The organism is Nostoc sp. WHI, assembly GCF_015714725.1.
Classification (GTDB): domain Bacteria; phylum Cyanobacteriota; class Cyanobacteriia; order Cyanobacteriales; family Nostocaceae; genus Nostoc.
On sequence record NZ_WBKM01000374.1, the window covers coordinates 1 to 57,671 of the forward strand.

Here is a 57,671-nt window from a genome sequence, read left to right on the forward strand (position 1 = left end):
TAGGAATTGGGGTAGGAATTGGGGTAGGAATTGGGGTAGGAATTGGGGTAGGAATTGGGGTAGGAATTGGGGTAGGAATTGGGGTAGGAATTGGGGTAGGAATTGGGGTAGGAATTGGGGTAGGAATTGGGGTAGGAATTGGGGTAGGAATTGGGGTAGGAATTGGGGTAGGAATTGGGGTAGGAATTGGGGTAGGAATTGGGGTAGGAATTGGGGTAGGAATTGGGGTAGGAATTGGGGTAGGAATTGGGGTAGGAATTGGGGTAGGAATTGGGGTAGGAATTGGGGTAGGAATTGGGGTAGGAATTGGGGTAGGAGCCTGGCTGACGTTGATTCCTATTTGTGTTGGTGCTGAAGAGGATACGCGATCGCTTGCACTGATAGTTAAAGCATTTAATGACCCATTAGTATCTGTGGGAGGTGTGTACACCAAAGTATCGTCGCTAGATAAAGTAACACCAGTGGTTACGGGAACGCCATTGACAGTCAGAGTTCCCGTATTTACCGCATCAAGCCGGATGGTGGTAATGTCATTATTAGCATCCGTGACCAGTGGAGCCAAACTAGAGAACGTCAAGGTAACAGGTTGATTTGTCTGGGTATCGGGTAGCGATGAGTTTGTCGTTAATGTAGGCGGGGTGTTGACGGAAGTAATAGTGATACCCGTTGGAGTGCCGCTAGCATCTCCACCATTAGGTAAAACTGGAAAGCTATTTGAAGCGATGATTGAATTGTCGCCTGTATTAATTGATCCTGCTATGCCATTCACGCTTGCATCACCTACGGTAAATGGCACATTGTTTGGGCCACCATCGTGTCGAATTGTGACAGTACCTCCCGCTAGAACTTGAGCGATCGCACCTCCTTGACTAATAAAAAATCCACCAGTTGCGATCGTTACACCAGTATCATTAATTGTCCCTATTCCTTGAACTAGTCCATTGGTTAGCACTTGCACATTGCTTTGCACATCGCCACCTTGAACAACGTTAGCATTATCAGTAAAGATTGTGGCCTGTGTGTTGATGCTGCTAAAGCGAATTGTACTGCCAAAGGGATTGGTAGTTTGTAAAGTAACGCTACCACCTGTAACACCTTGTGTATCAAATCCCGTGGCAGTGGCTGAGGTATCAATAGCACCATTAACTATGATATTATTTGTGGCAGTTAAGCTGACCGCACCACTTGTAACATTTGCAGTACCATTTCCATCACCTTCAAAGGTGGCGATCGCTGAGGCATCAATCGCGCCATTAACGGTGATATTATCTGTAGCAGTTAAGCTAACTCCGCCAGCCGTACCGATAAAATCGCCACCTCCGGTTTTGAATACAGACGAGTTAATCGCCCCTGTGGTGATACTGCCGCCTGTGGTTGTTGCTACTACATTGCCACCCGTACCTGAGTTGTTAGCATCATTTGAAAAAGAATTAATCGTACCTGTGAGGATATTGCCTGCGGCACTCAAATTTACTGTTCCAGCCGTAGTACCATATCCAAATCCTTGAACATTGCTGGTGTCGAGGTTATTTAGAGTAATTCCACCACCAGTACTTTGGACTGTAATATTACCGGAGGAGTAGCCCTGACCACTGGCGATAATGCTGCCCGCAGTGATGTCGCCACTCGCAGACAAGGTTACGTTGCCGCTATTGCCAGAAAAATTAGTACTTGTATCTAAATTTCCCAGTGATAGGCTAGCTCCTGAAATGCTGATTGCTCCCCCGTTTGTCTCGATTGTGTTGGTGAGATTAGCAAAGATTACAGAACCACTTTGTGAGGTTAAGTTGAAGCTACCGCCATTGCCTAAGTTTAATGTAGCAACACCAAGGGTAGTTACTCCGGGTGTAGCTCCGGTGATGTCATTGATGGTAATATTACCTGTGGCTTGTAAGTTGATATTTGCACCGAATCCCAAAGCAGCGATCGCACCCCAAGAAACGGTATTAGCACCACTATCTGCAAGGTCAAAGGGAATATTGCTAGCCGTGCCATCAAAATCACCTGTCCCTGCTGCGGCATCGATAATGGTCAATGTGGTAGGGTCTAATAATAAAGTTCCAAAGTAGCCATTGGGGGCTGAAGCATCTACATGACCCCTGAAGGTCAAGAAATTTTTGCCTGATACTTCTACAAAACCACCATTCCCAGCATTTGCTCCGCCACGAGCCGAAATGTTCCCAAAGTACTGCGTTGTATTGTCGCCCCAAAGAATTACACGCCCCCCGTTTCCATTCAAATTACTATCGGCATTAATGACGGAATTGGAATTAACATAAGTCTGATCTGCATTCGGTAAAGTTCCCTTACCTTGATAATCACCGCCAATTAGCACCGTACCGCCGCCATTGGTTCCAGAGGCGTTAATATTGGCATCAATCACCCCCACTTGTTTACCCAAAGCAATTACTGTACCGCCCCTTTGACTCGATACATCCACGTTGCCAGAAACAATGGTTGTACCTGGATCTGTGGGAATCGTGACGTTAGAGCCTGCCAGTTGTACGGTTCCATCAGGATTGGCAGTTAATCCAGTGTTACCGACTGTGAGCAATTCTGGTAAAGATGCAATGGGAATTGTCCAGTTATTGGGTTGGTTGCTACTAGATGCGAGGGGCTGAATTTCTAGACTTAAAAGATTTCCTGGCTGACTGAGACGCACCCAGTTTTGCCCTGGTACGGATGCGATCGCAATTTGCCCCCCCGGTGCTGTTAGTTGCCCAGGGTTCACTACAGTACCGCCCAATAGATTCAAATTCTGTCCAGTACCTACTGCCAAATTCCCGGCGTTAACGATCGCTCCTGGTTGGTTGGTATTAAAGGCAAATCCGTTGGGGTTTCCTACTAAGGCTGTGTAGTCATTAATACCGATGGCATTGAACCAACTGCTGCCAAAGCCAATGCCGTTTGCTGTTGTCGCCGTGAAAGCACTAGGGACATTTAAGCTGGCGTTTGCTCCAAAAATAAATCCGGCTGGATTCATCAAAAAGAGGTTAGCACTACCACCTGTAACCTGAATCAAACCATTGATAATAGAAGCATTGCCGCCCGTGATTCTACCAAGGATATTTTGCAGAGCAGGATTGGCTTGAAAGTTGGCGATTTGTTCTGGTGAAATCCCAAACTGTTGAAAACTGTGGAACAGGTTAACACCATCTCCAGAAGTTGTACCGCCAGTGATATCAAGTCGATTGCCGTTGGGTGTAACAATTGTGTTTGTCCCATCAACTGCGGGAAGAATTTGTTGTGCTTGGGCTAATCCAGCACTTATGGCTGTCAGCAGAGGCATCATAATTACCACAGAAGCGGCAATGCTGGGCAGTAGAGATTTTTTACGACGCAATATGAAGCGACCTGCGGGCAATTCTACATCAATTTGCAACTTGTCTGCTAATCCGCGTCGCCTAAGTGCTTGAGCGATCGCTCGCTTAGACCAAAGAATTTGTTCTGTTCTTCTGGTAATCGAGAGGCTTTGAGGATGAATTCGGTAGAGGTAGAGTGGCTCTTGAACCCGGCGCACCTGAGCTACTTCTGAAAGTCGCAGGCATAGGTCATAATCATAAGCACAGCGAGAGAAAGACTCGTTAACACCTCCCGCTCGGTCGTAAATTGAACGGCGCATTAGGCGGAAGTGGAAAGTCATGAAGTTTACCAACAGACCTTCTTGGGAGTAGGGAATGTCACAGCGATGACCGTAGCTGATGACTTTGCCCTCTTCATTAATATTTAAGTAGTCAGTGTAAACAAATCCCGTTTCGGGATGGCTGTTGAGTACGGTGGCAGTTTTTGTAAGGGCGGTGGGGTCTAAGATATCATCACTGTCTACCAACCCGATGTAAGTGCCGCTAGTTTGGTTGATTGCTGCTTTACAAGCCGCAGCCGTTCCCTGATGGTGTGCTTTTATCACCCGCACTCGTCCATCTTGTTGAGCATAAGCGTCAGCGATCGCCACTGAGCCATCTGTAGAGCCATCATCCCAAACCAGCAGTTCAAAGTCTTGCCATGTCTGCGCTAACACACTGGCGATCGCTTCTCCAATGTAAAACTCCCGGTTGTAATTGACGATGACAATGGAGATCAGTGGTAACATCGAAGTATTCCCAAGTTTTCTACCTATTACCACAATATAATGCTAAGGGCTTTCACTTAGAGAATAATTACTGTTTATTATTTTTTAGTTACAAATCTTCTGAAATTGGAATGTCAAAAATATGATATTGAAATATTTATACAGCCATAGCATACTCAAAAATTAAAATCAGCCCAATCGTAAGATTAGGCACCCCATTGAGGATAAATGAGAAAAGAAACAGGAACTGGTGTTAAGCCGAAAGCAAAGACTCAGCAAGGAATTGTCTATTTCTCTCATCAGTTAGATGCCTTACTGAGTCTGGTAACTATTAAATGGAGTAAGCACAGTTTCAGTTTGCAGTGCGGTTTGTTAATTCTGCCTGCGATCTGGATTGTAACAGCAAATGAACTGAGAGCTACAGCCAATATTTTTACTTCTGACTCGGCTCAAAATAGCAGTTCCCCAGAGTTACAAATAGTACAGACACCGCAGCCCTCCCCAACTGACCTTAATCAACCTGAACCGAACCCCCAATCGTCGCCGCCACAACCAGAAACACCACAACGCATTCGGGTTCGCAAAATTCAGGTCGTAGATAGCACAGTCTTTAGTGAAAATGACTTTAATCCAGTTGTAAAACCCTATGAAGAACGGGACTTGACTTTAGAAGAAATCAGACAAGCCGCAGATGCTATTACCCAACTTTACTTAAATAAAGGTTATATAAATTCCAGAGCGATTCCAGAGGCTCAACAACCTGGTAGCACAGATGGTGTTGTGGTAATTCGTGTTATCGAAGGGCGTTTAGCAGAGATTGAAATCCAAGGAACACGAAAATTAAACCCATCTTATATTCGTAGTCGCATCCAGCTAGGTGCTAGTGTCCCTCTCAATACTGCTAAACTCGAAGATCAACTGAGGTTACTGCGACTCGATCCCCTATTTAAAAATGTAGAAGCACGTCTGCGTCCAACGGGTAAGGTTGGTCAAAGTATTCTAATTGTGAGAGTTGAAGAGGCAAATTCTTTAACTGGTAGCTTGGGTGTAGATAATTATTCGCCTCCCAGTATTGGTGCGGAAAGATTGGGTGTTGAACTGCGCGATCGCAATTTAACTGGTATGGGAGATGAGTTAGCAGGTTCCTATTACCATTCGTTTTCTGGTGGTTCCGATGCCTTTGATTTTAGCTATCAGGTTCCCGTTAATGCCATGAACGGCAAGGTACAGATTAGAGCGGCATTTTATAACAACGAAATTACTGAGCCACCCTTTGATGTATCTGGCATTCGGGCAAATCAGGATCTTTATGAAATCAATTATCGGCAACCGTTGATGCGATCGCCAAGAGAAGAATTTGCCCTATCCTTGGGATTTACCTACCAAGATGGTCAAACTTTTCTCTTTGATAACCTTGCAACGCCCTTTGGCATTGGGCCTGATGCCAATGGCGTTAGTCGCACCAGTGTAATTAAATTTGGTCAAGATTATCTTAAGCGCGATCCTCGTGGAGCCTGGTTTTTGCGATCGCAATTTAGTTTTGGCATTGACATCTTGGATGCAACTATCAACAATGACCCCACACCTGATGGTCGCTTTTTCAGTTGGCTAGGTCAAGTACAGCGCGTACAGCAACTCAATAACGATAACTTGTTGCTCATCCAAGCAGACTTACAACTAACACCAGATAGTCTCTTACCTTCACAGCAATTCGTCATTGGCGGCGGACAATCTGTACGGGGATATCGCCAAAATATCCGCTCTGGGGATAATGGATTTCGGGTGGCCATTGAAGATCGGATCACAGTTCAACGCGATGAAGCTGGATTATCCACGATTCAACTCGCGCCATTTGTAGACATGGGAGCAGTTTGGAATAAGTCTGATAATCCTAATAACTTACCAAATCAAACTTTTCTGGTGGGCGCAGGCTTAGGATTATTATGGAATCAGGCTTTGGGAATTGATAAGCTGAATTTGCGGCTCGATTATGGAATTCCATTTATCGATCTAAGCGATCGCGGTAATAACGCTCAGGATGATGGCTTTTATTTCAGCCTCCGTTATCAACCTTAGTACCCCAACTATTTCATGGTTGCTGGCATCCCGTATAAGGATGAATTTATAATCTACCTTGAAAGATATTTTTAAAATTAACGATAGCAAATATTCTGGTAATAGAAAGCCAGTTGCTAGCGATCGCTTTTTCTGAAAGGTTATTAAGATAAATATAGGCATTATTTTATACCCATTCAGTTGATAGTTCTTGCATGATTTTGATAATCATGCAAGAACAACCTTGTCAGGACTTACGCAAACAATAGCCGAAACCTTGATTTTCAGGTAGGGGCAATTCATGAATTGCCCCTACAGCGTGTAGTTTTGCGTAAGTTCTAGTTGTAATCAAATAAGCTTAATAAAGTGAGGTTTTTATGATGAATAATCTGGTTCCTGAACGCAAAACATCCGAAGAAGAACGTTTTGAAAATGACTATTATTCTTACTTTGAATCGCCTGAAAATGTCACCCGATATACACCAACATCTAGTTTTCTGGATAATGTTTTTAAGGAAAAGTCATTTTCTTTATTGGATTTAGGATGCGGTAACGCGGCTTTAAACAAATATCTACCTGCTCGATGTGACTACCTTGGAGTCGATCACAGTGAATTGGCCATTGAACAATGTTTAAAACTCTATCCAAATAGAAAGTTTGTTGCCCAAGATTTATCATTTTTCTTGTCAGAACTTGCTAGAGAAAATAAAAAATTTGATGCCGTCGTGCTAGCTGGTTTGTTATTTCACAGCGTTAACAAGGAAACTCAAGAACAAAAAGACGATCAAGAAATTATTCAATTTTGCGTGGATAAAATACTTAGCGAAAAAGGATATATCGTGATCATTGTACCTTTTTGCTATGGCAACCATCCAGATCATAGTCTATTTGTTCGAGCTGAGTGGCTGCAAAAGTCAGTAGAAAAAATGCTAGAAATTGCCAAAGCAAAAATTGTTCATGAAAATATATCCTTACAGGTGGACTTAGAGAAGAGAGTTGGACAACAGAAGGTAATTCCTGATTGGTTTGTTGCTGATAGCAATGCTGATTATCCTAGTATATTTGTTGGAACATATATGGCAAGTTTGACATTTATAGCCTCTCCTCAAGGGACTTGAATGTAGTACTAGTAACGACGAGATTTTTACATTAGTATAAGTAACTAAAAACAGGATTTGGGTTGTTTAATATCGGATTTTTAAAAGGAGACAATCATGCAAGTTTTAGTTATTGCCCGTGTCAAATCAGGAATTCCCATAGAACAGATTTTGCCCTTTGTTAATCCAGAAGCTGCTCAAGCTTGGGAGTTTTACGCTTCAGAGCAAATTCGTCAGATGTATTACATTGCCGACAAGAGTGGTGCAGTAATGCTCTGGGAAGGCGAAAGTGTTGAATCCGTCACCCAGCAAGTACAAAAGCTACCAATGGTAAAAGAAGGCATTCTTGCCTGTGAAATCCTGCCGCTCAAACCTTATACAGGTTATGCCTCACTATTTACACAGCAATAGGAGATATCTAATGAGTAACTCTAATACAATACGAGCAATCGTAGTTGATCCTTCAGTCCCCGAACGGTTGGTGATCCGAAAATTTGAGCGCCCTTCGTCCTTGCCAAATGAGGCGATCGTCCAAGTTGCTTCAGTCTCGCTCAATCGTGGTGAAGTGCGACGCTCTCAGAGCGCAGAAGCAGGATGGCGGCCAGGTTGGGATTTCGCTGGAACTATTCAGACTGCTGCTAGAGATGGTTCTGGGTTTCCAGTAGGAACCCGTGTTGTCGGATTTTTGCGACAGGGTGCTTGGGCGGAACAGGTAGCAGTGCCAACTCATGCGATCGCATCTCTCCCCGATGCCGTTGACTTCAAATCTGCGGCAACTTTACCTGTTGCTGGATTAACAGCGTTACTGTCTCTAGAGCGGGGTGGAATATTGTTGGATCGGGCAGTGCTGATTACAGGTGCGTCAGGAGGAGTCGGGTATTTTGCCTGTCAATTAGCGGCTCAAGCTGGGGCGATCGTTACTGCTCAAGTACGTCGCCCTGAATTAGTCGAATTTGTCAAAACTGCGAAAGCGCATCAGGTTATTGTTGGCGAGCAATTTGACCGATATGCGCCTTACGATCTCGTGCTTGACTCCGTAGGTGGGAAGGTTTTGCCTTCAGTCTTGGAGCAGTTAGCATCTGATGGAATCTGTATCATATTCGGGGCAACTGCTGGAGCAGATATTACCTTCAATGCTTCCCAATTCTATGGTAAAGGCGGATTGAATCTGTATGGATTTATTCTGTTTCACGAACTAAAAAAACAACCTGCTTCTGTTGGATTAGCGCGGTTAGTCAAGTTAGTTGCCAATGGTTCTTTAGTTCCCCACATCGATTTAGAAGCTTCTTGGACGGAAATAGCAGATGTAGCAAGGCAATTATTGGATAGACGCTTTGCTGGCAAAAGTGTCTTACACCTCTCAAATTAAATTGTTCCCTTAAGCCTTATACAGGTTATGCCTCACTATTTGCACAGCAATAGGAGTAAGTAATGAAAGGGTATCAGATTCAAACAGCTACGGGAATTGACGGCCTCAAATTGGTGGATTTACCCGAACCAAAACCAGGAGCAGGACAAATTTTAGTCCGGGTATGAGCCACTTCCTTAATAACTCTGGAAGACTTAAACTTGTTCCAGGAACATTTACACATTTGTCAAATAAAACTAATGTCTGAACAACAACCCGTAAATCCTTGGAACTACAAACCTTGGTGGTGTCAGCCCTGGTCTATAATTCTCACAGGTGTGACGCTGATTGGTGGTAGCTGGTTACTATTTAAAACTATCTGGTTAACAGTTCTCGTCTTCATCCCTGTAGCGACATGGATGGGATTTTTTGTATTACTTTGGCCGCAACTAATTACTCGCAGTGGTATTTTGGAATCAGATAAAGAGTAATTCGTAATTATGAATTTCTCCTGCTTTTACTGTTATATTGATGGGTAATCTTTCAGATTTAATGATTGATGCGGCTGATATAAGAATTTCCAGTCTATCTATCATACGAATTTGAAAAATGATTGCGACAGATGGACAGAGAAAACCCAGATACACCAAGCGGTTTCCAATCTAAAATCCAAAATCCAAAATGGTATCAGGTAGTGGGTGCGTCTCCTTCAGGCAAGATTTCATCTATGCTGAATACCCACGGTATACCTTTATTAGCTGGAGGGCTAACAGTAATCCTACCTCTGTTAGTAAATCTTTTCAATATGTCAGCGAATTGGGGAACAGTTTTCATAATGTTCTGATAACTTTCTATATCAGGACAAATCATGATTAACATCAGAACTCCACTATTAATTCTGAAATACCAATGACAACTCGATAACAAAATTCGTGTTATTTTGTCGCACGCTAAAAAAAACCTTTGCTTTGTTGCTTCTTCGAGTTGTCTAAATAGTATTTCACTCAATTGAATTGTCAGATGCGAAGGTAAATCATCTGGAGATAAGTACGGCTGATTCATAAGATTTGTCGTTTGGGTAAAATTTACCTATCGGTTAGAATTGGTTGGTAAGTTTTCCACGGCTTATATTACTCGCCTATCAAGGATCAAAGCTGAAATTGATTACTAAAACTGTATTAACTGCTGCTTTTTACCAACTATTTTGGTAAAAAGCAGCAGAACTGAAGAAAAAGAGTTTCCCGGCTTATTCAGTAAGGGCGTTCTCATTCCCGACTACAGTCGGAAGCTGACCCCCAGACTTTGTATGCGTTTACATTAGTGGCATCAAAAATATCAAGTTTTGACGAAGAACTCTTACAATTTAATAAGTTTTGATAATTTTTGGTTAATAGTGATAATTTTAACCGGGCTTTGGGCAAAAGAGATTGTAAATATCGACGTATTCAGGGAATTTGCACGGTGAAAGTTAGGGTGAAATGAACAACAGAGCAAACCAAAGGCATGAAAAACATAATGCAACACAATATTTCTATATATTCAATCGAATGTTGATTTTCATTGCAGAGATGTTGATATCGCGCAGCTTTGATGACGGACACACAATCCTGCGGTTGTTGCAAAATTTCCAACCTACCAGACTTTTTTTGCCAAGGTTCAGACACTCATCTGTAAAAAACCAAGCTGCTCCTCTACCTGAAAATGAAGCAGAAAGGCTCAAAGCATTAGCGGACTACAATATTCTGGATACCCTATCTGAACAAGCATTTGATGACCTGACTGCTCTTGCTGCTCACATTTGTAAGACTCCAATTGCTTTAATTAGCCTAATCGATGCCGATCGCCAATGGTTTAAATCTAAGGTTGGACTAAAAGCTAGCGAAACACCCAGAGATTGGGCTTTTTGCGCTCATGCCATTCTTCAAACAGAAGATATATTGGTAGTTACCAACGCCATCAAAGACAATCGCTTTAATAAAAATCCCCTAGTAGAAAGTAACCCCAAAATTCGTTTTTATGCTGGCGTTCCACTAGTTACACCCAATGGTTTTCCAATAGGAACGTTGTGTGTCATCGATACCATTCCTCGTCACCTAAGTTACCAGCAATTAAATGCACTGCGCCGCCTAAGTCGTCAGGCGATCGCTCAGATGGAACTCATTCAGGAAGTTCGCCACCGAAAACAATCAGAGATGGAAGGAAGGCAGTTATCGCTGACTGATGAACTAACAGGTTTGCATAATCGGCGTGGTTTCTTCTTACTGGCTGAACAACAGTTGAAAATTGCTCACCGCATGAAAGCTTTCTGCTGGGTTATATTCATTGATTTAGATGGTCTAAAACAGATTAACGACACCCTTGGTCACGACATGGGAGATGCTTTGATTGTTGATGCGGCTCAATTACTCAAGCAAAGTTTTCGTAGCTCGGATATTGTTGCTCGCCTGGGTGGAGATGAGTTCATTGTTTTTATCTCCAGCTACTTCAAAGATGCTGACAGCATAGAAGCGCGTCTGCAAGTAAATATCAACAACTTCAATCAACAACCCAAGCGTATCTGTCAACTTTCGATGAGTATGGGGATAGAGCGTTACTCACCAGAAAGCAATATGTCACTAGAACAACTAATTGCCAGGTCTGACGAGTTAATGTATGCTCATAAGCGTCTCAAGCGGCAATCTATCGGCTAAACCAAAACCGAATTTAGAGAACTAACAAGAATTTGACACTCTCAGGTCTAAAGACACCCTTGCTTTACGCTTACCGGAAAACTTGTAAAATGTTAGTCTATCAGTTACCTGTCTTTGTAAAAATCAGGGTGTCTAGTGTCAGAAGAATTCAGTTGCCAAATCTCACCGCCATTTTTGTCTGAGGGTAGCGATCGCGATCTCGGTTTAGATTCAACCCTCCAAGAACTACCAATGTACAACTTCCCGGTGGAAATTAACTGCACTGGTAGAGAAGTAGCTAATTTTTTGGAAAAATATCCCCTGCTACCAGGAGTAATTTTGGTAGAACAGGAAAAATTTATTGGGATGATTTCACGGCGGCGACTGCTAGAATTTTTGATTCGCCCCTATGGACAAGAGTTATTTTTTCAGCAACCATTGGAGGTTCTTTACAGCTATGCACGCATACCGATGTTGCTGCTTGCTGATACAACATCGATTTTAATTGCGATGCAACTTAGCTTAAAGCGATCGCCAGAATTATTAGCAGAACCAATCGTAGTACAAACGGCATCTGGTGCTTATAGATTGTTAGATGTTCAAGAGTTGAATATTATTTCTTGGCAAATTCGGGGAATCGATAATCTGGTGCGCTATGAACGCAGCCAAGCCCAAATGATTCAAAATGATAAAATGGCAAATCTAGGGCGTTTGGTAGACGGGGTAGCGCACGAAATTTTAGACCCAGTGGGTTTTATTTGGGGTAATATAATTTATGTTTCAAACTACAGCCAAGATTTACTCAAGCTGATAGCGGCTTATGAAAAAGAGTTACCAGCAGCTTCTCAGGCAATTAATCAGATTAAAGAAGAGATTGAATTTGATTTTTTAGAGCAAGATTTGTCGCGATCGCTTGCTAGTATCCGCACCGGAGCCGAAAGATTAAAAAAACTCGTCACTAGTTTACAAAACTTCTGTCATATCGATGCAATTTATCCTAAACCAGTAGATTTACATGCTTGTATAGATAGCATTATTCTATTAATTAATAGCCGTCTTCAAGGAGAGATTGAAATCGTCAAATACTATGGACAATTACCCCCAGTATATTGCTTTATGGGGCAATTAAATCAGGTTTTGATGAATATTTTAAGCGAATCTGTGGATACTTTACTCAATGAAGCAGTGCGACAGCAGTTGTATCTAGAAGATACAAATACTGTTCAAAAACCCCGAATTGAGATTACTACAGAAGTAATTTCACAAGAAGCAAACAACCCAGATGCACCAGATTCTCGCTGGGTTTTAATTCGCATTGCCGACAATAGCCCTGGAATGTCTGAGGAGTTGCAACAGCAAATTATGGAGTCTTTTTCTCTGCAAACAAAGACTGGTAAAGAAACTAGTTTGGCTGTAAGTTATCGAATTATCACAGCCAGGCATGGTGGTAAATTAAATTTACGTTCCCAACTAGGTTTAGGCACTGAATTTGAAATCTTGTTACCTTTGGTTTGATTAAACTCTACCTCCCAGCTTGTCTAATTGTAGTTTGGCGACATCCAACATTGAGTGTTATGCCACTACTGCAACCGCAAAGCGTAATGGTAAAACTCTTGATTCTTAATGTAATCTCGCGCTTCATAGAGTCTTTGCGCGGTTATGTTAGAAATTTGAGTAGCTAAAATTACTCGGACGGCTCCACTCTCTTTTGCGTATTCTTCCGCAACACTCATCAATAACTTTGCAATTCCCCTCCGGCGATACGACTCTTCCACATACAAATCGTTCAATATCCATACTCGTTTCATCGACACTGAAGAAAAGCTGGGATAAAGCTGAGTAAATCCAACTAATTCTCCATTGTCATTAGCTGCAAACACTACCGAGTCATTATTCTTGAAACGTTCTTTGAGAAACTCTTTGGCAGCTTCAAGGTTTGATGCCTGATTGTAAAAAGTACGATACCGATCAAACAGTACTGAAACACTTTCAAGATGATTAATATTAGCTAAAAAAACTTCCATCGCTTCTGGATAACTTACCAATTCAGTCCGAAATTTGGCAATTTATTCTGGAGTAACTATTGTTGGGTTAGCAGTCATAGAGTTTGTATTTTGCAGCAAGCTTTCGCCACGTTGGTAAATTTCCCGCGCGTAATCAGTCCAAGCGCCTTGTCCCCAATAGCGAAAACAACTGGTTTGCAACAAAAGGTTATGCAATAAAAGATTACGGTACTCAGATGAGTCGGTGGAAAGTAAATTATCAACTTTTTTATGAAATAAACTGCTTAGTTGATACATTGGAGAAATCACGTTTTCATATCCTTTTACCCAACTGATATGATTTGTCCACGAAGCTCCATCCATGTGAAAATTAGAATTAATTTGCTTTAATTCTTGAATGGCATTCTCTACAGCTTCAGGTTGGCAATTGTCTGCTGAAACTCGCGCCCAAATCTGATGTTGTCCCACTGGCTGGCAAGTTGGATAGTCTTCAGGTTTGCATCCAGCAGCTTCGATTAATTCTAAATATTCTGTACCACATATCCCAACAACACCTGATTTTCCTCCCCCATTATTGACCATATCCCACCAAGCTTGTTTGAAAGCGCTAGGAAATTCATTCATCATCACGCCGCCATTTTCACCATCTCCAATTTGGCTAACTATTGGTGGTACAAAAACACTCCCAATTTGTTGTTTGGATAATGTTTTAGCTTCATAGTAAGGCTGCATTTGGGCAACTAATTTAGTATCCGAACCTTGGGTTTTAATTAAGGCTGTAATGCTAATTGTTTCACCTTGGGAATTGCGAGCAATCAAACGATGTGGTAAATGTTTGTAGCTGAGAGATTTACCGCTAATTGTTTCTACAGAATGTTCTTGAACGAGTAGCCAGCGATATCCACATTCTTTCAGCGCTTTCACAAATTCAAACAAAGCATCAGGGTGATTTGGTAGGTGCATTTCTGGGGGCGAAAATCCTTTGACTCGCGCTAATGCTTCCCAACCAAAAATTGCGGCAAAGTGATGTTGCCATGCGACAATATGCAATTTAATATCTGGTATGGGGGTGGAAGGAATAACTGCATGGCTCCACATTGTACCCAGCCACTCGACATAAGGTTGATAGGTGCGATCGCAAGTGATGCGTTTTAGGTTATCGATAATATCATTGCGTCCCATTTGCCGCAGTCCCCACAAAAGATTACCTGAGTAATCCAACATCACACGCGGATTGCAACCTTGATTTACGAGTTCGGGGATCAAGTCTCCCATGCGGCTGTAACAATATGCAAAAGGATTTGCATTGTGGTTATCCCCAACATTTGGATGTTCAAACATATATTGCAGATTGCTGATCAGTGTACCATCATGTCCAGCAGGTATAGTTGGCTGGTGCATGTGTAAGGCGATCGCAAACACAGCATTTACGTTTTCTAAGCGGATATTCGTTGTTGGTAAAAATACTGCTTTATCATGGTTAACTACAGAGATAACCTCTGTTTCCCAACCAGAAATATTCGGCAAGCCATCAATGATTTCGGGCAAAGTGGGGAGAGTAGTAGACAGTGAAAGCATTTCTGGTTGCTCCGAAACAAGGTATGTCTCATTATGCGATCGCACAGCAATTTTGGATCTGCAACTTTATTTATTGATGCAAACTGCGTAGGCGTAGCCCGCCGCAGGCATCGCTTTGTAGTCACCTAAAATCTATGTAAGTTAGCAGTTCCCAAATCGCAAACCTCAGATTCCCGACTTCTTAGAGAAGTCGGGAATCTATTTGTTCACGAATGATTTAGGATTGCTAAGATGTTAACGCTGAGATAATAATTAAAGCGACTTGGCCTCACATTGATTTTTTCTGAAAAATAACAAATCGCCAGCACGCTGAATCTTAGCCAAAAAACTGAGTTTTTCTTCAGGCTGTTGTCTTCTTCGCGCTGGGGGAGCTGCTATTCGTAACATTAACTCTAGCAACCAAGGGGCGAGGCGTTGACACAACACAGCTAAATGACTTTGCCATCCGACTAAAATTTCTGGTGAGTCATTTTGCATTCCGGTGACGAGTGCTTTAGCCACTTGCTGGGGAGTCATCGGGATCACCCAGCGAAATAATTTGAAGTCGCGCACCATGTCTGTGTCGGTGAGGGAAGGCAATAATGCAATCACTCGGATATTGTATTCAGCTAGTTCCCGGCGCAAAGCTTGGGTAAATCCCAAAATTGCAAACTTGGTAGCTGAGTAAGTCGCCATCGTCGGTGCAGCCACTTTCCCCATCAGACTTGATACATTTACAATTGTCCCTTGTCTTTGGCTGGCCATGCGTCGAGCGATCAAACTGGTGAGGTTGTACATCCCTAACAAGTTTACAGAGAGTTCTTCTTGAACTTGGGGCATTTTAGATTGCAGAAACGAGCTTTGGTATGCGACTCCCGCACAATTAACCAACAGGTGAATCTGTCCGTAATTGCGCCACAGTTGGGCAACAGCGATGTTCACTTCAATTGTCTGCGTCAAATCTAATGGCACGATCGCAGTTTTTGTGCCCATCGCCTCGATTTCATTGGCTACCTCGACTAACTTTTTGCGATCGCGTGCTACCAATATCAGTCGCTTTATGCCTAGTTGTGCTAGTTCGAGGGCGATCGCTCGTCCAATACCACGGGAAGCCCCTGTAATTAGGGCTACTTTACCTTGAATCTCCATTGGTTTTATCCTCCAAAATTTAAGTCTTACCAAACTCTTCGTTATTGCCGACAAACACAAATCTTCAGTTACTTCCTTGCCGACACAAGGTAAGACAAATAATCAATCGCAATTGAAATCAAACTGAAACTGAGGCTTTAGCAACGAGATATTTCTTGGTTAATCTGCAATCCCTCATAATTGTCTATACGAGGCAGAAATTTCTCGTTTTTAACCTGTCAAAGCCCAATACATCGAACCGAATGCGTATAGCTCATAGATTTTATTTCTCCTATATCCGAGCTTCATCAGCATCGTTGTTATACACACGTTAGCAATTAAATCAAGGTATTGCAATATTCTTTAATAAGGATTTCTTAATACTTCTTAACGACAAGCATATATATACAAAAGATTTTATTAAATAAGTTTTCATGAATACCTCAGTACAAATATTTGACTTTCTTGACAATTAGCTCCAATTTGATGAAATTATTATATCTAAGTGATAACTTAGATATAAAAAAGACATATAGAGTTTGAACTTATGGTTGTAATAGTTGGCTTTTCTGATTCACTTGGAGATTAATATCAGTATATTTACTGTTGCGTTGAAAATAAATGTTTCTGATTTTTATTTTTTAAATAAGATAAGAAAGCTAAATTATTGTCTTGAATATAAATTACAATGGCATATTTATCTGCCAAAAGTTTAGTACAAATTGTAATCTGTTTGGGTTTAGCTTTGAGTTAATCAAAGGAATGCTTGAGACTTGCCTAATCTATAACGAACTTAAATCATTCGTGAACAACAAAATACCCAACTTCTTTAGGAAGTCAGGTATCTGAGCCGTAAGTCAATATAATTTATAGTTTAATATTCTACCTGAACTACACTCCGTGCATTTACGCAATTCGTAATTGTTACACTTACTTGATATTACTAAGGAGGGGTAGCGGTAGGTTGAGGATTTGGTGGTTTTGTTGACTGAGGATTTGACCCATTCCAAACTTGATTTAACTGAACTGCCGACAACGACTGTAAGATACTAAGATTAAGTGGCTCTTTACTGATGAATGTCCCATAGGATGGCTGTAAATAAGAGCGATATTCAGGACGGTTGAGGAGATGGGTTTCCAAAAAAGCTACACTCAGAGCTTTGAGATAGGAATAAACAGCAGCGCGATCGGGGCCTAGCAAAGCAGATGGCACAGGTAACACACTATTCTCAGGAGTAGATTCCGCGATCGCCGAAAAGTGGGTGGCGTTTTCGATTAAGGCTAGGTACTTATTGGAGCCAGAAAGCCAGGTAAAGGGGCGAATTTGCTCAAATACGGGTGGGGCGAAAATATCTTGACTACCCGCCACCAACATTACGGGAACTTTTATTTGACTAACTCCCCCCTGACCCAAAATTGAGCTGTCAACGGGATTAATCGCAATGATCGCCTTGATGCGATCGTCTTGGAGTTGGTAATTCCTTAGGGGTAACTCAGTTGCTTGACACTGCAAAAAGAGCGACAAATTAAAAAAGGAATTATTGGGATTACAGTCTTGGCGCAGTTGCTCAAAGTTAATTTTTGCTCCTGCTAGAGTCAAAACAGTGTAACCGCCAAAGGACTGACCGATCGCCCCAACTTGCTGAAAATTAAGTTTTCCTTGGAGGGTGGGATCAGATTTTTCTAAACGTTCGAGTTCGTTGAGTAAATATTTGATGTCCAAAGGTCGGTTGATAAATTCCGCTGCATCTGGCGGCCCTGCCAAACCTGCAAAGTATAGCTGGATGCGTTCGGCATTACTACCAGGGTGTTCCAGAACAGCAACGGCAAAACCATAGGATGCTAGATGTTCAGCCAGGTAGACGAAAGTAGAGCGATCTGAGGCCAGTCCATGAGAAATTACAATCAGGGGAAAAGGCGGAGTTTTGAGTTCTGAGTTTTGAGTTGTAGGCAGATAGATATCTATCGGTAAACGGCGATCGCGACGAATGTCATTTAACTCTAGGCTGGTTTTCTGCCAACGGAATTTTCCAGGCGATCGCAAATCTGGCTGTTGTGAGAAGTCAATTGTTGAATTGGCTGCTTGAGCGATCGCTTCCTTTTGAATAAAAGCAACAACTTCATCCTTTTTTTCAAGCAATTGCGACAACTCTTCGACTATCCTTAACCCCTCTGTGAAATCCACCCGAATAGTATTGCTAGGAAATTTACGCAGCAAATTCACAACCGTTAAGCCCTCTTGATCAGCAGCAGCCAAAATCAAAGAGGCACGTATGGCATAAAAGCCGTTATTTCGAGACTCAGTGAGAAGTAATTTTCCCAGCTGTTGCACTACCCGCTCGCCTATAGGTGAGTAAGTAATCTGAGATACCAAAGTAGGTGTGAGATTGAAACGCTGCTGGAGCAGATCCCGCAGTTGAGCGAGTTGTTGGGGAGTAGCACGGCTGGCATAAAAAGAAAAGTCTTCGTCAATTTTGCCTTCTTTAGCAAAAGTTTCCAGCGAGTCCACTGGCAAATAAAATTCGCCGAAGGGAGGATAAAAAAAGCTAATGCGCTCAGCTCCCAATCCGGGAGTAGCAGTTAAAAAAGTAGATAGCAAACCTAAACCCAGGTATCTCAAAAATTTTATCATCAGAAAAACCCACTGTTTAACCCTGCTAAATAAGTTTGGACGACGAGGAAAGCGGGGCGGGATCTATAACCGCTTTCCTATTTAATTGGTTTAGATATATCAAACAGGCTATAAGCGTAAGAAAGCAAGTACTTACAGCCATAGTTTTGCATATACGCAATAATCGGCACGGATGAAATTTCGGGATGTAGGGGCCTTCTTAAGTATTTCTAGAGTCTGCCTATCCCCAGCAAGCTTATTGTCTTAAATTATCAAAACACATAGGGACAGCCAAACAGCATCAGGAGCGCGATAATATATTTATATAGAGATCAAAGTGCCTCATATGTCCTTCCCTTCTTGCCCCTCTTGTGTTGTTGTCCTTAATCAACAACAGGAGCAAAATATGTCCCACCAAAACCAGTGCCAGGATGTGCCAGTTAACCACGACAAGAGTCCGGTTAAAAATTGTACTGTAGTTGAAAATGGTCGGGTTGTCGTTAAACCCTTACAACCACCAATATAATAAAACTTCCGAGTAACTTTCAGGCATTCAACCCCTTTCATCGTGAGGTAAGACATCATGGAAGTAGTTGTAGTCAATATAACGATGTCCATCTGGTGCGTGATGAATAATATCGACAAATCGATTATTCCACAAAATTTCATTAGCACCATAGCTATGACGGGCATGGACGACCTGTGCGACCGTTTCATCAATGCCACTTAGAGAAATAATCAATATAGTATTCGTCTGGGTTAACGATTCTGGTGTCATCCCATATAAAGGACTAAATTCATCAATAATATGTACAACTGACCAAGTTAGCGAAAAGTTAGGTGTTTGGTTTCTTAGCAGTTTGAGATCGTAGATCCGCCGCATGAACTGCCCTTCTACTGTCACTTCGTCACGCATTAAGTATACTCGCATCTGCGCCTCTAAAATCATGTTGCGGCGCTGATTAGCAGCGCGAAGCATCAGAGTAGGCTTTGCATCATGAGGTGTAATCACTGCTACACGGCTAAACATCACACGGGCAGTTGGTCGGGAGAAACGGGCAAATGCTAGTCCTGTCATTACAGCAATTCCTACCAAGCCAATCATCGCTTCAATCGTGACAATGATGTTGGCATAAGTTGTTTTAGGATACATCGCACCATAGCCGATGGATGCTAAGGTTTGGACGCTAAAGAAAAAAACATCTAAAAAAGAGCCAGGTCGGGCGTTGGCAATACAATCTCCTCCTACCCAGTAAGCTAGGGCAAATAGAGCATTAATAGTTACATAAAAAACACAAATCAATATCAGAAAGCCAGGCCAGGGAATCGTCAGCAGCAGATGGTAAGGATCGCGCCAGTAGGAATACCATGCACCCATACCCTTAGTTTCAAGTTTTCCATCTCGAACTTGAATGTGAATAAGTGGGATCAAGCGCTGTCGTTGCTTCTTTAAAAGTCTCTTCAGTCTAAATCTCATCGGGGATAGCCAAAAGAACGACAAGTAGTTAGTATGACTAGGGTTGAAAAATCCTGTTTTCAGGTAACAATCTGATAGCTCTATATATTACTGATGAATCGAAATTTTTGGATTACCGCTTTAATTGCTTTTGTTAACTCCCTCAGTTTTACAGTTTTAATTCCCATTATCTATCTTTATGGCAAACAATTTGGTCTTAGCGATTTTCAGACCAGCTTGTTATTTTCGATTTACTCTATAGCTCAGTTTTTTGCTACTCCCGTCATTGGTAAACTGTCTGATCGCTTTGGCCGCAAGCCTTTACTGATCATCAGTTTAGCTGGAACTGCGATCGCTAATTTGATAGCTGGAACAGCGACAACAGCAGTGATGCTTTTTCTGGCTCGATTCTTGGATGGAATCACCGGCGGGAATGCTTCTGTAGCTCAGGCGATTATTTCAGATATCACCATTCCCGAAAAGCGTGCTCAGGGGTTTGGGATTTATGGAGCAGCATTGGGGTTAGGCTTTGTACTAGGCCCAGTTACCAGCTTGCTGGCACAGCAGATTTCTTTAGGATTCGCATTTCTAGTTTCCGGTGCAGTCGCATTTGTCGCCCTGTTAATTACAATCTTCTTCTTACCAGAAACTCTGCAAAACAAGGCTGGTAAAGCGCGAAATATCTTTGATTTAGGTTTGGGGAATTTAATTAGAGGTCTGACTATGCCTAAAATTGGGGTACTTCTAGTTATAAACTTTTTTCTTGGCACAACTTTCACTATCTTTACTTATGCTTTTCAACCCTATTTTATTAATGTATTGGGTCAAAATAACCGATCTTTAACGCTAATGTTTATATTATTTGGAGTGCTAGGTGTAATGATGCAGACTTGGGGAGTTTCAGTTCTGATGAAAAAATTTAATGTAGTTAATATATTATTTTTAGCTTTATTTATCCGAAGTCTCTCATTTGTCTTAATGCCAGTTTTTCCTAGCACCGTTTATTTTGTAGGAGTCAGTATACTCTTTTCAATCTTTAATTCTCTAGTTCAACCCATGATCACTACGCTAATTTCTATGAATGCTAAAGCACAGGATCAGGGAACTGCGATGGGATTGAACGCATCTTATTTAAGCATCTCCAATGGTATTGGCCCTGTGATTGCAGGAATGCTAATTCATCAATCAAACCCCAAAACCTATGGCTATCCATTATATTTAGCCGGAACATTTACCTTTATAGTATTATTTTTGGCAATACTTACTCGCAAAAGCTACACGCCCCAACCTAATTCATGAGAAGTGCAGAAGGAAAACCCCACAAATTAAACCGAAAATTAGAAATTAGTTAAAAAAGAGGGTTCGGGAGAATCAAGTTTTAACTAATAGTAAAAAAATAGAGTGGGGATTGCCCACTCTACTAATTGCTCTGCTAGAAAGTTATTATTCCAACTTAGGTGATTGACCTTTGGAACAGCGATCAAACCACTCCTGATATTTGGTCAAATGTGACTCATTTTCAACAGTAATTGTCACTTGCACCTGCTTGCATCCGTGATTTTGCTCTAGTGCGATCGCATTCAACAATAAACTAGCAATTTTAGGCGAACTAAATTCGCCACTCACTGTTAAACCACTATCAAAATGTGTAGCTTCAAGTATTTCTACTTCAGTTAAATCAATTCCAGAAATTTCCCCTTGTGATAAATCAATTTCTGCAAGTTGCTTATGTTCGGGGCTGATTTGTTCTACAATTAGTTTCTCCCGTCGGACAGGAACTTGTACCATCCGAGTTTCGATTACTTTGCGAACAATTACTTCACCAACTTTCCGCTTGCTACTTTCAACAACTAATCGTTCTTCTACTAAACGAATAATCTTCTCTTCGGTAACGTACTCTAAATTTTCTGATTCAACTGAGCTACTTGTAATTTCACTATAGTCTAGTTGTTCAATTGAGTTTTCTGATAGTTTGCCATCGCCTGGTGTTTCTGTTTCTAAATATTCAGGCATATACTCTATTTCTGATTTGTTTAAGTCTATAAAAACAGATTTACTTGGCTTGTCGATTTTTTTTATTCTCTGGCTCTGCAATCGAAATAAAGAAGGATCTTTATCGGTTAACTGCTGACTATATTCTACAGTTTGTTGATTTGCCTGATTAGATATAACTAAGTTTAGCCGACGATTAGCATCCACAATTAAATCATGAACTACTCCTATTAGCTGACCTTGCTTATCGATTACAGCAAAATCCTTCACCTTCTTTTTCAAATCTGCTAATGAGGTGCGAGTGTTCGTGTTTGCTTGTCCAATGTTTTTTGCCATCGTTTGGCTATTCATATGCAAAATTTATGAACTGCTTTTTACTTAGATTAAATGTATTAATCGTTTTGAACTATTGCAAGCACAGGTAAAGCTAACCAAACAGCCTCACCTGCGCTAGGTCGAATTAGTCATTAGTTATAGTTATTAGCTAATGACTATGTTAGTTAGCGTTCCTCAATTGGAAGTCCAGAAGTGTTTACGTCCAACTCTTCACGACGCACAGTTTCTTGAGTTTCAACTGTTTCTTGATCTACAACTTTTCTAACTCTGACTTCTTCACGCAAAACTGCTTCTTTGCGAACATCAGCAACTTCTTCGTGGAGTTCGATCCGAGCAACTTCGCCTTCACGGAAATCTGCTTCACGTCCAGAAACAGCCGTACCAGCATTTGCTGGAGTTACACGCTCAATTACAACTCGTTCTCTTTCAACTGGTATTGCAACTCGTGCAGTCTCAGTCTCAACACGTTTACCAATCGATACTTCTCCAGTTTTTTGGCTTCGTTTGCTGGCAACCAACCGTTCTTCATATAATTTCAGGGTTTGATGATCTTGCTCATTTAACCCAAATAAAGCAGGCTCATTTTCGTAAGTATAATCATCACGATTGTAAGCAGGTGCAACCGGCTGCTGATAGGTTGTATCCACTGCTGCTGTAGCTTCCAATGGTACTAACGGAGCTACTGGTAGGGTTGAGTCTGTAGGTTGGCGATATACCCCACGCACCCGTTCTTCATAGTCGTAATCAAGCGCTTGGCGTTCACTGAACTCAGGTAAATCCTCTGCTTGCTCTCTAGTCAAACCAACAGTGTAGACGCGATCGGTGTTATAGTCAATACGGGCGCGACCAATTGGTAGCAACACTTTTTTACCAAAAATCCAGAAGCCTAAATCAACGACTAGATAACGGAAATGACCTTCCTCATCAACTAAAACATCGCTAACAGTACCAACTTTTTCATCAGTTCCTTGTGTATAAACCCCAAGCCCATTAATATCCTGACCTTCAAAGGTGTCACGGTAGTTAGGCTCAAAATCTTCTAATTTGTAAAGAACCATTATATTTAACCTCAAAAATTATTTCCATCTCATACCTAACAAGATAGACAATTTGTATATTTGTCTACATCTTTCTGGCGAGTGAATTATTTGAAGAGTGAAATAATCAAAAGTTATAGATATTTTCTATAGTAAATAAAATAATTGAGCAATCTTTGTCTCCTTCCTCTGTATGATACGTCGCAAGCGGCACAACATTATCAGCGTGAGTGCTAAAAATACACCGCTAGGGAGAATTAATCTGAGAAAGCAATATTACTGATAGTTCAGGAACCCTCCAAAATCGCTGATCGTTGGTTATAAAAGTATGTTTTTATCTCACGCAAAGGCGCAAAGGCGCAAAGGAAGAAATAAGATTGTGTGCCTTAAATAGCATCTATAATTCCCATGCATCTCGTTCTTGGCGAATAAACTTATCGACTTCTTCCGGTGTGGTAAAACTGCCTCTAGCAGATCCGATAAAGCTAGTTAGAAGCTTTTCAGAATCGTTTGGGGGTGACTCCAGAAGTACTATCACTTCGACAGTTGCACCTGCTGGAAGTTCTGGAGAACAAATTTCTACTACACCACCAAGTTTAACGATCGCCTGTTGCTTGAGTCCATTAAGCACGATAATTTATCCTTATTAGTGTCGGAATATTGCATTTCATCAGAATAGGTGAAAAAAACTGCGATGTCTATGACGGGCGTAGCTGCGGCGCTCACAAATTTTCTATAAATTCTTCAGGTGTGATTTTTGCTTGCTTAATAACACCACTGAGTGTACCAACTTTTAACTCGCGGTGGAGTGGTACAACACAAACAATTTCTCCTTCGAGAGTTAGTTTTTTAAATACAACATGACTACCAGTTTGTCTAGTTTGGATAAATCCTAAATGCTCTAATGCACGAATTGCCTCGCTGCCTGATATTCTTGGCAATCTAGGCATAGCTGACTTCTATACTTGTTACAAATCTCGGACTAGTATCAGTGTCGAGCAAAGGACATTCTTCTAAGTATAACCTTGTAGCTTCTTTAAGATTAGCAAGAGCTTCTTCAATTGTTTCACCTTGATCAACTGTGCCGACTTCAGGACATTCAGCAATATACATATCTTCTTCTTTGTAAAGAATGGCAGTTAATGTTTTGGTCTTCATAGGGTTTTATTTTGATAAAGATAGTTGAGCGATGTCTACACGGGCGTAGCTGTGGCACTACTTTTTCTAGTTTAACTTTGAGGTGCGTAGGCGTAGCCCGTCGTAGACATCGCTTGACTTATTACCAATGGAATTTTTCTCAGCGTAGTTTAGATTTCTCTGATATTCTGTGATTTTTTGTTGAGCTACTACATAATTTGGGCTAAAAGATGGAACACTTTTCATAAGTGCGATCGCAGCTTCCCACTCACTCATAACTATCTTCCAATCATCTGGATACTTTGCTGATTGGGTTAGTTTGGCAGCATTGATTGCTTTATTTACTGCTTCTCGGAATGTATCAGTTTGAAGTAACACAGTCGGCAATTCTGAAATCACTGGTGAGGGTGTAACTAATACAGGCTTTGATGGTATTTGTGTTGCAATTTTAGAGGTTATAGGAAGTATTTCTATGAATTTTGAAGAAAAGTATATTCCTACAGCAATTGAAAATATCAAAAAACTAAGCAACCAATTTTTATTTAACTTACGATACTTCCGTTGAGTATTGATGATTGTAGTTTCTTCGTCAGTCGATGAAATATTTGATTTCATTTTGTGTACGCCCATTTCCCCACGCAATCTATTAAGTTCTTTATCTGTCTTTAAATCAGCGTTGGATTTACTTACATCTGTTTTTTTATTACCAGAATAAGCAGATATTATTCGGTGTCTTACCAAGTGTTCAATTTGATACGTTAGTGCGCCAGCAGAAATATAGAACAGCCCAAATATTACTATTATATTATTATTAATATTTTGCATTTGTGTGTAATATTCAATTGGTTCGACGTAGCTCAGATCAAATAATGATAGAAATATTGTAGAGAAAAAAGCTGCTATCAGTGTAGAAATTGCAATTACAAGCCAAGCGTACAATCCTTCCCACCAACTCATTATTCCTGGTAATAATCCTTGTGTTTTACCTATTTCGGGTGCTTGAATTTCTGACATAAACCGACTAATAAGCAAGTGTAAGCAGTGATGAGTCAAAGAAATTATAGGAATTGGAGATAGGAGTAACAGTATTGTAAATATAGCAAATAATTCTGGACTGCGTACAAAATATACGATACGGTAGCCTAACTCTCCAGGATTTTTGAGTCCAAATAGAATAGCGCTCAACAATAGATTCAAAATCAATGCTTTTAACCAAGAACTAGGATAAGGAAACCATAAAGGCCAGTAAAATTTTTGCTTAGTAACTTCCTGAATATTCGGCTGTGTCATAATAACCAATAAATCCAAAAAAATGAGAAATTATCGTCTATCCTAGAATTCCCTATTTACAGAGAAAAGCAATATTTTAAAGCCATGTATTTAAAATTTAGATAGATTTTACAAAGACCCCAATTCTAGACTCTCTCTGCGACTCTGCGCCTCTGCGTGAAAAAACTAACGTTCCTTTGTAATCACAGAACTACCATTACTAATACTTACTTTTTGAACAAAAACATAACTACAAGATGATAAAATATCAGTTGTTATCTGATTAGCAATAACTTCAAAATCATGGTTTGTTAATCCGCGTGCAGTATCGCCACTTAAATTAATATAAATAGTTAGAATTTGAGGATTGCTAGAAGACTGTTCATTATCTACTGCTTCTGCTATGCCTAGATTAAACTCTTTACTCCAAGCTGAAAACTCCTTACCCGTTTGTTGTCCGTAAACTTTCACTCTTTCAACAGATGCAGCCCCTAAAGCCGTTAACCCTTTGCGGATAAATGCAACTAAGATTTGCTTATTTGGTACTTTGGCAGATTCTAGTATTACCTCTAAGCAAGCATCTTTGAAGGCAACTTTTGCAGTGATCCCTTTGGCGTGTAGATGGCGGTTCATCAGAAATGCGATCGCCTGGGTATCTCCCTGTTTTGCAAGTTCCAGAGTATTCGGCTGTGTCATAACCAGTAAAAGAGAAATCTGGGAAAATAAACTTATATTCTCAGGATTCCCTCTTGACCGCCTTAAATAACATTATGATGCAAGATATCAACTAACTAGGGCTTTAATGTCTACTATAAAGATAGTCTTTCACAAACTTTTGCAATAAATATATTTTCTCGACATCAATATCAAAAATTCTTGTTTTTGTGCTTGCCAAATTAGCAGGATTAATATTAATCAGTTTAATTCCAATTGTAAATATGAAGTTTTATCGAGATCATGCTTGGCCTTCAACTCTAGAAGAAGCCATAGTTATCCAAGAAAAATTGCAAGATCAGGTAATTACCGAGGATCAACTGCAAGAACCTGTCCAGTATGTTGCTGGAGTGGATATGGGTTTTGAAGCTGATGGAACAATTAGCCGTGCAGCTGTCGCAGTACTGAGTTTTCCTGATTTGCAAGTAATCGAGACAAGCCTAGCACACCGCCCTACGACCTTTCCTTACATTCCTGGGTTCCTCTCATTTCGGGAAATTCCAGCTGTCCTCGATGCCCTGGAGAAGATTAAAATAACACCAGATATTTTCTTGTGTGATGGTCAAGGAATTGCTCATCCCCGCAGATTAGGTATAGCTAGCCATCTAGGGTTACTTATAGATATGCCGACAATTGGTGTAGCTAAGTCGTTGTTGGTAGGCAAGCATGAGGAATTACCAGAAATAAAAGGCAGCCAGCAACCATTGATATATAAGGGTGAAACGGTTGGGGCAGTTTTACGCACACGCACAGGAGTAAAACCTCTGTACATCTCAAGTGGGCATCGAGTTAGTTTACCTACGGCAATTGACTATGTATTACGTTGTACGCCAAAATATCGGCTACCAGAAACTACACGCATCGCTGATAAATTAGCGTCTGCAAAATAAAGCGAAACCTCACCCCCAACCCCTCTCCTTAGCAAGGAGAGGGGAGATAAAGCACAGCTTTATCGGGGTGAGGTTAAGCCGTACCTCACTAAATCAGGAAACCTATAAAGCTTGTTGAAGTTTTTTCTAAATACTTGCTTGCACCTACTCAATCGTGTTAGGAATCGCACAGAAGGAAGTTGAAATAGCTAAATACGAGTTACGAAGTTAGAACAATGAACGCACTAACTTTACAGTGGCACGATGCAGGTCAAGATAAAACTCAGAACATTTACGAACAACAGCCAAGTCAAAATCCTGGCACTGTCCGCATCGGTCGTGATCCCTTGCGGTGCGACATTATTCTGAGTCATCCCACTGTATCTGGTCTGCACATTGAAATCTTTTTTCATTACCAGCAACAGCGCTTTTATATCAGGAATTTGCGATCGCAAAATCCCCCCGTTATCGATGGACGGCAATTAGTCCAAGGTGAAATGCCTTTAACTAAAGGCACTACTATCTCTTTGGGACAAATAAAACTCAATGTTACTAGCATTTCCACTGGCAGCATTCCAGCAACAATTTTGCTGCCACCACATCCACCAGTAAATATCCCACATCACTACTATCCATCAACATCCCCCGCACCACTGCCAGGAGTTTATGGCTTAGAATGCCCCAAATGTCATAAAGTTTCCCCAGGAGAGAATTTACACATAGGCTGTCGTTGGTGTGGAACATCTTTAGCTGCGGCTGTGAGTGTGTTGGTAGCACCGGGTACTTGAGGAGCAGGGGAGCAGGGGAGCAGGGGGAAATAACCAATGACAAATGACTTACAAATCCAATTGAGTTGGGAAGAACCAGCGACGGGTGAACGGCGAGAACCAATGTTGAGTATGCCGATCGCTTTTGGTCGAGAATTCGCTCGATTACCTGCTGAACTCAGGGGAAAGCGCGTTTCTAGGATGCTGCTTAACAGTAACGAAGTTTCTCGTTACCATGCCCTAATTGACTGGGAACAAGATCATCTGCTGGTGATTGACCAAGGTAGCGTTAACGGTGTCTATGTCAACGGTCAACCACAAACCCGCAGTGTTCTGGCTAATGGCGATACGTTGCAAATTGGCCCTTATGTGATCACGGTGACATTTGCTGCTAGCGCCTCTGCACCAGATACTAGCCCTCCTTCAACGATTCACTTCAACGCAAATACCAATCTCCCAGACCCCAGGTTGCCTGTAGTCCAGCCGCTAACGCCCTTGGGAAGTAATTTCCCGCCACTAGCGTTTCAGGCGGAAAAGGTCGCTGTGCAAGCACTTTATGCTACAGGACTTCCAGTAGATGAATCTGATTATCTAGCGATCGGGGCGGGATTGGGTAGCTTTTTCTGGGCTGATTTGCTGCGAATTAGTGGGGTGTCTGCTGACAAAATTGTGGCTTTGGGATTAGAGGCGGAGCCTTATGCTCGTTACAAGCGCCTTTGTCTGAATTCGCAAATTCCCTTACATGAAAGGCTGCGTTCTAATTCTGACTCTTGTCCTGATAATATTTGGGGCTGGCCTAGTTATGCCTTGCGTGAGGCTTGGCACGATTTCACCAAGGGACAGATGAAATCAGCATTTAAGTATTTGTGGCAGGTGTTTGCTGAACCAACATTTGCAGAAACTTATACTCCTCGTGCGGGTAACGTCTTTGATTCCATAGATAGGGAGGCGAAGCGCATCGGCTGGAACCAAATTTATCGCTATGGGCGAGTTAGGGTAATTCGCAAAACTGATGATGGCAGATATTGTGTAGCCTATTCTCGCGCCCCAGGAAATTATGCTTTTTTAGTTAGTCGTTATTTACATTTAGCTACTGGGTATCCAGCAATTCAGTTTCTTCCAGATTTGCAAGCTTATAGAGCAAAATATCAAGACTTTAACTCTGTCGTCAATGCTTATGAAGCACACGATCATGTTTATGAGCAACTAGAGCAACAAGGTGGTACGGTGTTGATTCGGGGGCGGGGAATTGTGGCTTCGCGGATTTTTCAGCGCATTTATGAAGCCAGAAAACGAAATCAGAATATTTCAGTTTTGCATTTAATGCGATCGCCTAAACCCCAAGGCAACAAATTTCAAAATACCCAGCGCCTAGTCAAAAATCATTACGAATTTCAACCCTTTAACTGGCCTAAAGCTTGTTGGGGCGGCGAACTCCGGGCAATGTTAGAAAAAGCTAGCCCTGATGAACGCAAGCGTTTACTGGCAGACTGGGGCGGAACTACCACCGCCGACCGGCGCGACTGGCAACGAATTACTGCCCAAGGGTTAAGCGAAGGCTGGTATCAAATTACTTTTGGTGAAGTGCTGGATGTGGAACGAAATGCCCAAAACCGGACTATTACCCATATCCGAGAACAAAGCTTTGGGGAAATGAAGTTGTTAGCTGACTTTATTGTTGATGCTACTGGACTCGATGCCAAGGTAGATGCTAGTCCCCTACTGGAAGATTTGGTGAAACATTACAACCTCCCAGTCAATCACCTGGGGCGATTTGCTGTAGCGAACAATTTTGAATTGATAGAAATGCGTAATGATAGAGGTCAAATGTATGCTGCTGGGGCTATTACATTAGGTGGCCCTTATGCAGCAGTTGATAGTTTTTTGGGCTTGCAGTATGCCGCATTAGTCGCCGTTGATGGACTCGCTGCCGTCGGTGCTACTGGAGTTCAAAGGTTGAATGTTGTAAGTTCCTCTGGGCAGTGGTTGAAGTGGGTGTTAAATCAATCACCTTAGTCGAAAGAGGCAGGAGGAATACAGTATTTATTTAGCTGTTTTGAGTCCCAAACTCCAAACTTGAGGTAAAAAGGTGCAACGTTCAGGCAAAAAGGCTCAACGTTCAGGCAAAAAGGCTCAACGTTCAGGCAAAAAGGCTCAACGTTCAGGCAAAAAGGCTCAACGTTCAGGTTAAAAGGCTCAACGTTCAGGCAAAAAGGTTCAACGTTCAGGTTAAAAGGTTCAACGTTCAAGTAAAAAGGCTCAACGTTCAGGTTAAAAGGTGCAACGTTCAGGTTAAAAGGCTCAAGTGGCGATGTCTACGACGGGCTACGCCTACGCAGAACTCTTGCATTCTGATATGGTGAATTAAATCGGCGGTTAGAAACCAATACACTTGGGTTAAGATCCCCCCGCCTCCGGCGACCCCCTTAAAAAGGGGGTAAATAGAGATATTAGCCCCCCTTTTTAAGGGGGGTTGGGGGGATCTCCGAACACTAAATATCACTAACTCAAGCGTATTGGGTTAAAAACTAGCCTCTACACGAGGCAAGACCCACCTCCGTGGGTTTCAAACCTTCAATTTTTCCTTAGTCCGCGTAGGCGGACTTTGTTTGTGTAGCCGCGAATTCCATTCGCCCCGGCTCTAAATAGACTACTTCTTATTTTCCCTTGTCGGCTGTACCATCACAGGCACTAAAGTTTTAACTAAACCCGTAATCGCCACAATCACAGAAGCAATTCCCCCAATGGACAATGAAGTTAAAATTGCTGCCGCAAGAATAACTTCAGTGGGGCTATATCCATCTCGCATCCAAGTAGATGGATTCTCTACCGATGTTGGCGAGGTTGGGATTAATTGCGAAGTTTGGGTGGTTTGATTGGAGTTGACTGGAGTTGTTAAGGCAGTTTTCATGGCTAAACCTCTTCTAAATGTTTCTATGCAAATGGTATTTCTGCCAGAAGAAGAGGAGATTCCCTAGAAATGGAGACAAAGTAGAGAGCAAGTAGAATTTAAGTAGAATCGAGAAGAAATCTCACAAGCTGTCTATGCAATGGGCTGATTTTCTAGCCAATGAAGCTGCTACTCATAGCTTATCCCCAGAGCAAACGGCAGCTTTTGTAGAGCGTTTGAAGACTGAAAACTCAGGGAAGAGTGAGGCAAAACTTGCCAGCGAGTTAAACATCGGTGCGGCTGCTTTCAAAAAGCGGATGACTGAGGTTTATGACAAATTTGCTCAGAGTTATCCTGAGTTAGCCAATTCTGAAAGCCGGGGTAAGCTAGAAAAGTTACGGGCTTGCCTGACAAGGAAATATAATGGCGGGCAAGATGTTCGCCCCACAATTAAAGAAATTCATCAAAATATTCCCCCTGCTGTCCCATTTGAAAAATTTGTGGGACGTGAGGCGGAACTAGAAGAACTGCACCAGCAATTACAAAAATCTCGGCAAGTTGCAATTGTAGCTGTGGCGGGTATGGGTGGAGTAGGCAAAACTGAACTTGCTACCCAATACGCCAAACAGCACTTGGAGAATTATCAAGGCGGGGTTTGCTGGTTATCTGCACAGGGAATAGATGTCATAATTCAGATTTTCAGATTTGTTGAATTGAAATTTAAACTCATTGCACCGGACGATTGGGAATTAGCAGATAGGCTGAGATACTGCTGGCAGAATTGGCAACAAGGTGAAGTACTGCTGGTGTTTGATGATGTCACCGACTACAAAAAACAGGTTCAGCTTTATCTACCCCCAGAATCACCCCGGTTTAAAGTATTGCTGACAACGCGCCAGGAATTTGATAGAACTTTGCCGCAATTACCTTTAGGTGTTCTCAAACCATTGGCGGCGATGAAATTATTAAAATCGCTGGTTGACAGAGAACGACTCAAAAGTGAACCTTGGGTTGCGAGAAGAATTTGTAAATTCTTGGGATATTTGCCTTTGGCGTTAGAGTTAGTGGGGCGATATCTGGATACAATGCCGGATTTGTCTCTGGAAAAACTGCTGAAGCGGCTAGAGAAAAAGCGACTGGAACACGAAGCAATAGCCAAAGCTAACCCATTGATGCGTTATGAATACGGCGTAGCTGAAGCTTTTGCATTGAGTTGGGAACAGTTGGATGAAAATGCACAAAGCTTAGGCTGTTTGCTAAGTTTGTATGCTTTGGCTGATATTCCGTTGTTTGTTGAGCGGATAGAAGATGATGATGAACAAGAACTCTGCGAAAAAGCTATAGCTGAGTTGCGGAAACTGCATTTAATACAATGGCAAAGTCAGGGAATTTATCGCCTACATCCACTGATTCGGCAATTTTTACAAATGAAGTTGGATGAGTCAAGTGAGGCCGATGAGGTGAAAACAAACTTTACAGCGCAGATGGTAAAGCTGGCAAAGCAAATTCCTCAACATCCTAGCCTTGAAGATATTTTCAACTTCACTCCCTTTATCTCTCACATTGCAGAAGTTGCAACCCACTTATGCGACTATCTCAGCGACGAGGATTTAATTTGTCCCTTCACAGGCTTAAGCTGGTTTTATCAAGGTCAAGGACTTTATCAGCAAGCAGAACCTTGGTACAAACTATGTGTAGAGCTAGTTGAAAATCGTCTTGGTTTAGAACATCCCAATGTCGCCGCTAGCCTGAACAATCTTGCAGAACTCTACCATTCCACAGGACGCTACAGCAAAGCTGAACTCTTGTATCAGCAAGCTTTGGCACTGAATAAACGCTTACTGGGAGACAATCATCCCGATGTCGCTACTAGCCTGAACAATCTTGCAGCACTCTACAGTTCTACAGGACGCTACAGCGAAGCCGAACCTCTGTATCAGCAAGCTTTGGAACTGACAAAACGCCTACAGGAAGACAACCATCCCAATGTCGCCGCTAGCCTGAATAATCTCGCATTACTCTACGAATCTACAGGACGCTACAGCGAAGCCGAACCTTTGTATCAGCAAGCTTTAGAACTGACAAAACGGCTACAGGGAGACAACCACCACAATGTCGCCGCTAGCCTAAATAATCTCGCATTACTCTACAATTCTACAGGACGCTACAGCGAAGCTGAACTCCTGTATCAGCAAGCTTTGGAACTGAGAAAACGCTTACTGGGAGACAATCATCCCGATGTCGCTAATAGCTTGAACAATCTCGGAGGACTTTACAAGTCTACAGGACGCTACAACGAAGCCGAATCCCTGTATCAGCAAGCTTTGGAACTGAGAAAACGCTTACTGGGGGACAATCATCCCGATGTCGCCGATAGCTTGAACAATCTCGCATTACTCTACAATTCTACAGGACGCTACAGCGAAGCCAAACCCTTGTTTGAGGAAGCTTTGGCAATTTATGAACATACTATAGGTGTAGGTCATCCCCATACAATGAGGGTTCGGGGAAATTATGCAATCTTGTTAAGAAAAGCAAGTCCCTAACGATCGCACCCTTTCACAAAATCACACCAAATTGATGCTATACAACAGTTGTAGTTTAAATTTTAGCAGCGATCGCCCATCAACATTAGCGCTTTTGACTCTAAGCTGAGGAATGCTCTCTAATAAACAGAGAATAAATTTATGCGAACAGTACCAATTTTGAGTGCCAAACTTAAAACTTGAAGTTAAAAGGTGCAACTTCGAGGCTAAAAGATGCAACGCCGAGGTTAAAAGGTGCAACTTCGAGGTTCAAAGGCTCAACGTTGAGGCTAAAAGGTGCAACTTCGAGGTTCAAAGGCTCAACGTTCAGGTTAAGAGGTTCAGCGTTCGAGTTTAAAGGTGCAACGTCGAGGCTAAAAGGCTCAACGTCGAGGCTAAAAGGCTCAACGTTCAGGTAAAAAGGTGCAACGTTCAAGTAAAAAGGCTCAACAGTGAGGTTCAAAGGCTCAAGTGGCGATGATGTCTCCGAGTTTCAGAAAGAATGATATTAAGTCTTTGGAGGCAGACATTATGGCCATGTTGGGAGAAGTGGTTTAAGAACTAAAATAAAAATGTAGAGTTAGGAGATTTTAGCAATGGCTTTAACAATTTCAGATGAAGAGTTGGAAAGTATTCAGCTTTCGGCTGAAATTCGAGAAAAGGCTTTACAAAAAGCTAAAGAGGGGTATGTAATGACGTTATTAGAGGTAGGAGAAATTAGCAGTGGAAGAGCGGGTAAAATTCTTGGCATTTCTCGTTTGGAAGTGATTGAAATGATGAATAACTGGGGCATTTCTCTTTTTGATGATTCGCAGAGTTTGGAGGAATTACGTCAAGAAGTAGAACAGGCAGAATTACTTTTAAATCAGCAGATTTATTAAATGATCATTGTTTCTGATACTACGCCAATTAGTGAGTTAGCAAAGGTAGAACATCTTGATTTGTTGCCAAAAGTTTTTGGTAAAGTTGTAATTCCGCAGGGTGTATTTAATGAATTACTGATAGGTCAGCATCCAGCAGCAAAACTTGTAGATAATTTATTTTGGTTGGAGATTGTAACGGTAGATAATCAGCAAGTGGTTGAGGAGTTACAAAAGTCTTTTAATTTACATTTGGGAGAGTCAGAAGCTATTGCTTTAGCAGAGGAGCTTGGGGCTTCTCAGTTGTTGATTGATGAAAAGGCGGCGAGGAAGGTAGCTATGGCTCGAAAGTTACCTTTAATTGGTACTGTGGGGGTTTTATTGTTAGCAAAGCGTCGAGGTTTGTTGGACAGTGTTAAGGATGTTTTGGATGAGATGCAGCTACAGGGAATGAGAATTTCGGATCGGCTTTATGTGCAGGTTTTGACTTTGGCTGAGGAAAATCAAGGGGAATAATGATATTAAATCGCTGGAGGCAGACATTATGGCGACGTGGGCTGAAGTGGTTTGAGTACTAAAATAAAAATGTAGAGTTGGGAGATTTTCAAATTATGCAAATCACAATTGATACTGAACTAAAACAAGCCAACTTAGTTGAACAGGAGCAAATCACTGAAACGGCGATCGCTAATGACTCCATGAAACAAGCGGCTCAAGTCAATACAAAAAAAACTTTGCCCTGGTTCTAGAAAAGCATCTTGAAAATCTCTTTATCGAACGCATGGACGGTAACGAAAAAATCTTTATACAAGTGATGAATAGTGAAGAATTTAAAGCAGTTGTGTTTGAAAAATTACTATCTAGTATTTATGAGAGTATCAACAGTGAACAGTCAGATTAGCACTTGATACATTGGCAGCGATCGCCCTCACACACCCAATATTAAAGTCAATAATACTGCGTAGGCGTAGCCCGTCGTAGACATCGCATAGCCATTTTGAGTACCAAACTTAAAACTTGAGGTTCAAAGGTGCAACTTCGAGGCTAAAAGGTGCAACGTTGAGGTTCAAAGGCTCAACTGTCAACCTCAAAGGCTCAACGTTCACGTTCAAAGGCTCAAATGCCCATTGCAGAACTCTTGCTTTCTGATATTGTGAGTACTTACCCAAGATTTTAAAGAGGTAATTATCGCAAATTTAATCTAACAATCTTCCAAAACTTTAATTTGGCTTACCCGTAATCGTAAATGCTGCCCAGTAGTAAGGATGACTATAAAGATTTTTATCTGATGCCATCTTACTATTCCTATATAATTGTGTTGCTAAATAAGCTTTAATTCGTAACTCCTCAGGATGGAGATTATTTAGTAAATCTTCATACCATTTTGTCAATTCTCCAGCAGTTAGTTCTTTTAGCCATAGTGTTGCTTCAGCTAAGGCAATAACTGCTGATTTATTGGGTTGTAATCGTCGGTAAAACTCTATCATCACCAAGGCACTAGCCGAAGATTCTACACTCCAAAAAGTACTCACCACATGAGGAACACCCTGACTCAAAAAACCATTGACTAAACTCACATATTCGGTGCTGATAGTGTAGTTGCTAGTACTTAAATTTTCACAAGCAGAGAGAGTAACGAGATTGTAACTTGCTAAATTTTGTTGACAGATTTCTTCTAGAGTTACTTTGTCTGCACCTGCTAATGCTAACTCTGACTTTTTAGGTTCACCCAAGTTATTAATCGTATGACCAGTAAAATGAAAGATGTTGTAATTATCAAATAAAGCATTTTCTACAAGATTTTTTGTAGCTTGCGATCCTTGAATTCGCTGTATATTACCGAACATTTGGCTGACAATTTCAGACTCAAGTTTGGCAAATTTCAGTGCAGGATAACTTGCACTTTCGGGATATTCAACACTGAGTACTGACTGATTTTGCCATTGCCAAATATCTTCAGTTTTTATTGATAAACCTACTTGAACACTAGGCAAATAGATTGCGGTGAAATTTGACTCTACATTTGGCAACTCTTCTTGAGATGGAGAAGAAAGATGGAAAAGGGCATGAAGAGGCAATCTGGATAAATCGCGGTGAGGAATTAAAATCAGTTGAGTGATCCCTTCAAGTTCTTGTGCAATTGTAGAAATATTCAGGATTTCATACAGTTGCAACAATTTTTGCTCCATATCAACTCGCCAAGAATGCTGGCTTTTACTTTCTTTATCTCTGCTACGATATTCTTGGTATTGTTGATGCCAATCTTCTAGCCAATTTTCAAATTCAATTAGGCGTTGCACCGCTTCGGGTAAAGGCAATTCATTTAGACGGATGGCATCTTCTCCTAAAGGTATTACCCCCGTATCTTGCATGGGTGTAAAGAGCAGAATCGGTGATGGCGCTTGGTCTTTGAGGATGAAGGTGTGTAGGGCAACTGGACTAATATGCCAATAAATAATTGCTGTTGTGGGATTAAATAGTTGTTGAATTGCGTGATAATAAGGTGAGTAAATATGATCATTCCAGCCATGAAGCAGCCAGTTTAAACAAGCATTTTTACCTTGTTCGGCAATTTCCCAAGCTTCCACCAAATCACCGGACTCTACAGCTAAATCAACTGCTAATTGAGCAAAACCGGCAAATTTTAGAGCTAGCTGTTTTTTACTTTCGTCAGAGCGAGTTTCTTCATTTAGTAATTGTTGCAATAAGTCTGTGCCGCGTTGCTGCAATTCTTGAACTTGGGTTGTTTGTCCCAAACCCATCAGCACTTTGCTCAGAGATTGCAAAACCTCTAGGTGGAATTGGGGAAAATATTCTAGTGTGAGGGTTAAAAGTGCTTGATGGTACTCAGATGCAGCTTTGCGCCAGTAATCGCGGGAGTTAGGATGTTTCTTACCTCGCTCGTAGTAAGTATTAGCGATCGCTAAATGCAATCTACCCCAACCTTCTGGGTGAGTATCTGTCCGCAGATGCTTTAACCCTTCTTCGTAGCTGGCTAATTTTCCTTCGTAGCCGCTCTGTTGTAAGGCGGGATTTGTCGCTGTTATACTACTCGACATCAGCAATGCGTCAGCATCCACTAAATTACCGATCGCAGTTCCCCTACCAATCCAAGCTTCCCAATAATCTTGTTTAATTTGCAAAGCGTTGTCATAACAAGCGATCGCTTCCACAAATTCTTCTAAATAAAACAGTGCTAACGCCTGATTATACCAAGCTAAGTGAAAGTCGGGTTTAATGGCGATCGCTTGCTGATAGGAGGCGATCGCTTCAGTGCGGCGTCCTAAGTTGTCTAAGGCTATACCCCGGTTGTACCAAGCTAAGTAGAAGTCCGCTTGAACTGAAAGGGCTTTGTCCCAGGAAGCGATCGCTTCTGACCACTTTCCTAAATTAAACAGCACTACACCCCTATCTATCCAAACCTCGTGATACTCTGGGTCAATTTCTATAGCTCTGTCGTAAGATATAATCGCCTCGGCAAATTGTTCACCTACAGCTAGGGCTATGCCTCGGTGATACCAGTTTTCCTGGTCTTCTGGTTCCAAATGCAGCGCTTGGTCATAACTAGAAATAGCTTCGGGTAGCCAGCCTAACTTTAGCAGCGCCAAACCCCGGCTAGACCAAGCTTCCTGATAATCTGGTTTAATTTCAATAGCTTTATCAAAAGATGCGATCGCTTCTTCAAAGTATCCTAATTCTCCGAGAGTTCCACCTCGGTTGTACCAAGCTTTGTAGTAGTCGGGTTTGAGTTGTGTGGCGGTTTCGTAAGCTGCGATCGCTTCATCAAAACGTTCTAAATGAAACAGCGTCAAACCTCGATTAAACCAATATTCTGAGAATTGGGGTTGCAATTCAATCGCTTGAGCATAAGATGCGATCGCGCCTAACAAATCACCCGTTTTCGCTTGGCTTAGACCTTTATAAAACCACCCTTGAGCCTGGGTAATCGGATTATCGCCATGCCGCTCAATAATACCTGGAGAATTGTTGCCTTGAACTGCCAAGTTAGAAGCAAGTTGCTGGACTAAATTGGTACTTTGATCCAACCTTACCCACAACTTATCTAGGGTATAAGCTACATTCGGCTCTAAATTCGTTAAAGTATTATCCCAGGTTTCCTCTGAAGAAGAGGTTGTTAATTCAGTTCTTTGTCTAGTAAAAAGGAGATTTGCTGGTGTTTTAGTTGGAGTAACTTCCTCTTCATCGTCAAACCTCAGTTGGGTTAATGAGGTGATTGAATCTTTCTCTGCCGGGAGAGGGACATTTTCAGGTATTGTGCTTTGAGTGTCTTTCCTTTCATATTCCAATACCAGTTCCTCTAAGTTCTCGGTCAATCTTTCTTCAAAAGAGGTATTTTGGGGAATTGGCGTGATTGGTTCAACATCTTGCACATCATATTCATACTCCCATAACTGTTCACCTAAGCTGCGGATTAGCTCTTGCCCAGGCGAAATAGGGAGAATTTCTGCATCGGTTGTGGTTTCTACAACATCAGGCTCGTCATACTCCCATAACTGTTCACCCAAATTGCGGATCAGTTCTTGTCCAGGAGTGGTTTCTATGACATGAGGCTCATCATACTCCCATAACTGTTCGCCTAAATTGCGGCTCAATTCTTCTTGCCCAGGAGTGGTTTCTGTGCCATCTTGCGCCTGATTCTCCTCAGACTGAATCTGTGTAGGTAAGTTTTGCATCAGCCGGAGGCCAATGTTATGTGCAATGTCTCCAATTCTGCCGACACCAAGTTCCCCCAATTGCACCATCTGCGTTGCTAACAGAGGATTCGGTGTGGGTGAAGCTAGCAAGCGATCGCCAAATATCACCAACCAATCTATCCAGCGTTCAGCCGGAATCCGATTTTCGATCCGTTGCAGATACCTCAATGCCCACTGTCGTCCTCGTGCTTGATGCACGCCTTCTAACAATTGAATAAACAATTGTTCCAGATCCGCATTGGTTAGTTCTGGTAGTACCTCTACCAGATTGCGTCCTCTCGCACCCTTGAGAGAACTAGTCTGCTTACTTTCAATGAGGCGCTTTAAAAACCTTTTAAGCGACTGCGATATGCGCCTGAGCATCTGCCACACTCTTGGATTCTGTTTTTCTAGATTGTAGCCATCGTTGTGTTCAAAAAATCAGCAATTACTTAAAAACCAATTTAGATCCAGCCATCGCTTCCGTAGCACATTAGCAAAAAATATACAAAACTTCAAGAGCATAGCATTACAACGTTACAATTCCCAGATTCAACTCTTGAATTTTCACTCTGCGAAGCAGTTAATTTTCTGTTTGCTCTGTAGTCGGTTGACCAGCAGGATATAGTTGACTAATCAATTCCTGTACAAGCACTTGTGGATCATCTGTTTCAACTGCAAGCTGTTGAGCAATCTGCTTGCGTAAGTTTTCATCCTCCTGCAACATCACAAACAACTCTTCTAGGGTGACAGTTTGGTATTCTCCCTCCGGGAGATTCTCTGGTGCATCTGCTGACTCTGATACTAGGGCGGTTGGCTCAAGGGGCAAAGTTGTATTGACAACATCTGGCCCTTCATATTCCCAAATTGGTTCGCCTTGATTGCGTGTCAACAACTGCATCCCGATACTATAGGCAACATCTCCGACTTCTCCAATGCCCAACTCACCCAGTTGCACCAACCGCGCAGCTATTTCATTATTGGGTGTAGCTGATGCGAGCAATCTGTCGCCAAAGCGCCCTAACCACTCAACCCAGCGTTCAGTTGGGATGCGATGTTCAACGTTATGCAGCCACTTCCGTGCCCATGCTTCCCCTCGTGCTTGATGTACTCCTTGCAACAGTTCGTTGAAGAGAAATTCCAGATCCGTATCGCTTAAGGGGGGTGCTGGTTCTTTTTGCACATTCCCCCTAGATTTTGAAGCAGTCTGTTTTCCACCAAACAAGCTCCCAAAGAGCTTTTTGAGCCATTTAAATAGCCGCTTGAGCATCTGCTGCACCATCGAATATTGCTTATCCTAAGATTGTAGCGATGCACTGGACTATAGCGTTAGTTCAGTCATTGACACTCTCCACCTTAGGAGTACCTTGAAGGTGAGGATTCTACATTCATCCTAGTTACTTGCTCGTGCCTTGGTTCCCCCAAGTAGAGTAGAGGTCGCTAGTCCTGTAGCGTTACTTCCGGTCTGCCCGACCGTAGCTTTTGCAAGACTTAGAATATTAAGTGCTGCGTTTATATCCCTCTGCAAAATACAACCGCATTTACAAGCATGGATGCGAACTGACAAAGATTTTTTAACAATCACACCACAACTGCTGCATTTTTGGCTTGTATATTGCGGAGGAACAGCGACTACAACAGTTCCAAACTTAGTCGCAAAATATTCTAACCATTGACGGAACAAAGTCCAGCCAACATCATTAATTGATTTTGCAAGACAGTGATTTTTTACCAACCCAAAAACATTTAAGTTTTCATAGGCCACTAAGGCGTTAACCTTGCATACGCAGCGTCCCAGTCTCTTGGAATGCTCATTACGTTGCCTACTTATTCTTAAGTGTTTTCGAGCATATCTCACTCTTGCTTTGCGCCTTTGGTTTTTGCCTTTTTCTTTTTTATAAATCTGACGTTGAGCCTGTTTAACTGACTTTTCAGCTTTTCTCAAAAATCTTGGATTTGGTTCATGATGTCCGTTGGAATCTGAGTAAAAATACTCTAACCCGACATCTAAACCAATTTCACCATCACCTGTTCTTGGCTCAAGAGTCGCTTCTATATCTAAGCAGAATTGGACGTAAAAGCCGTCAGCACGTTTAACAATTCTGACTCGCTTAATGGACTTAATTGGATATGCGTGAATATCCCACTTCCCAAACAATTTGAGTTCACCAACACCTTTCTTATCAGTAAAGGTAATTCGTCTTTTAGTCTGATGTAAAGACCATCCACAGGTCTTGTACTCAACTGAACGGTTATCATGCTGGAACCTCGGATAACCTTTTTTGCCCACCTTGCCTTTTTTACAATTCTCGTAAAAGCAAGAGATCGCTGTCCATGCCCTTTCAGTTGCAGATTGACAAGCCATTGAGTTTAATTCTTCAACAAATGCAAACTCTTTACGCAGTGCTGTAGAGTAATTGTTTAAAGCTATTTTATTAATTTTTGCTTCTCTATGTGCATCCATCCAATAGCGTATAGCCCTATTCCTGATGAACTGAGTTGTCTGAATAGCTTCCTCAATAGCCACTGTCTGCTTTTTATTGACTACTGCTTTATACTCTAATACTAACACTGCGTTACCACCTCCTTATTTACTTTGCTATACTCTAATTATAGAGTATCAATTGGAGTATATCAAGTGGCTAGACAAAGAAAAATGCAGTTTAATGTGACTGAAGATGAGTATCAAATTATCAAGGAATACTCGGAGAAAAAACAACTATCTATGGCTGAAATCCTTAGAGATTATATTAAAACTCTGACGCTAACTTCTAAGAAATAGCTCATTCCTCATACATCTGTTCTCTGTCTTACCTACGGTAAAAATTGATTACAGATGTAATCATCAATCGTAACCTGCAATCCCCACCCTGTAGAAGGATGGGGTATTACGGTGTTCTGATAAAATGTATTTTTCCTCTAGGGCATTGGGGATTGAGCATTGGGCATGGGTTATTCTCCTTAAATTTGTCCTCCCAGTCCCAACTCTTTGTATAGAACAAATGTACTAAATGATATGCTATAATTCGGATGCATTAGATAGTGAAATCATCTGATAAAATATGCTGTCGTTGCTTGCTTCTCTTAGTGCCAAAATTTACAGCATTGCTTTAGTGCAATTGGTATGGCAATATCGACAAACAAAGCAGGTACGAGAGATTAAAATAGTTGAATCCTAAACTCGACTTGGTGCTACTAATTAACTTTGAAAGGCATTGAAGTCTATATTTCCATGTCTTACGAACCCCTGCACCACAAATATCGCCCTAAGAGTTTTGCTGAACTGGTAGGTCAAGAGGCGATCGCGACCACCCTCACAAACGCGATCGGCACATCCAAAATCGCCCCCGCCTATTTATTCACTGGGCCTAGAGGTACGGGGAAAACTTCTAGCGCCCGGATTCTGGCTAAATCCCTCAATTGTCTCAAAAGTGACAAGCCCACTGCTGAACCCTGCGGTGTGTGTGTGGTTTGTCAGGGGATCACCAAAGGCTATACCTTAGACGTAATTGAAATTGATGCTGCTAGCAACACTGGTGTCGATAATATCCGCGAATTGATTGAAAAAGCTCAGTTTGCTCCTGTACAGTGTCGCTACAAAGTTTATGTCATTGATGAGTGCCACATGCTCAGTACCCAGGCATTCAATGCGCTACTGAAGACCCTAGAAGAACCACCGAGAAACGTGGTTTTTGTATTGGCGACAACAGACCCGCAACGGGTGTTACCAACGATTATTTCGCGCTGTCAAAGGTTTGATTTTAGACGCATTCAGTTAGAAGCAATGGTCAGGCATTTGAGTGCGATCGCCTTTAAAGAAAACATTCATATTTCACCCGATGCTGTAACCCTGGTAGCCCAACTTTCTCAGGGAGGATTGCGGGATGCAGAAAGTTTACTTGACCAATTGAGTTTGTTAGCGGGTGAAGTGACACCAGAGCGAGTTTGGGATTTGGTTGGGACGGTGAGCGAACAGGATTTGCTGAAGCTCCTAAATGCGATCGCTCAAGATAGTCCAGAAGCCGTTCTAGACTGTACCCACAACATTCTAGATCGTGGTCGAGAACCGCTAACTCTTCTCCAAAATCTCGCCGGTTTTTACCGCGATTTACTCATTGCTAAAACCGCACCCAATCGCCACAATTTGGTTGCTTGTACTCAGCAAACCTGGACAGCGCTGGTTGAGTTTTCCCAATACTTAGATATAAGGGCAATTTTGGCAGGACAGCAACACCTGCGAACATCAGAAGTGCAAATAAAAAATACCACTCAGCCGCGTTTGTGGTTAGAAGTAACGTTACTAGGATTGTTACCTAGTGCGACGAATATTCAGCTACAAGCCCCAAGTATCGCGCCGCGAGTTAACACACTTGCTGTATCGCCAAGCTATTCCCCAGCAGTTGCCCAAAATCACGCAGTTTCTTCTGTACCTCTAGCTGATTCGCAAACAAACCATAATTCTGCATCTCCGAATCATCTAGCATCTGCCCAAAATCATCCCCTCACTTCATCTCCTCCAGTTGAACAGCAAACAAATAACAATTCGGCTGCTAACTCAGTTTCACCACCAACGCCAGAACCTGTATCTGTATCTGTGCCACCTGCGAACGTTGAACCGATAACTTCAGAAGTTGTTGGCGAGGCACAATATGACTTAACTCAGGTTTGGCAACAGGTGCTTGCTAACCTCCAGCCAAAATCAACGCAAGAAATGCTGCGTCAAATGAGCCATGTCATAGAGTTCGACGGTGTTGTGGCTCGAATTGCTATCAAACAGGCATGGTATGACAAGGGAAAATCTTATCTACCGATGATTAGGGCAGCTTTCCAGCAGACTTTCCAGCGTGAAATCCAGATAAATATAGAAAAAGGAACTTCTTCAAACTCTACCTCAGCCAAAAAAAATCCTCCCCCAAAAGACTCTAGTCGCGTTCAGCAGCCACCAACTCCCAATTACAACCAGCAAATTCCGCCTCCAGCGCCAGTACCACAGCCAGCAACTCCACCACCAGCAGCGACACCAGCACCAGCACAAACTGAGTCGGCTGCAAGGAACGGAAATGGGCTGAATGGAAATAGGGCAAATGGAAATGGGCTGAATGGAAATGGGGGGCAAACTTTGCCTCCACCGCCAAAGCTAACACCCGCAACTGATTGGGAAGTTGACGAAGTAGCGATCGCAGCTCATCGTCTAGCAGAATTTTTCAACGGACAAATTATCCGCTTTGCAGATGATTCCACAGAATTATCCGACTCTATGACCACACCTGATTGGGTAGAAGAATCAGAAGTAGATGATGAATAAAAAATTGGGCATTGGGCATTGGGCATTGGGCATTGGGCATTGGGCATTGGGCATTGGAAAAACCCTGAGAAAGTTCTCCCCTACTCCTCTAATCTTGTAGTCCATCATGCCCCATGCCCCATGCCCCATGCCCTATTCCCCATTCCCAGTATGCAAAGTTTTTACCCATTTCAGGCGCTTTGGTCTTACCGACATCCGGGCAGTAGTACTGCTCATAACCACTAACCAGTGCAACATATATAAACTGCCACGCAGGGTTTGCAGCAGGAACAAAAAATATGTAGAAAGTGGGAATTTTTGCTCTTGACGTATCCGTTTCAGACCTGTAAACATCCCTACCATTGACATAGTAGCGGACAAGCCTGTTATGGAACTTAACATTGGTGGACGATGACGGGCGATCGCCATTAATAAATCTGGTACTGTTGCTGTAGGTAAGATATACATAATCAGCATAAAAATCAGCAAATCCCAGCTTTTGCGCCCTCCCATACGGTTTTTGAGAATTAAATCCCAATAATCCAGATAGCGTTGATAACCGCCTTCTGCCCAACGGTTGCGTTGATGCCAGAGTGAAACTGCACTTGTCACTCCTTCTTCTTGCACCGCCGGATGGAAAACACACTCAATATCCCACTTATCCAAATGTAAGCGGATTGTCAAATCCAAATCATCGGTAATGGTTTCCTCGTTCCAGCCACCGCAGCTTTCCAAGGCTGAACGCCTGACAAATTGACCATTGCCCCGCAGTTCGCCAATACCACCAAGGGCAGTTCGCTGTTGCTGAAACCAGGTATCAAGTGCCATTTCGGCCATTTGTCCCTTAGTCCAAAAGTTTTCTTTAGCGTTGGCGATCGCTTTTCGCACCTGCACCGCCCCCACCTTTTCTCTTTGAAATAAAGGGATTACCTGTTGCAGCAAGTCTGGTGTCACCTGGGCATCTGCATCAAATACTGCGATAATCTCGCCTTTTGTCAAAGGTAGTACCTGATTCAACGCCCCCGATTTGCCGCCACTAGCTTCTGCTGAACGCCTTAGTACTTTCAATTGCTCGTGTTTCTGTTCTAGCTCTGCTAATAAATATGGCGTGTTATCACTGCTGTAATCGTCAATTATCCAGATTTCGTACTGCCCACCTGGATATTCCAGATTACAAAGATTTTTGACTAATTTAGCAATTACTGCTTCCTCATTTTTCGCAGCTACTAGCACAGATACAGAGGGCAAATCTCCCTGTATTTCTTTTGGATAGCGACGGGATTTGGTAAACACTACCACCAAAGCATGAAATCCTAGAATGGTGGTCAGTCCTAGAATAAATATGGAAGCCCAAGAAACTAAATGTAGAGCGATCGTGCCACTCCAGACAAAAGTCAAGACTAGAGCTGCTTTACGTCTACGACCTTGAAACCGGGATGTTAAAGACACGGGATCTGTCTCTAACATTGACTCCTCATCTGCTGATAGGTCAGACAACAAGGAGTTGAGCGGATCAAGCTCTTGATAAGAATCTTTTTCGGGCCAGGAATTCGCTGGCATAGGTTACTTGATTCAAAAACCAGTATTTGTCTACACCTATAAAGAAGCTGGTAATCACGTAACACCAAACTGTACAACCTCCACACACCTTCAGCCAACCCTGAGATTGACAGTAATCGTCTACCTCTTTCAACTTACGATAGAGCTAGTAGAGTCACATATCAATAGGAACTCTGGTTGGGCAAAGCGATAGAAAGGTAGTAGCAGCTTGTAGTTGGGAGAAACAGCAATAAAACTATCCACCACTTTAAAGTGAGGATTTTTAGCCTTATTGCCTCCAGCTTCAATAAAAGTTAATGCAGCATCATTGTAACCGAAATTTTAATATTTCTTAGCAGTAACTTCATTTATTGGGCATTGGGCATGAGTGATTAGTGATTTCCCCTCGCTCCCTACTGCGTGCTTTAGACACATCTTTTGGGAATACTACTAATATCCACTAATATCCCTAGTTGCCAACTAACTTGAGGAATATTTCATAATGTCTATTGAGCAACTCCAGCCTGCCACTCAACAACAAGCCAGTGTTTACTTACCTTACGTTCAACTCGCTAGACGGAATTTCTTACCCTATGCCATCAGTCTCTATCAAAAAGGGGTCTTGGAGGGACAAAGGAAGATAGAAGCCAGTGAGCATGTCCCCTTTGTCGCCTCCTGGAATGTTGCTACTCTACCCTCAGACTTAACACGTTGCCGAATCCAGTTTGATGGCAATGCTGATCTGAGTTACGAACTGATGATGGCCAGTTTCGAGTTTATTAATTTTTTAATTGAACTTATGGACAACTATAAACGTCATCGCCTGACCGATTTTTCACAACCGTTTTACCGGAAGCTACTGCGTATAGACGATTGATTAAATTAAACCGGATTTTTACCAGTTCGGCTAATCTTCAAAACTAAGCTATGTGATAGCAACCAAATAATTCAAAAAAACATTAATTTTATCAAGAAAGAATTCAGGAGTCAGGAATCAGAATTCAGAATAGATTTTGTGCGATGGCCAGAACTTACGCAACCAATAGCCGAAAAGAATGATTTTTAGGTAGGGGCAATTCATGAATTGTCCCTACAGCGTGTAGTTTTGCGTAAGTCCTAGATGGTTAATGACTCTTGCCGTTGGCGCAGCCTCTCGTACAGAAGTGCAGCGTCTCATAGAGAAGGGTCGAAGTGCGGATTTTAATCCCCCAATAATTGATTCTGAATTTTGGCTTCTGAATTCAGAATCAATCATCGCTTTCCGCAAAATTTACTTGCTCGTAAAGGTCGCCAAGTTGAATTTTAAAATCAATTGTTTGCAGCAATAAAATTGCAGATTCGCCTTCAATTTCAGTAAACAACCATTGACCTTCCGCAGTTTTTACATACTGCATAACATGATAGTAATATTGGTCGATTAAAATATATTCTTTAAATTCAGGAGTTGAGCGATAATACGAAAACTTATCTCCTTGGTGATAATTTTTAGTCGATTTAGATAAAACTTCGGCAATTAGTAAGGGATTCATAACGGTAGTCGTATTCGTTTCCGTATAAACAGGTTGTCCCTGAATTACCATCACATCTGGATAAGTATGCTGCCGATAACGAGGTATCCACAAACGTACATCAGCCATATAGACATCATATTTTTTACCTCTTAAAGCAATTTTTAATGAGGCAGCTAAATTCAGTGAAATTTTATTATGATTGGTAGTACCACCTGTCATCGGAATGATTTCTCCATCGCGGTATTCACTTCTGAATTCTGCCTTTTCTTCAAGTTCTAAATATTCTTCAGGTGTGTAATGGCGTTTTTGTGTTTCTAATTGCATAAAAATATCACCTATTTGTCGGCGACTAAAATTTTTGGGCAGAAAAGTGATGAGGTTCAATCTTCACTAGTAATTCACACCCTAATCGTATCAGGTCTTTTTTTAGAAAAGTCTTGACGGTTTAAACCTGCGATTTTTATCGCATGTATCTACCGTTGCGAAGAACCTAGAATTTGATAGCCCGCAACTTGGCTTATTAGTGAAGAGCTAAAAGTCGTCGCTAGTTAGCACAGCTTACCACTAACTGTCATAATCGGCTGCTGCGTTTTGTTTGTGTCACCTGCTTAGTAATGTATAATAACTTAGGACTTACGCAAAGCTACACACGGTAGGGGCAATTCATGAATTGCCCCTACCATAAAATAAGGGTTTCGACTATTGTTTGCGTAAGTCCTATAACTTTCAAAAGTTCAGGGTGCTTGTCAAGTATTAAACTATTTGCTGGTGCTGCAAAGCATGTTGTATGTCTAAATCTGCAATCACAGTTACCGTCAAATTATTCGCTGCTTATCAAGAAGCCTTTAAGGTTTCAGAACTGGTGCTGGAATTTCCTAATGGTACGCCGGTTAGAGCAGTATGCGATCGCCTCATAGCCGAACACGCCGAACTCTCCCAATGGCGTGACATCACCCGCTTTGGGATTAATCTGATATTTGTTGAATCGGATACCCTACTAGAAGATGGAGATGAAGTAGTGCTCATTCCGCCAGTCAGCGGCGGTTAAGCAACTGATTGTTGAGTGGAGATTCTCACTTCTTTACTCAGCACTCTATTTCACCTTAGCGCGGAAGCGAACAAAGCCGTAAAAATCCTTGACTAAATTAGGTAAATCTGGACTCCGCGTGATATTTACCACCACAGATCCATTGGTGTTAGCACCGCAGTATGATGGGGCTGGGTCGTTAGCAGCATAAAAACGTCCGCGATCGCCATCCTCTATATTGCTAAGGTAAACCGTAGGAGTGCTAGAACTAACTGCAAGGGCTATACCTTGATTTGCTCCTGGTAAGCCGCCATCACCAGGAGTATTACCATTAAACGCAGTCGGAATAAAAGTAGTACTGGTAGGAACTAAATCGCAGAATTTGACGTTAGTAGCATCACTCGGGCCCTTCGAGAGGAAGTAGATAGTGTATTCCAAATCATCTCCTGGCTTGACAGTCCCAGCATTAATCAATCCCCGCAAGTAACTAGCAGGCCATTTTGAATCGTTATCATCAGAAGCATAGGGTTCTGGTACATAGTTGGCATCAGTAATCGCAATGTTGCTGCGACCATCTACAATGTCGGTTAAATCTTGGTTATTGATGCGGGTAATGCGTTTCACTAGCAGCAACTTAGCGTTAATCTGACCATTATTATTCTTGCCAACGCTGGTAATACGACTACCTGTAGAATCGGTGTCTATGGTCGATAGGTAGTTGGGACACCGGGTTTTAGCGTTTTCACTAGTAGTTGCTTCCCAGCAAGCACTGGCATTGGTATCTTTGCCATTTGGAGTCAAGCTGATAGACTGACCATTGCTACCCCCAATTAGGGAAGACTGATAAGTATTGTCCCAGAGATTGAGAACACTTGCGGGAGGTGTATTAACCTCACCACCACTGCCATAGGCGATATAGTCAATAATTTTATCCTGATTATCGTACAACCAAATATCATCACCGGAGTTGTTGAGTTTGGGAGTTTGTCCTAACCAAGCTTGAAAAGCTGCTGCTGTTGCTTGATGAGTGGCGTTGTTATTTCCAATCCAAATCACAGCATATTGCCCTGGTTGTAAAGTTGTACCGTTAGGAAATATATAAGTAAAGCCGTTAGTACTATCATTATCATTAGCAGTTAAGTGTCCATCTGCTAACTTAAAACCACTCAAATCTACAGGGGATAAGGAAGCATTATAAAGTTCAATAAATTCGTCGTTAGTGTTAGTAGTAGTACCCGTTTCGTTATACAAGACTTCATTGATGATGACTTTGCCAGCATTGCCTGAAACGACATCAACAATATTTAATGGAGTTGGTTGAGTTTGACCAGGATAATAAGTCCATAAATCTAGAGCTTTGCTATCTCCAAAAGAGCCATTGCATGATGTTCCCGCGTTACCATTGTTACCAAGCTGACCAAATTTCCGGTCATTGCTGGCGGTATCAAAGCCATTAATCGGGTCGCTGAAGGCTGGGTTTGGTGGAGCAATACCACAAAGTACTTGACCGACAGTACCAACGGTAGCACCATTGATGGTTTTATAACCACGGTCGTCATAAAATGCTCTTGTGTTGCCTATGGGATTAGTGGCATTCAGCATTGTAATGGTAGGGCCGCCAGTAAAATTGTTTTCCGCATCCAACAGGGGAAAGTGATATTCACCCCCAAAGGTTCTGACTTGGACTTTATAATTACTGCCAACCGGGAAAAAATTGCCACTGTTATCTTTCCCATCCCAACTAACCGTTTGCTGTCCCGTTCCGGTCATAATCCCTCGTAAAAGACGGTTTTGGGAGTTGGTGGGATCAAAATTGTTGCCGTCTCGGCTGATAATGAGTTCGTAAGTACCTGTGACGTTGCTGCCAAAGGATAAAGTACCGCCCGTACCGAAAGAACTGTTATTTCCTACAACTGTGCCGTTGAATTGTAAATTACTCACAACAGGAATAATTGGGCTAAGGGGAATACCAGTTCCGTCTAAGGTGCCATCAGCTTTGTGACGTTCAATGTACGGAAGTACGCTAGCATCGATAGAGTTGAAAAAGGTAGCGTATTGGGGACGAGCTAGGCTAACATTTTGCAAGCTAGTCAGTTGACTGTTTGTCCCTAATATGTCGTGGTAGAGAGGTGTTTTACCGTCACTGTCAAAAAAGCCAGTTTGATTACCATAGAGGGCAAATCCATTCGGATCTGTACCTCTAAGTTCTACTTTATATCTAAAGCCATCTATGGTTACAGGATAGACTGGGAAGTTGAGATATCGACCGTTATTGCCAGTAAAGAAGGCAATATAGTAGCTGAATAACCGTCCGTTTAAGTCGGTTATTGAGGTATCGCTGCTTCGTACCGTTACATCCCAAGCTGCAACACTGGTTCCTTGATCAGCCTTAAAGTTTCTCAGGTCGGTCAAATTAATTTCACCAGTGGGAAGAATATTATTTGCGGCGTTACCTCCATCAGGCCCGTGGAAAACAATATCATAAACTCCAGTGGATGGAGCTTGGTAGTAGCATGGAATATAGCCGTTGGGATTGCCTCCACCAGAAATAGCACGGGGGCCATTTAACTCCTGGGAGCGAGTTGAGATAACACCAGATCCAACAGGTTGAGATCCAACAGGTGGAGAAGTACACAGAAAATCTTCTGTACCGGGTATAGTTTCACTGCCAATCTTTCCAGTGACACGACCGGGATTGTAAACGCGGATATCACCCTTCTGTCCCGCTGCCCCAACTACCCCAACTGCGCTGGAACCCAAAAGAATATACTCACCTTGATTGGCATAGACTTTCAGTAAGGTTCGCCGTAGAATCAGGTTGCCATAGAAATCATTCCGCCAATCTATGTTAGCCCTGCTACTGCTGGCTGGGGCGCTACTGGGATACAGGGTACGACTGCCTTCAGCTTGAGCAAGTTGTGTCCAGCAACTCAGGGCGCACAGTGATAGAGTCAGGCTACTTAGTAGTTTTTTATAACGGTTTTTGTCGGTGTTGTTGGCCGCTAAAAGATGTTTTAAAAGTAGACTCATTGATGCTTCACTAGCTCCTGATTTTAATTTAATGTGGCGATGTCTGCGCTCAACCACTCTCGTCTACGCACTACTACATTCACCGCAGATTCAGAGGTGTCATACTGATAATGAGTAGCGGACGCTTCTAACGCTAATGTACTTAGACGATGCCCGTTTTTAGGTTGCCCAATTTGGATGAAAATCTACCATCTTGATTTACTATTCACTGTGGCGATCGCTTTTAAATTCTTAAATTTTGTTGATTTGGTTGATAGGTCTTTGAAGACGCGATTTATCGCGTCTCTACATGGGGCTTTGGGCTGATCTGAACTAGATTGAACTATAATTATGACTTAGCACTTAGCTTCACTAAGTTGTCTAACTCTTGCTGCATCTGACTGACAACTAATTCATAACATTCATTGACATATTGGCGATCGCTGGCTACTTCCCGACCGTAGCGTTCAAATACAATTGGTGGACAAACACGTGTGTATATGGACACAGGTAATGGAATGTTAGGCAGTGGGCCAAATGCTAATCCCCAAGGCAATCCGAGATAGATCGGAAAAACTTCTGGATCAATGCCAAAGGGCCAAGGCATTCCCCACTCGTGAAGTTGCTGCACAATTTTGTAGCAGTCAGCGATCACAATTAGCGTATCGTGGGCACCCCAGGATATCATAGGTATAATCGGCACATTTTCCCGCAACGCTAACTTGATAAATCCTTGCCGTCCCGCAAAATGGATTTTGTTACGCAAATGATGCGGTCGAAAAACATCTTCGGCTCCGCCTGGGTAAACTAGCAAACTAGCTTCAGAGCGCAAGGCTTCGTAAGCCATTTTCGGATGAGCTATGATAGCTCCAGCCTTGGCAACCAGTTGGGCTAATGGTGGGCTAACCTGCCAGGCTTTAGGATGCATTAAACCATAGACTGGTCGTTCTACACCAAATTCTCGAAACCAGTCGTACATCATCATCGTCATATCGGGAGCCGCGAGTCCCCCATTGTGCGAACCGACAAGGAGAACTTTTTGCTGGGGTGGAATATTGTCCCAGCCACTAGTTTTAACTCGAAAATAGTAGTGATATAAAAAGCCCAGCAAGGGTATTAGAGATTCGATGAACTTTGGATCTCGCTCATCCAAAGACCAACCAGTTTTTTTGTTGAGGAAATGTTGCTTTTTTAACATCGAGGCATTTTAACAGGATTTGTCAATGTCAAACAATCCCTTATGTTGTACTTGTAAGAAAGGCGTTGCTGATTAATTGGGATAAATTTTGTTTCGCGCAAAGGCGCAAAGGCGCAAAAAATCTAGATTTATCTTTTGGTAACAATCTCAATTAATCTCGCATTTATGCAACGCCGTAAGAAAGTATCTATTCTCCGAAAGTGGCAATTGCCTATCAAAAGCAGGGAGTTAACCCAATACCGTTCGGATAAGATCCCCCCGCCTGTGGCGACCCCCTTAAAAAGGGGGTAAAAGAGATATGAGCAAGCCTTTTTAAGGGGGGTTGGGGGATCTTCGAGGAATAAACACGTTAACCGAACTGTATTGGGGAGTTAACCGGCATGAAAAAATAATCAGGGGTTTGAACACACAAAAATATGGCAACTTTTGTAGGTTGTGATACGCTATCTGCTTGAGGAGTGACAAGGTACTGAAAATGACTAAACTGCGCGTGGGGTTATTGTTTGGTGGTCGTTCGGGAGAGCATGAAGTTTCGATCAACTCAGCACGGGCGATCGCTAAAGCTTTGAGTGCAGAGGAAAATGCTAGTAAGTACGAAATACTGCCTTTTTACATCCAGAAAGATGGATGTTGGCTAGCGGGAGAAGCACCCCAAAAGGTCTTAGGAACTGGCATCCCGCTACTGGAATCTGAACAATCAACTTCTGAGGGATATTTGACATCCAACCCCCAAAGCCAAACCCTGAGCAAGTGGCAATCTCCCTCTCAAGTTGCTGAAGTGGATGTTTGGTTTCCTGTTCTCCACGGCCCTAACGGTGAAGATGGGACAATTCAAGGGTTACTCACCTTGATGCAAGTCCCTTTTGTCGGTTCTGGGGTGTTAGGTTCGGCAATGGGGATGGATAAAATTGCGATGAAAATGGCCTTTGAGCAAGCGGGATTAGCACAGGTGAAATACAAGGCGATAACTAGAGCGCAAGTTTGGTCAAATCCTTGTGTGTTTCCGAAACTCTGTGATGAAATTGAAGCAACATTAGGTTATCCGGCTTTTGTCAAGCCTGCTAATTTGGGTTCATCAGTGGGCATTGCCAAAGTGCGATCGCGCCAAGAATTAGAAGCCGCTTTGGATAATGCTGCCAGCTATGACCGTCGGCTAGTTGTGGAAGCTGGTGTGGTAGCGAGAGAAGTCGAGTGTGCCGTTTTAGGTAACGATCAACCCCAAGCCTCTGTCATTGGAGAGATTACCTATGACAGTGATTTTTACGATTATGAAACTAAATATACTGAGGGTCGGGCAGATTTACTGATACCTGCACCAATTCCAGATGCGATCGCTCGTCAAATTCAGGATATGGCTTTGCAAGCTTTTGCAGCAGTTGACGCTGCGGGGTTAGCAAGGGTAGATTTTTTCTACGTGGAAGCGACAAAAGAAGTTTTGATTAACGAAATCAATACGTTCCCAGGCTTTACTGCAACGAGTATGTATCCTCAACTTTGGGCTTATAGTGGAGTCTCCTTTCCAGAATTAGTTGATCGATTAATTCAACTTGCTATTGAAAGGAATTCTGCTAGCTAACGAAAAAAATAAGCGAACTTATTTCAGATTATTCTGGCAAAAAGATCCAACAAATACAGAATTTTGGCAAAAGTTAGCCGGATTTTGTATCTTATGTTATACAAAAAAAGCTACTTGAATCTAAAACTTTGTTACGGATACCTGATGTTTAACTCCTCCAGTACAATTTATTGACTAGAGGGGTACAAATCTGAAAGTAATCATGGAAAAAAGTCAGAATGTACAGTATGAGCAAACCCGACCAATAGGGGCCACTCCAGAGCTGACAAACAGAAAATCGAGATTAAGAAAAAGCTCGAACGTTCTGATATATCTGGTTGCACATCATCCTTGGCTATTATTAACTGGGTTTTTAGCCATGTTTCTCAGTGGTGGTGCTTTTGCCTTGTACAGCTTAGGTAATGCTGGGCAGGTAACGCAAGAAGAAGCAGAAAAAATCCCAGTGATAGTTGAAGAACCAATCAATATGGCCTCTGAGAATGGTAATCCTACACCTTTATGGATGGTGGCTGCGATCGTCCTCAGTTGTGGTAGTGGTTGCTTGATCATTTTCCGAATGCTCAACCGTCCAAGGCAACCGCAAAAAGTCCAAAAACATATTAACCGCCATCAAGCACGCTTGGCACAAAGCCATTACACAAGATTGGAACCACGTCTTCCCAACAACCAGCCAATTTTTGTGCCACAGCCACAACAGCCACAACTAATGCCTATGATGCAGATGCCACCTAAAACAAAGCATCTGGTGACAGTTCTGCCATCAGAACACAAGCATCACCTAGATACCCGCACAGAATCTTTGGCAGACTTGATGGATCTTCGTAAAGATAGTTCATTGTCGGCAATTTTACGCCAGTATTGATAGTACTGTAAACCAAAAACTTGTCAAATTAATCCTTTTTATCAATTAGGGCACGTTTATACCGTGCCTTTTCTAGTATTTACTAGTCACACAAAAGTCTTTAAGCTAAATTTAGCTGTCAGCAGTTATTGGGATGCTAACTGCTGACACTAAAACCATCTCAAATGTTTAAATAGACGGGTAGCCGATCGCAGCGATCGCTTCTTTAATTGCTGTCTCTGATGCTTGTGTTTCTATGTTGACAATTTTGGTTTTTGAATCGGCTTGAACGATTGCAGAATTATCAACTGTTTGAATCGCTTGGGTGATAGTATTCACGCAAGCAGAACAGGCTAGATTGGGAACAGTAAGTTGGAATTTCATAGGATTTGATTCCTCATTTAGAAAGATTAATTATTTGAAAACTTCTGAGTGAATCTATGACTAATTCACTCAACCTACAATCAGTTTAAACTCTCCACTCTACAGGAGTGTCAAGGGGTAAATTAAAAAATAGTTAATATAAAAAATCAGCACATCAACTTCATAAAAAACGCTGATATGCTGACAAAAAGTAAAATAATCTGCTTAATTATTTAATTTATTCAATAATAGGGCAGATTGTTTGTTCTGGATTTTCAGGTATTGTTTCCCAACCCGAAATTAGTCCTTCTAACTCTTGCCTCAGAATAAATAATTGCTGAATTTGTTCATCAATAGCTGTTAGCTTATCTTGTAGTTTGGCTTTTATATGTACACAGGGTAATTCACCTTCATCGTGAACTTCCAAAAAATCCTTAATTTCTGATAAGCTCAACCCAAGACTTTGGGCGCGTTTGATAAAGTTCAAGCGAGCCAAAATATCAGAGTTAAACAATCTATATCCACCCTCAGTTCTCCCTAACGACCTGAGTAAACCTAGTTCCTCATAATAGCGAATTGTTTTAATTGGCACACCACTAGACTTGGCAACAGTACCAATGAGTTTTGGCTGTTCTTGGACTAACATACTTAGCTGCTCCTATGCTATGTAATTCACTTACCTTATGTTAAACTCTCCAGTTCACTGGAGAGTCAAGTGTCAACAGCATTATCTTGCTAAATAGGGACGTGAATAAAGTTGCAAATTTTTAAGCCCGTAGAGCGCGTTAGGTACATAACGTAACATCTAGATTTTCGGTGCGTTAGCAGTAGCGTAACGCACCATCGGATCTTAAAATAATTTAGCCGCTTGAACTTCAATGACTCCTCGGAACATATTCATACCGCAGGCGAAAGTATAAGTACCTGGTTTGTCGGGTGTAAACTCGATGGATGTAACTTGATTGAGTGGTAGGTTTTTGGCGATATGGAAATCAGGTAGCCGTATTTCTTCAAGACAACTACTAGGGTCACGGCGTAGGAAGTTCAGGCGGACTTTTTGACCAGCATTAACGTTAACTCGGCTAGGTTCGTAGCCTCCATCTACGGTAATGCTAATTTCTTGAATACCATCATGGGCTTCTGCTTTTTGAGACTTAGGTTTACTCAAGAGAAACCACCATGTTTCTAGTCCGATTAATGCTAAACCTACCCCTGTGACTGTACCTTTTACCCATAGTGGTTGCTCAATGGGTTGAAACTTCGTCTGTGATTTCTCACTGACTGGCATTTCATGGCTCATCTGGGCTACTGTTTTACCGGAAATTACACCGAACACCAAGCCCAAAGTTGCTATACTGCCAATAATTGTTTTAGTTAACATTTTTTAGCTCCTTATACTACTGCTTTAGCTTTAAATTTACGCAGACGTAAGGCATTTGTCACAACTGAAACCGAACTAAATGCCATTGCTGCACCTGCGATGATCGGGTTAAGTAACCAACCGAAGATGGGGAACAGAATACCAGCAGCAATTGGAATTCCAGCAACGTTGTAAATGAAGGCGAAAAATAAATTTTGCCGAATATTACGAATTGTGGCGCGACTTAATTGAATGGCAGTGACGATGCTTAACAAGTCACCGGAGATGAGGGTAATGTCACTAGCAGCGATCGCCACATCTGTACCTGTGCCAATTGCCATCCCCACATCGGCTTGAGCCAAAGCCGGGGCATCATTAATCCCATCACCGACCATTGCCACAATCTTTCCTTCTGATTGTAGTTTCTCTACCGTAGCGGCTTTTTGGTCAGGTCGGACTTCAGCCAAGACGCGCTTGATACCAACTTCACGAGCGATCGCTTCTGCGGTGCGGCGATTATCTCCCGTGAGCATCACCACCTCTAAACCCAATTTTTGCAAAGCCCGAATCGCCTGCACAGAGGTGGGTTTGATCGCATCAGAAATACCCATCAATCCCTGGATTTTGCCATCAACTGCAATCCAAATCGCAGTTTTACCCAAATACTCCAAACGCTCTTTATCGTGTTGCAAGGCTTGGGTTTCAATATCCAATTCTTCCATCCAGCGTTGCGTACCAATTTGCACGAGATGCTTGGTAACAATACCTTGTACGCCATTACCTGTAATTGCTTCAAACTCCCGGACATCTGCTAACTCGACTTCTTGAGATTGAGCGTATCTCACAACAGCTTCTGCTAATGGATGTTCAGAATTGCGTT

The 57,671-nt window shown here is 42.1% G+C and carries 49 protein-coding genes (1 of these 49 running past the window's edge); 21 read left to right on the forward strand and 28 right to left on the reverse strand.

The window, feature by feature from the left end; genetic code table 11:
* On the reverse strand, positions 1 to 4,090 hold a 4,090-nt coding region (locus tag F8S12_RS38475), incomplete at its 3' end, for a two-partner secretion domain-containing protein (protein ID WP_230967800.1).
* A gap of 207 nt (positions 4,091 to 4,297) precedes the next feature.
* Between F8S12_RS38475 and F8S12_RS38480 the strand changes: the two genes are divergently transcribed.
* From F8S12_RS38480 to F8S12_RS38500, 5 genes are all read left to right on the forward strand, one after another.
* On the forward strand, positions 4,298 to 6,145 hold the full coding sequence (locus F8S12_RS38480) for a ShlB/FhaC/HecB family hemolysin secretion/activation protein (protein WP_196515219.1): 1,848 nt from the start codon (positions 4,298 to 4,300) through the stop codon (positions 6,143 to 6,145).
* Positions 6,146 to 6,501: 356 nt separating this feature from the next.
* The gene (locus F8S12_RS38485; RefSeq protein WP_196515221.1) at positions 6,502 to 7,242 is read left to right on the forward strand and encodes a methyltransferase domain-containing protein; all 741 of its coding nucleotides are present in this window, start codon (positions 6,502 to 6,504) and stop codon (positions 7,240 to 7,242) included.
* Between the two features lie 96 nt (positions 7,243 to 7,338).
* A complete protein-coding gene (locus F8S12_RS38490) occupies positions 7,339 to 7,632 on the forward strand; it encodes a hypothetical protein (protein WP_196515223.1) in 294 nt (97 codons plus the stop codon).
* 10 nt (positions 7,633 to 7,642) lie between these two features.
* Complete coding sequence (locus F8S12_RS38495; RefSeq protein ID WP_196515225.1) at positions 7,643 to 8,590, forward strand: zinc-binding dehydrogenase; 948 nt, start codon at positions 7,643 to 7,645, stop codon at positions 8,588 to 8,590.
* 239 nt (positions 8,591 to 8,829) lie between these two features.
* Positions 8,830 to 9,060 (forward strand): DUF6737 family protein, encoded by a 231-nt coding sequence (locus F8S12_RS38500; protein WP_196515227.1) that lies wholly within the window; start codon positions 8,830 to 8,832, stop codon positions 9,058 to 9,060.
* Positions 9,061 to 9,256: 196 nt separating this feature from the next.
* Here F8S12_RS38500 and F8S12_RS38505 read toward each other — a convergent pair whose 3' ends face one another.
* Positions 9,257 to 9,631 (reverse strand): hypothetical protein, encoded by a 375-nt coding sequence (locus F8S12_RS38505; protein WP_196515229.1) that lies wholly within the window; start codon positions 9,629 to 9,631, stop codon positions 9,257 to 9,259.
* Between the two features lie 416 nt (positions 9,632 to 10,047).
* Here F8S12_RS38505 and F8S12_RS42190 point away from each other — a divergent pair, with 416 nt between their 5' ends.
* Positions 10,048 to 11,259 (forward strand): sensor domain-containing diguanylate cyclase, encoded by a 1,212-nt coding sequence (locus F8S12_RS42190; RefSeq protein ID WP_196515231.1) that lies wholly within the window; start codon positions 10,048 to 10,050, stop codon positions 11,257 to 11,259.
* Between the two features lie 135 nt (positions 11,260 to 11,394).
* The gene (locus F8S12_RS38515; protein ID WP_196515233.1) at positions 11,395 to 12,753 is read left to right on the forward strand and encodes a sensor histidine kinase; all 1,359 of its coding nucleotides are present in this window, start codon (positions 11,395 to 11,397) and stop codon (positions 12,751 to 12,753) included.
* 65 nt (positions 12,754 to 12,818) lie between these two features.
* Here the strand turns inward: F8S12_RS38515 and F8S12_RS38520 are convergent, their stop codons facing one another.
* From F8S12_RS38520 to F8S12_RS38545, 5 genes are all read right to left on the reverse strand, one after another.
* Positions 12,819 to 13,262 (reverse strand): GNAT family N-acetyltransferase, encoded by a 444-nt coding sequence (locus tag F8S12_RS38520; protein WP_196515235.1) that lies wholly within the window; start codon positions 13,260 to 13,262, stop codon positions 12,819 to 12,821.
* Between the two features lie 42 nt (positions 13,263 to 13,304).
* Complete coding sequence (locus F8S12_RS38525; RefSeq protein ID WP_196515237.1) at positions 13,305 to 14,819, reverse strand: glycosyl hydrolase family 57; 1,515 nt, start codon at positions 14,817 to 14,819, stop codon at positions 13,305 to 13,307.
* Between the two features lie 252 nt (positions 14,820 to 15,071).
* Entirely contained in the window at positions 15,072 to 15,947 is an 876-nt protein-coding gene (locus F8S12_RS38530) for an SDR family NAD(P)-dependent oxidoreductase (RefSeq protein ID WP_196515239.1), read from the reverse strand.
* Positions 15,948 to 16,869: 922 nt separating this feature from the next.
* Complete coding sequence (locus F8S12_RS38535) at positions 16,870 to 18,558, reverse strand: alpha/beta hydrolase (RefSeq protein WP_196515240.1); 1,689 nt, start codon at positions 18,556 to 18,558, stop codon at positions 16,870 to 16,872.
* Positions 18,559 to 19,090: 532 nt separating this feature from the next.
* Entirely contained in the window at positions 19,091 to 20,014 is a 924-nt protein-coding gene (locus F8S12_RS38545) for an ion channel (RefSeq protein WP_196515241.1), read from the reverse strand.
* Positions 20,015 to 20,107: 93 nt separating this feature from the next.
* Here F8S12_RS38545 and F8S12_RS38550 point away from each other — a divergent pair, with 93 nt between their 5' ends.
* Entirely contained in the window at positions 20,108 to 21,292 is a 1,185-nt protein-coding gene (locus F8S12_RS38550) for an MFS transporter (RefSeq protein WP_196515243.1), read from the forward strand.
* A gap of 144 nt (positions 21,293 to 21,436) precedes the next feature.
* Here F8S12_RS38550 and F8S12_RS38555 read toward each other — a convergent pair whose 3' ends face one another.
* The 7 genes from F8S12_RS38555 to F8S12_RS38585 all read right to left on the reverse strand — a co-directional run bounded on the left by F8S12_RS38555 (position 21,437) and on the right by F8S12_RS38585 (position 26,460).
* Positions 21,437 to 22,321 carry a YsnF/AvaK domain-containing protein gene (locus F8S12_RS38555; protein ID WP_230967801.1) on the reverse strand — a complete coding sequence of 295 codons (885 nt, stop codon included), beginning with the start codon at positions 22,319 to 22,321 and terminating at the stop codon, positions 21,437 to 21,439.
* A gap of 164 nt (positions 22,322 to 22,485) precedes the next feature.
* A complete protein-coding gene (locus F8S12_RS38560) occupies positions 22,486 to 23,379 on the reverse strand; it encodes a DUF2382 domain-containing protein (RefSeq protein ID WP_196515246.1) in 894 nt (297 codons plus the stop codon).
* Positions 23,380 to 23,755: 376 nt separating this feature from the next.
* The gene (locus F8S12_RS38565; RefSeq protein WP_196515248.1) at positions 23,756 to 23,989 is read right to left on the reverse strand and encodes a hypothetical protein; all 234 of its coding nucleotides are present in this window, start codon (positions 23,987 to 23,989) and stop codon (positions 23,756 to 23,758) included.
* A gap of 91 nt (positions 23,990 to 24,080) precedes the next feature.
* Positions 24,081 to 24,308: a type II toxin-antitoxin system HicA family toxin gene (locus F8S12_RS38570; protein WP_196515249.1), complete on the reverse strand. Its 228-nt coding sequence runs from the start codon at positions 24,306 to 24,308 to the stop codon at positions 24,081 to 24,083.
* The gene (locus tag F8S12_RS38575) at positions 24,301 to 24,516 is read right to left on the reverse strand and encodes a type II toxin-antitoxin system HicB family antitoxin (protein WP_196515251.1); all 216 of its coding nucleotides are present in this window, start codon (positions 24,514 to 24,516) and stop codon (positions 24,301 to 24,303) included. Before F8S12_RS38575 ends, F8S12_RS38570 begins: the two co-directional genes overlap by 8 nt.
* Positions 24,517 to 24,582: 66 nt before the next feature.
* On the reverse strand, positions 24,583 to 25,785 hold the full coding sequence (locus F8S12_RS38580) for a hypothetical protein (protein ID WP_196515253.1): 1,203 nt from the start codon (positions 25,783 to 25,785) through the stop codon (positions 24,583 to 24,585).
* A 165-nt stretch (positions 25,786 to 25,950) separates the two neighbouring features.
* On the reverse strand, positions 25,951 to 26,460 hold the full coding sequence (locus F8S12_RS38585; RefSeq protein WP_196515255.1) for a hypothetical protein: 510 nt from the start codon (positions 26,458 to 26,460) through the stop codon (positions 25,951 to 25,953).
* Positions 26,461 to 26,702: 242 nt separating this feature from the next.
* On the opposite strand from F8S12_RS38585, the gene nfi reads away from it, so the two are divergent.
* From nfi to F8S12_RS38600, 3 genes are all read left to right on the forward strand, one after another.
* The gene (gene nfi / locus F8S12_RS38590; RefSeq protein WP_196515257.1) at positions 26,703 to 27,368 is read left to right on the forward strand and encodes a deoxyribonuclease V; all 666 of its coding nucleotides are present in this window, start codon (positions 26,703 to 26,705) and stop codon (positions 27,366 to 27,368) included.
* Positions 27,369 to 27,583: 215 nt separating this feature from the next.
* The gene (locus tag F8S12_RS38595) at positions 27,584 to 28,135 is read left to right on the forward strand and encodes an FHA domain-containing protein (RefSeq protein WP_196515258.1); all 552 of its coding nucleotides are present in this window, start codon (positions 27,584 to 27,586) and stop codon (positions 28,133 to 28,135) included.
* Positions 28,136 to 28,171: 36 nt separating this feature from the next.
* The gene (locus F8S12_RS38600) at positions 28,172 to 30,130 is read left to right on the forward strand and encodes an FHA domain-containing protein (RefSeq protein ID WP_196515259.1); all 1,959 of its coding nucleotides are present in this window, start codon (positions 28,172 to 28,174) and stop codon (positions 30,128 to 30,130) included.
* 634 nt (positions 30,131 to 30,764) lie between these two features.
* Here the strand turns inward: F8S12_RS38600 and F8S12_RS38610 are convergent.
* Positions 30,765 to 31,025, reverse strand: coding sequence for a hypothetical protein (locus F8S12_RS38610; RefSeq protein ID WP_196515260.1), 261 nt, complete (start codon positions 31,023 to 31,025; stop codon positions 30,765 to 30,767).
* A 134-nt stretch (positions 31,026 to 31,159) separates the two neighbouring features.
* On the opposite strand from F8S12_RS38610, the gene F8S12_RS38615 reads away from it, so the two are divergent.
* The gene (locus tag F8S12_RS38615) at positions 31,160 to 33,550 is read left to right on the forward strand and encodes a tetratricopeptide repeat protein (protein ID WP_196515261.1); all 2,391 of its coding nucleotides are present in this window, start codon (positions 31,160 to 31,162) and stop codon (positions 33,548 to 33,550) included.
* A 172-nt stretch (positions 33,551 to 33,722) separates the two neighbouring features.
* On the opposite strand, the gene F8S12_RS38620 is transcribed toward F8S12_RS38615, so the two are convergent.
* Positions 33,723 to 33,992: a hypothetical protein gene (locus F8S12_RS38620; protein ID WP_230967802.1), complete on the reverse strand. Its 270-nt coding sequence runs from the start codon at positions 33,990 to 33,992 to the stop codon at positions 33,723 to 33,725.
* 133 nt (positions 33,993 to 34,125) lie between these two features.
* Here F8S12_RS38620 and F8S12_RS38625 point away from each other — a divergent pair, with 133 nt between their 5' ends.
* From F8S12_RS38625 to F8S12_RS41415, 3 genes are all read left to right on the forward strand, one after another.
* On the forward strand, positions 34,126 to 34,410 hold the full coding sequence (locus F8S12_RS38625) for a UPF0175 family protein (RefSeq protein ID WP_196515263.1): 285 nt from the start codon (positions 34,126 to 34,128) through the stop codon (positions 34,408 to 34,410).
* Entirely contained in the window at positions 34,411 to 34,905 is a 495-nt protein-coding gene (locus F8S12_RS38630; protein WP_196515265.1) for a DUF3368 domain-containing protein, read from the forward strand.
* A 95-nt stretch (positions 34,906 to 35,000) separates the two neighbouring features.
* Positions 35,001 to 35,138 carry a hypothetical protein gene (locus F8S12_RS41415; RefSeq protein ID WP_230967803.1) on the forward strand — a complete coding sequence of 46 codons (138 nt, stop codon included), beginning with the start codon at positions 35,001 to 35,003 and terminating at the stop codon, positions 35,136 to 35,138.
* Between the two features lie 261 nt (positions 35,139 to 35,399).
* Here the strand turns inward: F8S12_RS41415 and F8S12_RS38640 are convergent, their stop codons facing one another.
* The 4 genes from F8S12_RS38640 to F8S12_RS38655 form a co-directional block, all read right to left on the reverse strand.
* A complete protein-coding gene (locus tag F8S12_RS38640; protein WP_196515266.1) occupies positions 35,400 to 35,558 on the reverse strand; it encodes a hypothetical protein in 159 nt (52 codons plus the stop codon).
* Between the two features lie 51 nt (positions 35,559 to 35,609).
* Positions 35,610 to 39,467: a CHAT domain-containing protein gene (locus F8S12_RS38645; RefSeq protein WP_196515267.1), complete on the reverse strand. Its 3,858-nt coding sequence runs from the start codon at positions 39,465 to 39,467 to the stop codon at positions 35,610 to 35,612.
* Between the two features lie 199 nt (positions 39,468 to 39,666).
* Positions 39,667 to 40,365, reverse strand: a complete 699-nt coding sequence (locus F8S12_RS38650) for a hypothetical protein (RefSeq protein ID WP_230967804.1) — start codon at positions 40,363 to 40,365, stop codon at positions 39,667 to 39,669.
* Positions 40,366 to 40,476: 111 nt separating this feature from the next.
* Positions 40,477 to 41,655, reverse strand: a complete 1,179-nt coding sequence (locus F8S12_RS38655; RefSeq protein ID WP_196515268.1) for an RNA-guided endonuclease InsQ/TnpB family protein — start codon at positions 41,653 to 41,655, stop codon at positions 40,477 to 40,479.
* A gap of 66 nt (positions 41,656 to 41,721) precedes the next feature.
* Here F8S12_RS38655 and F8S12_RS38660 point away from each other — a divergent pair, with 66 nt between their 5' ends.
* Positions 41,722 to 41,865, forward strand: a complete 144-nt coding sequence (locus tag F8S12_RS38660) for a hypothetical protein (protein WP_196515269.1) — start codon at positions 41,722 to 41,724, stop codon at positions 41,863 to 41,865.
* A 450-nt stretch (positions 41,866 to 42,315) separates the two neighbouring features.
* Complete coding sequence (locus F8S12_RS38665; protein ID WP_196515270.1) at positions 42,316 to 44,388, forward strand: DNA polymerase III subunit gamma/tau; 2,073 nt, start codon at positions 42,316 to 42,318, stop codon at positions 44,386 to 44,388.
* 132 nt (positions 44,389 to 44,520) lie between these two features.
* Here F8S12_RS38665 and F8S12_RS38670 read toward each other — a convergent pair whose 3' ends face one another.
* Positions 44,521 to 45,927: a glycosyltransferase gene (locus tag F8S12_RS38670; RefSeq protein ID WP_196521582.1), complete on the reverse strand. Its 1,407-nt coding sequence runs from the start codon at positions 45,925 to 45,927 to the stop codon at positions 44,521 to 44,523.
* A 481-nt stretch (positions 45,928 to 46,408) separates the two neighbouring features.
* Between F8S12_RS38670 and ebsA the strand changes: the two genes are divergently transcribed.
* On the forward strand, positions 46,409 to 46,783 hold the full coding sequence (gene ebsA / locus F8S12_RS38675) for a type IV pilus biogenesis protein EbsA (protein ID WP_196521583.1): 375 nt from the start codon (positions 46,409 to 46,411) through the stop codon (positions 46,781 to 46,783).
* 370 nt (positions 46,784 to 47,153) lie between these two features.
* On the opposite strand, the gene F8S12_RS38680 is transcribed toward ebsA, so the two are convergent.
* Positions 47,154 to 47,741, reverse strand: coding sequence for a Uma2 family endonuclease (locus F8S12_RS38680; RefSeq protein ID WP_196521584.1), 588 nt, complete (start codon positions 47,739 to 47,741; stop codon positions 47,154 to 47,156).
* 463 nt (positions 47,742 to 48,204) lie between these two features.
* On the opposite strand from F8S12_RS38680, the gene F8S12_RS38685 reads away from it, so the two are divergent.
* Positions 48,205 to 48,465, forward strand: coding sequence for a MoaD/ThiS family protein (locus F8S12_RS38685; RefSeq protein ID WP_196521585.1), 261 nt, complete (start codon positions 48,205 to 48,207; stop codon positions 48,463 to 48,465).
* A 45-nt stretch (positions 48,466 to 48,510) separates the two neighbouring features.
* Here the strand turns inward: F8S12_RS38685 and F8S12_RS41420 are convergent, their stop codons facing one another.
* Together F8S12_RS41420 and F8S12_RS38695 are read right to left on the reverse strand one after the other, a co-directional pair.
* Positions 48,511 to 51,474 carry a lamin tail domain-containing protein gene (locus F8S12_RS41420; RefSeq protein WP_230968571.1) on the reverse strand — a complete coding sequence of 988 codons (2,964 nt, stop codon included), beginning with the start codon at positions 51,472 to 51,474 and terminating at the stop codon, positions 48,511 to 48,513.
* 328 nt (positions 51,475 to 51,802) lie between these two features.
* Positions 51,803 to 52,651, reverse strand: a complete 849-nt coding sequence (locus tag F8S12_RS38695) for a lysophospholipid acyltransferase family protein (protein WP_196521586.1) — start codon at positions 52,649 to 52,651, stop codon at positions 51,803 to 51,805.
* A 475-nt stretch (positions 52,652 to 53,126) separates the two neighbouring features.
* Between F8S12_RS38695 and F8S12_RS38700 the strand changes: the two genes are divergently transcribed.
* Entirely contained in the window at positions 53,127 to 54,227 is a 1,101-nt protein-coding gene (locus F8S12_RS38700; protein ID WP_196521587.1) for a D-alanine--D-alanine ligase family protein, read from the forward strand.
* A gap of 202 nt (positions 54,228 to 54,429) precedes the next feature.
* Positions 54,430 to 55,089 carry a hypothetical protein gene (locus F8S12_RS38705; protein WP_230968572.1) on the forward strand — a complete coding sequence of 220 codons (660 nt, stop codon included), beginning with the start codon at positions 54,430 to 54,432 and terminating at the stop codon, positions 55,087 to 55,089.
* Positions 55,090 to 55,257: 168 nt separating this feature from the next.
* Here the strand turns inward: F8S12_RS38705 and F8S12_RS38710 are convergent, their stop codons facing one another.
* From F8S12_RS38710 to F8S12_RS38725, 4 genes are all read right to left on the reverse strand, one after another.
* The gene (locus tag F8S12_RS38710) at positions 55,258 to 55,452 is read right to left on the reverse strand and encodes a heavy-metal-associated domain-containing protein (RefSeq protein ID WP_196521588.1); all 195 of its coding nucleotides are present in this window, start codon (positions 55,450 to 55,452) and stop codon (positions 55,258 to 55,260) included.
* A 217-nt stretch (positions 55,453 to 55,669) separates the two neighbouring features.
* Positions 55,670 to 56,077 carry a heavy metal-responsive transcriptional regulator gene (locus F8S12_RS38715; RefSeq protein WP_196521589.1) on the reverse strand — a complete coding sequence of 136 codons (408 nt, stop codon included), beginning with the start codon at positions 56,075 to 56,077 and terminating at the stop codon, positions 55,670 to 55,672.
* Positions 56,078 to 56,281: 204 nt separating this feature from the next.
* The gene (locus F8S12_RS38720) at positions 56,282 to 56,812 is read right to left on the reverse strand and encodes a cupredoxin domain-containing protein (protein WP_196521590.1); all 531 of its coding nucleotides are present in this window, start codon (positions 56,810 to 56,812) and stop codon (positions 56,282 to 56,284) included.
* A gap of 11 nt (positions 56,813 to 56,823) precedes the next feature.
* A protein-coding gene (locus F8S12_RS38725; RefSeq protein ID WP_196521591.1) for a heavy metal translocating P-type ATPase crosses the window boundary here: on the reverse strand, positions 56,824 to 57,671 show its 3' end. Its footprint extends 1,414 nt past the window's final position; the window shows 848 of its 2,262 coding nt (coding positions 1,415-2,262); its start codon lies beyond the right edge, outside the window; the stop codon is at positions 56,824 to 56,826.

What these genes read in the sequence shown, in the direction of transcription:
- F8S12_RS38480 (WP_196515219.1), top strand. Translation starts at nt 4,298, where the DNA reads ATGAGAAAAGAAACAGGAACTGGTGTTAAGCCGAAAGCAAAGACTCAG.
- F8S12_RS38485 (WP_196515221.1), top strand. Translation starts at nt 6,502, where the DNA reads ATGATGAATAATCTGGTTCCTGAACGCAAAACATCCGAAGAAGAACGT.
- F8S12_RS38490 (WP_196515223.1), top strand. Translation starts at nt 7,339, where the DNA reads ATGCAAGTTTTAGTTATTGCCCGTGTCAAATCAGGAATTCCCATAGAA.
- F8S12_RS38495 (WP_196515225.1), top strand. Translation starts at nt 7,643, where the DNA reads ATGAGTAACTCTAATACAATACGAGCAATCGTAGTTGATCCTTCAGTC.
- F8S12_RS38500 (WP_196515227.1), top strand. Translation starts at nt 8,830, where the DNA reads ATGTCTGAACAACAACCCGTAAATCCTTGGAACTACAAACCTTGGTGG.
- F8S12_RS38505 (WP_196515229.1), bottom strand. Translation starts at nt 9,631, where the DNA reads ATGAATCAGCCGTACTTATCTCCAGATGATTTACCTTCGCATCTGACA.
- F8S12_RS42190 (WP_196515231.1), top strand. Translation starts at nt 10,048, where the DNA reads ATGAACAACAGAGCAAACCAAAGGCATGAAAAACATAATGCAACACAA.
- F8S12_RS38520 (WP_196515235.1), bottom strand. Translation starts at nt 13,262, where the DNA reads ATGGAAGTTTTTTTAGCTAATATTAATCATCTTGAAAGTGTTTCAGTA.
- F8S12_RS38525 (WP_196515237.1), bottom strand. Translation starts at nt 14,819, where the DNA reads ATGCTTTCACTGTCTACTACTCTCCCCACTTTGCCCGAAATCATTGAT.
- F8S12_RS38530 (WP_196515239.1), bottom strand. Translation starts at nt 15,947, where the DNA reads ATGGAGATTCAAGGTAAAGTAGCCCTAATTACAGGGGCTTCCCGTGGT.
- F8S12_RS38535 (WP_196515240.1), bottom strand. Translation starts at nt 18,558, where the DNA reads ATGATAAAATTTTTGAGATACCTGGGTTTAGGTTTGCTATCTACTTTT.
- F8S12_RS38545 (WP_196515241.1), bottom strand. Translation starts at nt 20,014, where the DNA reads ATGAGATTTAGACTGAAGAGACTTTTAAAGAAGCAACGACAGCGCTTG.
- F8S12_RS38550 (WP_196515243.1), top strand. Translation starts at nt 20,108, where the DNA reads ATGAATCGAAATTTTTGGATTACCGCTTTAATTGCTTTTGTTAACTCC.
- F8S12_RS38555 (WP_230967801.1), bottom strand. Translation starts at nt 22,321, where the DNA reads ATGGCAAAAAACATTGGACAAGCAAACACGAACACTCGCACCTCATTA.
- F8S12_RS38560 (WP_196515246.1), bottom strand. Translation starts at nt 23,379, where the DNA reads ATGGTTCTTTACAAATTAGAAGATTTTGAGCCTAACTACCGTGACACC.
- F8S12_RS38570 (WP_196515249.1), bottom strand. Translation starts at nt 24,308, where the DNA reads ATGCCTAGATTGCCAAGAATATCAGGCAGCGAGGCAATTCGTGCATTA.
- F8S12_RS38575 (WP_196515251.1), bottom strand. Translation starts at nt 24,516, where the DNA reads ATGAAGACCAAAACATTAACTGCCATTCTTTACAAAGAAGAAGATATG.
- F8S12_RS38580 (WP_196515253.1), bottom strand. Translation starts at nt 25,785, where the DNA reads ATGACACAGCCGAATATTCAGGAAGTTACTAAGCAAAAATTTTACTGG.
- F8S12_RS38585 (WP_196515255.1), bottom strand. Translation starts at nt 26,460, where the DNA reads ATGACACAGCCGAATACTCTGGAACTTGCAAAACAGGGAGATACCCAG.
- nfi (WP_196515257.1), top strand. Translation starts at nt 26,703, where the DNA reads ATGAAGTTTTATCGAGATCATGCTTGGCCTTCAACTCTAGAAGAAGCC.
- F8S12_RS38595 (WP_196515258.1), top strand. Translation starts at nt 27,584, where the DNA reads ATGAACGCACTAACTTTACAGTGGCACGATGCAGGTCAAGATAAAACT.
- F8S12_RS38600 (WP_196515259.1), top strand. Translation starts at nt 28,172, where the DNA reads ATGACAAATGACTTACAAATCCAATTGAGTTGGGAAGAACCAGCGACG.
- F8S12_RS38610 (WP_196515260.1), bottom strand. Translation starts at nt 31,025, where the DNA reads ATGAAAACTGCCTTAACAACTCCAGTCAACTCCAATCAAACCACCCAA.
- F8S12_RS38615 (WP_196515261.1), top strand. Translation starts at nt 31,160, where the DNA reads ATGCAATGGGCTGATTTTCTAGCCAATGAAGCTGCTACTCATAGCTTA.
- F8S12_RS38625 (WP_196515263.1), top strand. Translation starts at nt 34,126, where the DNA reads ATGGCTTTAACAATTTCAGATGAAGAGTTGGAAAGTATTCAGCTTTCG.
- F8S12_RS38630 (WP_196515265.1), top strand. Translation starts at nt 34,411, where the DNA reads ATGATCATTGTTTCTGATACTACGCCAATTAGTGAGTTAGCAAAGGTA.
- F8S12_RS41415 (WP_230967803.1), top strand. Translation starts at nt 35,001, where the DNA reads ATGCAAATCACAATTGATACTGAACTAAAACAAGCCAACTTAGTTGAA.
- F8S12_RS38645 (WP_196515267.1), bottom strand. Translation starts at nt 39,467, where the DNA reads ATGCTCAGGCGCATATCGCAGTCGCTTAAAAGGTTTTTAAAGCGCCTC.
- F8S12_RS38650 (WP_230967804.1), bottom strand. Translation starts at nt 40,365, where the DNA reads ATGGTGCAGCAGATGCTCAAGCGGCTATTTAAATGGCTCAAAAAGCTC.
- F8S12_RS38665 (WP_196515270.1), top strand. Translation starts at nt 42,316, where the DNA reads ATGTCTTACGAACCCCTGCACCACAAATATCGCCCTAAGAGTTTTGCT.
- F8S12_RS38670 (WP_196521582.1), bottom strand. Translation starts at nt 45,927, where the DNA reads ATGCCAGCGAATTCCTGGCCCGAAAAAGATTCTTATCAAGAGCTTGAT.
- ebsA (WP_196521583.1), top strand. Translation starts at nt 46,409, where the DNA reads ATGTCTATTGAGCAACTCCAGCCTGCCACTCAACAACAAGCCAGTGTT.
- F8S12_RS38680 (WP_196521584.1), bottom strand. Translation starts at nt 47,741, where the DNA reads ATGCAATTAGAAACACAAAAACGCCATTACACACCTGAAGAATATTTA.
- F8S12_RS38685 (WP_196521585.1), top strand. Translation starts at nt 48,205, where the DNA reads ATGTCTAAATCTGCAATCACAGTTACCGTCAAATTATTCGCTGCTTAT.
- F8S12_RS41420 (WP_230968571.1), bottom strand. Translation starts at nt 51,474, where the DNA reads ATGAGTCTACTTTTAAAACATCTTTTAGCGGCCAACAACACCGACAAA.
- F8S12_RS38695 (WP_196521586.1), bottom strand. Translation starts at nt 52,651, where the DNA reads ATGTTAAAAAAGCAACATTTCCTCAACAAAAAAACTGGTTGGTCTTTG.
- F8S12_RS38700 (WP_196521587.1), top strand. Translation starts at nt 53,127, where the DNA reads ATGACTAAACTGCGCGTGGGGTTATTGTTTGGTGGTCGTTCGGGAGAG.
- F8S12_RS38705 (WP_230968572.1), top strand. Translation starts at nt 54,430, where the DNA reads ATGGAAAAAAGTCAGAATGTACAGTATGAGCAAACCCGACCAATAGGG.
- F8S12_RS38710 (WP_196521588.1), bottom strand. Translation starts at nt 55,452, where the DNA reads ATGAAATTCCAACTTACTGTTCCCAATCTAGCCTGTTCTGCTTGCGTG.
- F8S12_RS38715 (WP_196521589.1), bottom strand. Translation starts at nt 56,077, where the DNA reads ATGTTAGTCCAAGAACAGCCAAAACTCATTGGTACTGTTGCCAAGTCT.
- F8S12_RS38720 (WP_196521590.1), bottom strand. Translation starts at nt 56,812, where the DNA reads ATGTTAACTAAAACAATTATTGGCAGTATAGCAACTTTGGGCTTGGTG.